Origin of the sequence: Bradyrhizobium ivorense, assembly GCF_900696085.1 — a bacterium.
GTDB lineage: Bacteria > Pseudomonadota > Alphaproteobacteria > Rhizobiales > Xanthobacteraceae > Bradyrhizobium > Bradyrhizobium ivorense.
This window is the reverse complement of sequence record NZ_CAADFC020000004.1, coordinates 1,247,501-1,305,171: the sequence shown is the minus strand read 5'-3', so window position 1 is coordinate 1,305,171 and position 57,671 is coordinate 1,247,501. Positions and strand designations below refer to the sequence as shown.

The following is a 57,671-nucleotide window of genomic DNA, read 5'->3' as shown; positions in this document are numbered from 1 at the left end:
CAAGGATGCTGCCGCGGCCGACAGCGGCCCGCTCGCGGTTCCGGCCGGCTCTACGCTCCTGGTGCGCTCCAGCGGCGGCACCATCGACGTCGTGGTCGGCGGCGGCGTCACCGAGATCGCGCCGGGCGAACAGGCGCCGAAGGGCACCAACGAGCGCCATTTCAAGATCGCGGCCGATGGCACCGCGCATGTCCGCGCCCCGACCGGCCAGCCGCTGTGGAGGTTCACCGCGACCCCCGACCGTCCGCCGTCGATCGCGCTGGCCAAGGATCCGGAGCGGCAGTCCCGCGGCTCGCTGCAGCTGTCCTACAAGCTCGAGGACGATTACGGCGTCACCGAAGCCCGCGCCCAGTTCGCGGCGCGTCCGGGCGATGCCAAGAACGATACCAAGAACGATGCGAAGAACGACGCCAAGAACGACAGCAAGACTGCTGGCAAGGACGATGCCGGCAAGGCGGCGGCGCCGCGTCCGCTGTTCGAGGCGCCGCAGTTCGCGCTGGTGCTGCCCAATGCGCGCACCCGCAACGGCGTCGGCCAGATGGTCAAGGACCTCAGCGAGGATCCCTATGCCGGCGCCGACGTGACGCTGACCCTGACGGCGAAGGATGAGGCGGGCAACGAGGCCAAGAGCGAGCCGTTCAACATGCGCCTGCCCGAGCGCTTGTTCACCAAGCCCTTGCCGAGGGCGCTGATCGAGCAGCGTCGCATCCTGGCGCTCGATGCCAACCAGAACGGCCAGGTGTTCGCCGCGCTCGAGGCGCTGATGATCGCGCCGGAAATGTTCACGCCGGAAGCCGGTCACTATCTCGGCCTCTACAGCGTCAGCCACCAGCTCGAGGCGGCGCGCACCGACGACCAGCTGCGCGAGGTCGTCGCCAGCCTGTGGGCGCTCGCGGTCTCGATCGAGGACGGCAATATCAGCGACGTCGACAAGGCGCTGCGCGCGGCGCAGGACGCGCTGAAACAGGCGCTGGAGCGCGGCGCGACCGACGAGGAAATCAAGAAGCTCACCGACAACCTGCGCGCGGCGCTGGACAATTTCCTGCGCCAGCTGGTCGAGCAGAACCGCAACAATCCGCAGCAGCTCGCCCGGCCGCTCGATCCCAATGCCAAGGTGCTGAGCCAGCAGGATCTGAAGAACATGCTCGATCGCCTGGAGCGGCTGTCGCGCTCCGGCGACAAGGAGGCCGCCAGGCAACTGCTCGAGCAGCTGCAGCAGATGCTGGAGAACCTGCAGATGGCGCAGCCCGGGCAGGGCGACGACGGCATGGAGCAGGCGCTCAACGAGCTCAACGACATGATCCGCAAGCAGCAGCAGTTGCGCGACAAGACCTTCAAGCAGGGCCAGGATTCGCGGCGCGACCGCATGCGCGGCAAGCAGGGCGACCAGTCGATGGGCGACCTGCAGCAGGACCAGCAGGCGTTGCGGGACCGCCTCAAGAAGCTGCAGGAAGAGCTCGCCAAGCGCGGCATGGGCCCGGAGCAGCGCGGCCAGAAGGGGCAGAAGGGCCAGCGCGGCGACCAGCAGCAGGGCCAGCAAGGCGATCCGGGTGATCAGGGCGACCAGGGTGACGACGGCGACGGGCTCGATCAGGCCGATTCCGCGATGGGCGACGCCTCGGGGCGGCTCGGCGAGGGCAATGCCGACGGCGCGGTGGATTCGCAGGGCCGCGCGCTGGACGCACTGCGCAAGGGCGCGAAGGACGTCGCCGACGCGATGCAGCCGGGCGAAGGCGACCAGCCTGGCGATCAGCCCGGCAATCCCAACGGCCGCCGCCAAGGCGCCGGCAATTCGACCGACCCGCTGGGCCGGCCGCTGCATGGCCGCGAGCTCGACGACCACACCGTGAAGATCCCGGGCGAGATCGACGTGCAGCGCGTGCGCCGCATTCTCGAAGAGCTGCGCCGCCGCCTCGCCGACCCCGCGCGCCCGCAGCTCGAGCTCGACTACATCGAGCGGCTGCTGAAGGATTATTGAGCGCAGCCGCCGCTCTCTGCTGTCATCGCCCGGCTTGACCGGGCGATCCAGTATTCCAGAGACGTCAGTGATTGAGTCGAGAGGCCGCGGCGTACTGCCTTCGCGGGGCATGCCACGCGCACCCAACCATCACCGTCATCCTGAGGAGCGCGCACTTGCGCGCGTCTCGAAGGATCGACGGCCACCAGCTGGGCCGTGCATCCTTCGAGGCTCGCCCAGCAGCGCAATTGCGCTGCAAGAGCTCGCACCTCAGGATGACGGGGAACTTCAGGGTGACGGGTTTTGGACTAAGCGCTCTTCCTCGCCGCCAGCGCGTCGGCCACGGCGGTGCGGATGTCGGCCACCGAGAACGGCTTCGTCACCACATCATGCACGATCGCCTCGAGGCCGGAGGCACGCTCGCGCTGATGGGCGAAGCCGGTCATCAACAGGATCTTCAGCGCGGGGAAGTCGCGTGCCGCGGTCAGCGCCAGCGCGATGCCGTCCATGACCGGCATCTGGATGTCGGTCAGCAGCAGGTCGAACGCGCCCTCGTCGCGGGTCAGCACCTCCAGCGCCTCGGCGCCGTCCTGCGCGGTCACAGTCTCGTGGCCGTCCATGGCGATGGCGCGCGCCACCAGCGAGCGCATGGAGTCTTCGTCGTCGGCAATCAGGACACGCGTCATGGCGATTGATCAGTTCCCGAAATGTCAGGCCCGCCCTCAGACGTGGCCGCCGGTGAGGTCGCGCTTGTTGAAGAAGCGTATGTCGATATTGCGGCCTTCGGGCGGCGGCGAGGCGAGGCGCGACTTGAAGAAGGCACGTTCGCCGGGGTTGAGCACCGACTGCTCCAGCACCGCGTTCCAGGCGTAGATTTCGGCGCCCTGGGCGTCGCGGACCGCGAAGCGCAGCCGCGGCAGTTCGACCGGCTTGCGGGTCTGGCCGACGATCACGCCCTCGATCACCAGCACCGGCTTGCCGTCGACGGTCTCGTTGGTGATCTTGAGGTCCTTGAACGCCAGCCCACGCAAATTCACGTCGAACCCGACCATCTTGTAGAACAGTGCGGTCTGCGGCAGCAGCCGCACCACGTCGCCGCGCCAGACCAAGAGCGCGATGATCAACGCGCCCATCGCGGCGCAGGCGGTCGGCAGCGTACCGACCACGGGCATGAAGGGGATCCGGGGCAGCGAGGGCAGGCGGAACAGCCGGGGCAGGGCGAAGCGGCGCTTGCTGCCGGCCGTCGCGGCATCGGCATGGGCGGCGGCATCCGCCTCGGCCACCGCCGGCCAGTCGGCCGCGTCCTTGCCCTCGGCCGGCCAGTCGGCCGAGATCGAGGGGCTATCGACCACGGGGGTCTCGGCGGCATCCTCATGCCGGCCCATCGCCTCCCATTCGGCGGCAAGGTCCGAGCTGCCGGACTGCTGGGCGGTCGCCAAGGAAGGCACCATGGCCGGCACCGCCGCCTCCTCGACCACGTCCCCGGGCCGGGCCAGCCAGGTCTCCTTGCAGCGGGAACAACGGACGGTACGCCCGGCCTCGCCCAGGGTCGACGCCTTGATGGCGTAGGATGTTGTACAATACGGGCAAACGATAGGCATGGAGCCGAATCTCCACCGTGACTTTGCCCGGATGCTACTTAGCGACCGTTAACGAATCGGAAACCATAACCGAAGCACAACCCTTCTGTGCGGTTCGCGGCCGGTCGGCCGGCCCGGGGGCCGCTTGTGTGAGGTGTTGGGCTCTCGGCCCTCTCGGACGGAGCTAGCGCTTGGTTCGGTTCGAACATGTCGGTCTTCGCTACGGGCTCGGCCCGGAGATTCTGCGCGACCTCTCTTTCACGGTGCCGGCGCACTCGTTCCAGTTCCTCACCGGACCGTCGGGCGCGGGCAAGACCTCGCTGCTGCGGCTGTTGTTCCTGTCGCTGCGGCCAACCCGCGGGCTGGTCAACCTGTTCGGCCATGACGTCTCGCTGCTGAGCAAGGACCAGGTCGCCGACCTGCGCAAGCGCATCGGCATCGTGCTGCAGGATTTCCGCCTGCTCGACCACATGACGACCTACGAGAACGTCGCGCTGCCGTTCCGTGTGATGGGCCGCGACGAATCCAGCTATCGCCGCGAGGTGATCGACCTGTTGAAATGGGTCGGGCTCGGCGAGCGCATGGACGCGCTGCCGCCGATCCTCTCCGGCGGCGAGAAGCAGCGCGCGGCGATCGCGCGCGCGGTGATCTCGCGGCCGCAACTGCTGCTCGCCGACGAGCCGACCGGCAGCGTCGATCCGACGCTCGGGCGGCGGCTGCTGCGGCTGTTCATCGAGCTCAACAAGTCGGGCACCGCGGTGATCATCGCGACCCACGACATCACGCTGATGGATCAATACGAGGCGCGGCGGCTGGTGCTGCACCAGGGACGGCTGCACATCTATGAGTAAGGATGGCGACGAGAAGGTGCCGCTGGTCGATCTCGGGCGCGAACGCCCGCAGGTCCCGGCCACCGCGCGCAACATGTCGCCGATCGTGCCGCGCGCCTCGATCTCCGGCCGCGCGCTGGTCGCGGTGGTCGCGATCATGACCTTCCTCGCCTCGCTGACCACAGGCACCGTGCTGCTGGTCAGCGCGTCGGCCGCGGAGTGGCAGTCGGAGGTCGCAAGCGAGATTACCATCCAGGTGCGGCCTTCACCGGGCCGCGATCTCGACCGCGATGCGCAGGCCGTGGTGGAGGCGATGCGGGCGCAGCCCGGCATTTTGGAGGTTCGCCCGTTCAGCAAGGAGGAATCCTCAAAGCTGCTGGAGCCGTGGCTCGGCAGCGGGCTCTCGATCGACGATCTGCCGGTGCCGCGCGTCATTGTGGCGCGGGTGCAGCCGGGCACCACGCTCGACCTCGCCGCGTTGCGCGCGCGGGTGACGCAGGCGGCGCCGAGCGCGAGCGTCGACGATCACCGCGCCTGGATCGAGCGGATGCGCTCGATGACCGGCGCCACGGTGTTTGCCGGCGTCGGCATCCTGATCCTCGTGATCATCGCCACCATCATCTCGGTGTCGTTCGCCACCCGCGGCGCGATGGCGGCCAACCGGCCGATCGTCGAGGTGCTGCATTTCGTCGGTGCCGGCGACAGCTACATCGCCAACCGCTTTCTGCGGCACTTCCTTCGGCTCGGGCTGGAAGGCGGGCTGATCGGCGGCGGCGCGGCGATGCTGGCGTTCGGCTTTTCTGAATCGATCGCCAACTGGTTCTCCGGCACCCCGGTGGGCGACCAGTTTGCGGCGCTGCTCGGCACATTTTCGCTGCGGCCGTCCGGCTATCTGGTGCTGGCGCTGCAGGCGGTCCTGATCGGCGCGATCACTGCATGGGCGTCACGGCGCACCTTGTTCGCGACGCTCGACGACATCGACTGACCGCGGCGTCGGAGCGTGATCCGGCGCGCGGCGGCGCCGCCCTTGCCGCGGCAAAACCGGGTTTCCACTTTGATGGTTCATGCATTAGAATCCCTGAGGGGGAAGGACGACTACCGCATCACATGAGTTTGGAGACCGACGATACGTTGCCGAACGGCCGTGCCGCGCGCCCGCGGGGCTGGCTGCGTGCCGTCATCGTCGTGCCGCTGGCGCTGGCCTTTGTCGCGGCCGGCATCGGCTTCGTCGGCTTCCTCTCACAGCTGCGCGGCGTGGAGACCGATCCGCCGCAGACCGCCGACGGCATCGTGGTGCTGACCGGCGGCTCGTCGCGGGTCTCGGACGCGATGGAGCTGCTCGCCGCCGGCTACGGCAAGCGGCTGTTGATCTCGGGCGTGCATCCGACCAATGCCGCCAGCGACATCTCCCGTTCGCTGCCGGACCGCCAGCGGCTGATGAGCTGCTGCGTCGATCTCGACCGCTCCGCGGTGAACACCCGCAGCAATGCGGCGGAGACGCGGCGCTGGGCGCGCGAGCGCGGCTTCAAGTCGCTGATCGTGGTGACCTCCAACTACCACATGCCGCGCGCGATCGTGGAACTGTCGCATGCGATGCCCGACGTCACCCTGATCCCGTTCGCCGTGATCGGCGAGAAATGGCGCGACGAACCGTGGTGGACGAGTGGCGCGACCTTCCGTCTCTTGCTATCGGAGTACGCCAAATACGTCGCCGCCGAGGTGCGGGTGCGGCTGGCCGATATCGGGCTCGACCTGGCCTCCGATTTCGGCGAGCCGGCGGCAGTGCCGCGCCGCCCCGCCACCGCGCAGGCGAATTGATAATGTCCGGCACCGTCTTTCCGGGATGGTGCGCAAGCACCAGACCTCAGATACACAATTGTTGTATCGGGGAATCTCGAGATTCCGGGTTCGATGCTTCGCATCGCCCCGGAATGACGGTGTAGAGGGATTGTGTTGAGATGACTTCGATCTTCCTGCGCTCACTCATCTTCAACGTGCTGTTCTATGTCGTGCTGGTGCTGCTCTGCATCGTCGCGATCCCGACGCTGCTGCTGCCGCGGGGCGCCCTGATGGCGCTGCAGGCGGCGTGGGCCGACATCAGCCTGTTCCTGATGCGCGTGATCTGCAACATCAGGATCGAATTCCGCGGCGTCGAGAAAATCCCACAAGGGCCGCTGATCATTGCCTCTAAGCACCAGTCGTTCTGGGAGACCTTTGCGCTGGTGCGCTTCTTCGACCACCCGCTGTTCATCCTCAAGCGCGAGCTGATGATGATCCCGGTGTTCGGCTGGTTGCTGAAGAAGGCCGGCATGATCTCGGTCGAGCGTGGCGGCGGGCCGCGCTCGCTGATCAAGACGCTGAAGCAGGCGGCGGCCGAGGTGCAGCGCGGTCGCCAGCTCGTGATCTTCCCGGAAGGTACCCGCACCGCGCCGGGCGCGCCGCCCGCCTACAAGGCCGGCGTCGCTCAGATCTATGCCGAGAGTGCCGTGCCGTGCCTGCCGGTCGCGCTCAATTCAGGCCTGTTCTGGCCACGCCGCACCTTCATGCGCTATCCCGGCACCTTGGTGGTCGAATTCCTCGATCCGCTGCCGCCGGGCCTGCCGCGCGACGAATTCATGACCCGCGTCCGCGACCAGATCGAGACGGCGACGAGCCGCATCGTCGCGGCCGCCCGCGCCGAGCAGGAGCAGTTGTTCGGCGGCGTGCCGAGCCCGGCGAAGGGCTAGAACACGGTCTCGGCAGCGACCGTCCGGGGCTAACCCGGAGCGGACATCATGCTGCGTAGCGCAGGCGGTTTTGCAGGCAGCTGTCTTGCATCGAGCCTCATCAGGGCCCGATTGCCCTCTGCCTCAATTCCGAACTGAGCAGAGGGCTCACTTCGACGCAGTTAGCTACGCGGCGCGGGCGGCTCGAAGGGTGCTTAAGGTGCCGTTCCAAAGCTCGATCCGCGCCCGGATGCTGTTGCATGCAGCGCGCAGCGCGCGTTCGTTCCGTGGCTGCGAATCCGCAACCAGGCCGTCGAGCAGTTCCCTCCCCATTGGGCCATGGCTGTCACCGTCGAGCTCGATATGCCGCTCGATGTAGTAGATGAAGTGACGCAAGCGCGCGTTGTCGTGCTTCATGCCGGGGAGCGTCTTCCGCAGCCTGCTGAACATCTCCGGAATGATGTCCTCGCGGCCGTAGAAAAATGCCGCCAAAACCTCTTCCGTCGACCCCGACTGGGCGAGCGTCATGGTATGCGCGACAAAGGTTCGGACATGCGGCGGCACGCCAGACCGCGCCAACCCCCCTTCGACCGACGAACCGACCCGCGCCAGTGAGCGAAACGCCTCGAATTGACGGGTGCTGGCGCCGACGTCCGCCATGGCGCGGAGGTAGAGATCGAGGTGGCTGACATAGGAGCCGTCCAGATCGACATCTGTCTCCTCACCGATAACGATGTCGTTGATCAAGCGCGCAGCCCGCGCATTGTCCGCGGGAAACCAAGGCACTCTTGTGCATGTCAGGTCCTGCTGCAGCCGCTTCAGCAGCGACATGAAATCCCAGACGGCGAAGACATGATCCTCCATGAATCGCCTCAGATCCTCGACGGAAGCTACCTCCACGTAGATGGGGTGATTCAAAAGCCCCGCGCGAAGATCGGCTAGGTGGTCATGAATCTGTTTCGACATGTTAGACCTCTATTCTGGCAGGTTTGACCTCGGCTCTGGATCGAAGGATGAGCCAAGCTTAGGTCGCTCATGTTCGTTTGCGTGGTGCGATTAACAAGAGCTTCACGAGTCAGGCGTGCGTGAGCCGCTGACTTCACAGTCAGAATCTGTCACCGGAGTCATTTTCTGAAGTTTGTCGTTCCGCGCCTTCCGTGCGCATGCCCTCACGGTCGACAATTCCTATCGTCGACTCGAAGTCGTTGCTCGATCGCAACTTCACGCTATCCGTTTCATCGTCGAGATCACCTATCTGGCTTCGCTCGCGTTGCTTCGATCGGAGCGGAAATAGCTCTAATGTGCATTCCCGCTGCCATTGGCCGGGATCGGCGGTGTGAGCGGGCCGGGCGGCGCCGCTCGCATCAGGCTGACCAGCAACAGCCCGATGATCGCGGCCCAAAAGGCAACCTGGAAGCCGTCGATGATCGACAGCACATTGGCTTCACGCCGCACCAGCGATGCCATCGTGCCCATGGCGCGCGCCAGCGCCGTCTCCGCGGCGGCGCTATGCTGGACGAATTTGCCGGTCAGGGCTCCCAGCGCCCGCGTCACCTCGCCGTCTTCGGCAAACACGTGCAGCCCGATCAGATTCGAATGGACCTGCTGGCGCACGCGCAGCCAGGTCGTCATCGCCGTCACCGCAATCTCGATCACATCGAGGCGCATCACTTGGATGTAGGCGACGAAGGCGGTGGCCCGTGCCGGGTTGGCATTCGACAGCACGAAGATCAGCAGGCCGGTGAAGGTGAGGCCCTGGCCGACCGCTTGCACCAGCGCCATCGGAATGAAATTCGCCGGTGCCCATTCCTGGGTGATGCGGGTGCCCATCCAGGCAGCGATCGCGAAGCTCGTCAGCCCGAGCAGCACTACAATCCGGGCATCGATCCGGCGCAGCAGCCAAACGGCGGCGGGCACTGCGATGAGCAGCGGCAAGGCCACATAGAGCAGAAACAATTGGCCGATCTGCTCGGGCCGAAGCCCGACGACGACGGTCAGGAAGTTGGGGACCAGCATGGTGTTGGACAGGCTGGTGACCATGTAGGTCATCATGGTCAGCAGCACCAAGGCGACGTTGCGCGAGAACAGCACCGTGGGGCTCGCCCACGGCTCCGGAACGAGCGCCTCGTTGACGAGGAAGGCGAAGACGAGCGCGCCGCCGGCGACGATCAGCCCGGTCACGGTACCGGATTCGAACCAGTCGAGCCGGTTGCCCTGGTCGCAGCCGGCGTAGATCAAGGCGAGGCCGGCGCCGAGCAGCAGCATGCCGCCCCAGTCGGCCTGCGCCATCAGCTGGCGATTGACGTCTTGCGCAGGCGTGCCGAGCCAGGTCAGCAGCGCCATCAGCAAGGCGACCACGGCGTCCTGCCAATACAGCCACTGCCAGCCGACATGATCCACATAGAAGCCCACCAGCGACACGCCGGCGTTGCCGGTGAACGACAGCCGGAAGGAATAGGCGGCGAGGCCGACGATCCACCATTTCATCGGCATATTGTGCAGCACGATCATGATCGTCGCCGGGACGAAGATGCCGAGCAGCAGGCCGCGAACGAGGTGCAGGGCCAGCAGCATCTGGTAGTCGCGAACCAACGGAATCGCCAGCGATACGACGATGTAGAGCAGGCTCGGCCCGATCAGGACGCGGCGCAAGCCGAACACGGTGGCAAGCCAGGCGACGGCGGGGGCGATCAGGATCTGCGGCGCGGTCGACGCCGTCGTCAGCCATGCCCCCTCGTCGAAGCTGAGGCCGAACTTGCCGCGCAGATCCGGCAGGCCCAGCGCGAACAGCCGCACGTCGAAGCTCGCGATGAAGGCGCCGAGCAGTACGGCTCCGACGGCGAGCAGCGGGCGGTGCGAAGTGTGGCTGGCAGAATCCGGGCCGCTGCTGATGGTTGCGCTGGTCATGACGCCTCTCCGGCAATCTTGATGTGCGTGACCACAGACATTCCCGGCCGCAGCCGCTCGACCAGCGGCTGGCCGGGATCGAACTCGATGCGGACCGGGATGCGCTGCACCACCTTGGTGAAGTTGCCGGTCGCGTTGTCCGGCGGCAGCAGGGCAAAGGTCGATCCGCTGGCCGGGGAGATGCGCTCGACGCTGCCGCGCAGCACCACGCCGGGGAACGTGTCGACAGTGACGTCGACCGGCTGGCCCGGCGTCACATGCGTCAGCTGCGTCTCCTTGTAATTGGCCACCACATAGACGTTCGGCAGCGGCACGACGGCAATCAGATTGGTGCCGACATTGACGTAGTTGCCTTCCTGAACCATGCGTTCGCCGACGACACCGTCGAACGGCGCCACGATGCGGGTATAGCCCTGACGCAGCAGCGCTGTGGTGAGGTCCGCCTCGCCGGCGCGGAGTTTTGCGCGCAGCAGATTCTCGTCGCCGTTCAGAATCTCGAGCTGGCTGCGCTGCGCCTCGATCGTGGCTTCAGTCGCGGCCAGCGCGGCGCCGGCGGTGTCGTGCGCGGCGGTGGCCTGCTCCAGCCGCTGCTTGGTGCCGGCGACGCCGCCGCGCAGCAGCTGGTCCTGCCGTTCCAGCTCCTGCCGCGTTTCCAGCTCGCGGGCGATGGCGGAGCGGCGCTGCGCCTCGGCCTGACTGATGACGGCGCGTTGATGCGCCTTCTGATTCTCCAGATTGTCGAGCGTGGCCTGGGCCGCGGCGACACTCGCCTTGGCCTGCGCCACGGCCGCGTCATAGTCCGCCGGCTCGATCTCCATCAGCAGGTCGCCGGCCTTGACGCGCTGGAAATCCCGCACCAGGACGCGCCTGACATTGCCGCTCACCCGGGCGCTCAACCGGCTCATCTCGGCATGCACCGTGGCGTTGTCGGTGGTCTGGACTGCGGCCGCTCCCACCCAAGTATTCCAATGGGCTGAAGTCGCGAGGACGAGTGTGGCCGCCGCGCCGACTGCCGCCAGCGGAATGAGCAGGCGTCGGGGGACGCGCGATGGGACGCCGGTGCCGGGCTTGTCCGGGGCGGCCGGCGGCGCCTTGGCTTCCGGACTTTTGGCCTCCGCCGGTGCTATGGCCCGGCTGACTTCGGCAGCCTGGGAAATCGCTGTGATGGTAACCATGTCGCTCCCTTTCTCGATCTCGGCGAGGTGATTTGACGACCCGCGCATGCGGGATGGCCTTGAACAGGAATGCGCGGCGCCACCGCCGCTTGGGCGACGGGTGATTGCGCTCGATGGCGACGCGACGGAGTGAAAAGCCGGGCCTGCTATGGAAGCAGGCGGCAGCCCGGCGTTACTGGCATTGCCAGGGGGATTTCACCCGCATGGCTTGCAGGCTCGGCTGAGCCGGCGCTGGCCAATTCTGGGAGATGGTCCGGGCGCCGTTGTTCACCATGATCGACGTCATGGAATTGGCGCTGAGCGCGACTTGCGGCGGAATTTCGGTTTCCTCGCCCGCGGCCGACGTGAAGCGAACGGCCAGTGAAAGTCCGTAGACAACGGCGGTTGCAACCAATCGCCGATGTGATCCGATCGCACGGGATCTGACGATGCTTCTCCAGATCATCTTTCCCTCCGTCCAGTTGAACTTGGGCACGGTGATGATCTAGCGGATCGGACCTGCGGCTGCGCCAGCGCGATTGCTCTGCCTGCAGAGCGATTGCGGCTAACCCCTGCGCTGCGGTTTATGGACCTCCCGCGAAGCAATCGGACCGCTTGGCCATTGCTCAGGCACGCGCCCGCCATAGCGTGAGCGCAAGCAGCATGAAGGCCGCGCAGGTCCACAGCGCCTGCCAATTGGCCGGCCCTTCGTTGAGCCCGGTATAGATCGCAGCTGCGAAAAAAATCCCGGCAAAGATCAATTCCGCCATCGGGCGGACGCCCTTGCCGGGAGGATTGAGCAGCGTCACCGCCGCAAACGGCAGCGCCGCCATGCTCAGTGCCGCATAGGGAAAGTCGATGAAGCGCGGATCGAACACGAGGCCGATGGCGGTCGCCGTGCCGATCACGATGGTCACGATCCAGTCCAATCCATGCATGGTCGCCAGCACCGATTCGGTCTGGTAGCCCTTCGGCCCCAGCACCTCCAGAAAACTGGGCGCTGCGCGACCCGACATCAGGGCGTTGGCGCCGAACAGCGGCGAAGCCGTCGCCGCTGCCAGCAGCGCGCCCCACAGCAGCCAGCCGCCCGCGCCGTAACTTTCATAGGCCATCTTCTGGGCGGCCACGCCGAACAGGATCCCGGCGCTGGTCGCCGACAGTCCGACCGCGATCCATGACGCGAGGCTGGCCTCCCTCGGCTTGCGGCGCGAGGTCAGCCACGCCGTCGCGAACACCAGGATCGCCAGCGCTATCCCGGCGCCCATCTGCAGCTTCCAGAGCGGGAAATTGCTGATCGGAACGCCGGGCGGATATTTCGGCTTGCGCTGCTCGGAATCGAACAGGCCCCAATATCCGCCGATCGTGCCCTCGATCTCCCGCTTCCACGATTCGTCATAGGCCTCGAAGAGATTGACGCGAAAATGCTCCCGCTTGGCGAGGTCGAGCACCTCCGAGACCACCCGCGCCTGATTGACCGGCGAGGCCAGCGACGACTCGCGCATCCGCCCTTGGCTCGGCCACCCGACTTCTCCGATGAAGATCTCCTTGCCCGGAAACACCGCCGCGACCTCCTGGCGAATCCTGTCGGCATGCGCGGCGGCACGTTCCGCTGGGATCGGGACGTTCTCCCAATAGGGCAGGATGTGAATGGTGATGAAATCGACGGCGTCGGCGAGTTCGCGATTGCTGAGCCAGAACTCCCAGACGTCGGCGTAGGTGACGGGCACGGTGACCTGCGCCTTGATCGAGCGGATCAGCGTACCGAGGTCGGACGCCGACATTTCCTTGCGCAGCAAGACCTCGTTGCCGACCACGAGCGCGATGATGGTGTCCGGATATTCCTTGGCGAGGCGGATCGCGGTCGCGACCTGCGTTGCGTTCTTCGGCCGGTCACGGTCGAGGAAAATGCCCTGAATGACCTTCAGCCCGGCCTTGGCCGCAAGTTCGGGAATCTGGTCGAGCCCCAGATCGTTCGCATAGGTGCGAATGCAGTTGGATATTTTGGCGAGGTCGGCGAGATCTTCCGCGATTTGCTCCCGTGATACCTTCGTCGCCGGCTCCAGCGATGTCTGGTTGTTGCGGAACGGCGCGTAGGAGATGCATTGCACCTTGTCATCAGGATCGAGCGGTGCGCGCACCAGGTGGACAGGTATGCCCAGCCACCACCACACGGCGGCGATGGCGCCCAGCGATATCGAAAGAAGCGCCAGCGGGATGCGGAGAGAAACCAGATCCGTCCTCCTTGCGGGAAAAATTTACTGGGAATCCTCAATGGGCCGGGACGGCGGGCCGATGAAAATACTTGTTTGCTGACGTTATGTCACGCGATCGCGCCGCAGGTGCGCCTTTCCGGCAGGCGCGCCGCATCGGTCCGAAGCGCCGGCAACAGTGTCCATCGAAGAGGGCAAGAAATTGAATTTGTTCTTCGGACGTTCCGCACTCCGCTTCGGGAGTGGAGCGGACGCAGCCAAATGCGAGGCATGTCCGGGCTTGCTTGGCCTGTCCCCGCCGGGCGAGCGGGCGGAGGTCCAAGCGATCGATCAGCGCATCAGCAACGGATGAGCCGGCAGCCCCGCGCCGGCTCGCGTAAAAGTGAGCGCAAGCGGCCGGGCCGCACCACAGGCGAAGTCCGGTGGGCGCCGGGCAGCGCCCACCGGATGAGGCTTGAGATCATCAGCCCATGGTCAGCGCAGGACCTCGTGCAGCACCTCGCCATCGACCTGGTTGGGCTTGACGCCGAGGATCTTCATGATGGTCGGGGCGACGTCGATGTTGCGCATGCGCCGGATCGAGGCGCCCTCGCGGATCTGCGGGCCGGCGGCGATGAAGGTCGCGCTCATCGTCGGCAACTCGGGATCGTGGCCATGGGCGCCGTAGAAGTTCGGCATCGATAGCGTGGTGGTCGCCGCGTTGAACGAGGGATCGCCGAGGCGGGCGACGCCGGGGTTCTGGATGCCGTCGAAATTGTAGCCCGGCGCCATCAGCGCGAACACATCGCCGAAGTCCTGGCCAATGGTCTTGCTGGTGCACAGGCCGGGCCCGGCGCTGCATTGCAACGGCCGGGTCTCGACCACGGTGAAGATCTGCCCGTTCGTGAGCGAGAAGTTGAACCGCGGGTTGGGATCGACCGCGCTCTTCACCGCGTTGGTGATCTGCGTCACCAGCGCGTTGTAGGTCGCAACGTCGACGGTGCCGCCCTGCTCGCGGCCCTGCTCGTTGACATAGATGTTGACCGCGGGACCCGAGGTGCGGATCCCCAGCTTGCTGGTGTCGATGCCGGCATTGCGCAGGATGTTGGTCATGCTGACCGAGGTGTGGAACGGCGCGAAGCCGTGGTCCGACACCACGATGACGTTGGCGCTATGGCCGGCGGCATCGGCGATCTGCTTCACCGCCTTGTCGGCGGCCTGATAGGCGAAGCGGATGTACGAGGCGTAGCGGGCCACCTTGGCGGGGTCCTGGCCGGCGCCGATCGAATTCGGGTCGGTCGGGTTGGTGCCCTGGCGGCGGTCGGTGAGCAGGAACTGATGCTCGGAGCCGTCGGGCTCCTCGAGGTAGACCATCACGAGGTCGGCGTCGGGATGGTTCTTGATCGCGCGCTCGCCTATATCGGCCTGGTAGCGCACGAAGGTCTTCACCATGTCCTCGTACATCGTCTCGATCTCGAGGTCGGGGAAGTTGGCAAAGCCGGGGCTCAACCGCTCCGGAATACGGAAGTCACCCTGCGGACGCCAGAACCCGATGTTGTTGTTGATGTCGTCGACATCGGCCAGCACCGGCGTGTTGTGCGGGATGAAGTTGGCGCCGTAGCGGGCGAAGCGCACCACCGAAAGGTCGGGCGCCAGCGCCGAGACGAAGTAGGCGGCGCCGACCTTGGCTCCGCTGCCTTCGAAGAAGAACGGCGCATTCTCGCCGCCGAGCTTGGCGTAGGCCGGACCGGTCGAGGGCGCGAGGAACGGCCCTGCGGTGATGCCGCGCGTCGTGTCGAAGAACACCAGCGTGTCGTAGTTCACCTTGTTGTCGTTGGTGGTGTCGAGCGCCGCCACCCGGATCGCGTATTTGACGTCGAGCGTCTGCCCGCTCGAGCAGGTCGCGGTCTGTGCCGAGGAGCACGAAAACGTCTCGATCGGCGCCGACGTGGCCAGCACCGGGCTGTACGAGAAGTGGCCGGAAGCCTGCACGGCGGCGACGATCGCCGGATCCGAGACGAAGTTGGCGCGGGTCAGCGAGAAGCCCTGGGCCCCGATGCCGCCGAACGCCCCGAACGGCACGGTATAGTCGGTGACACGGGTCGGTGTGGAGGGCTGCACCACGGTGCCGTTGATGGAGATGTCGGCGCCGTCGCCGCCCGGCCAGGTCGCGGTGGCGACCTTCTTGCCCTGCTGGCGCAGCTGCACCCACAGCGGCGCCGCGGTGGGACGCGGCGACGGTCCGAGCGGGCTCTCCTGATAGCCGCCGATCGGCGCTGCGAAGCCGCTGATGCTCGACGTGATCGGGGCGACCACCGCCTCGAACGTGTTCGACGGGATGTCGTTGTGGACCGCGGTCGAGCCGGTGGCGATCGCGATGTGCGACACCGCGGTGAGCGAGGGCGAGGCCGTCACGTTCTGCGTTGCCACCGTGCCGCGGTGGCTCAGCCGCGCCAGGCCGCCGTCACGCGGCAGCACGCCTTCGTCGATGAATTTCTTGATGCAATCGGGCTTGGCGCCGTCCAGCGAGATCAGCACCACGCGCGGCTTGCGGCGGTGATGGCCACCGCCCTGGCGGTCCCCGCCCTGATCACCATCCTGGCCCTGATTGCGGAAATCGCCGGAGCCGTTGTCGCGATCCTTGCCGTCCTGATCGGCCTGCGCCGGCGCAACGCCGGAAAGCGATGCGGCGAGCGACATCGCCGATATCAATGAAAGCAACGTCTTCAGATTCATGTGATGCCCCATCTTCGCGGCGCAATTTGCGCGGGTGGTTTCGAGGAGGAGGCATTGACTACCGGCGTTGGCTGACGCGCATGTGACGTTCGCGCGACGGCTGTGACGTGCCGCAACGGGCATGGCGACGATGCCACAGGGCTTGGGCGCGCGATTTTTGCCGGCCGCGTTGAAACGTGTATCCTTGGCTCCGAGCGGTGCCGTTGGTGCGAACGAGGAGAAAGCTATGGATCTCAAAGGAAAGGTCGCATTGGTCACCGGCGGCACGGGCGGAATCGGCGAAGCGATTGCCCGGGCTCTCGCCGCCGCCGGTGCGGACGTTGCGGTTTCCTATGTCGGGGAAGCGGCGCGCGCGGGTGAGTTGGTCGAGGCGCTGCGGATCGCTGGCCGGCGTAGCCACGCAGTGCAGCTGGATCAGCGTGATCCCAACTCGATCGATGCATGCGTTACGGCCGTCATCGGCCATTTTGGCCGGTTGGACATTCTGATCAACAACGCCGCGTGGAATGTCGGCATCCCGTTCAAGGAGCTCGACGCGCTCACGCCGGAGATCTGGGACCGGATTCAGGAAACCAATACCCGCGGCCCATTTCTGCTCGCGCGCGCCTTTGCTGCCGAACTTCGGCGGCACAAGGCCGGTCGCGTCGTCAACATCGCGTCGATTGCCGGGCTCGTGCCGGGTGGCAGCAGCATCGCCTACGCGGTCAGCAAGGCGGCGCTGATCCATCTCACGCATTGCCTGGCCGTCACGCTGGCGCCCGAAGTCACCGTCAACTGCATCGCACCGGGTCTGGTGGAAGGCACGCGCATGGCCGATCGGGTGCCCGAAGCCATGCGGCAGTCGGCGCGCGCCCAGTCGGTCCTCGGCCGCACCGGCAGCGCCGATGACATTGCCGAGCTCGTGGTGGCCTATTGCCGGATGGAGAGCGTCACTGGGCAGACCATCGTCGTCGACGGCGGCAACCCGATGGCGATGCACTAGAGAGCGTTTTCCAGCGAAGTGGATGCCGGTTCGCGTGAAGAAAACGCGTCAAAACGAGAATCTAGAGCTCCGTTCCGATTCCATCGGAACGGAGCTCGTCACTGCATTGCTGCTGCGATCTTCTCCGCCGACATCAGCACCGGAAAATTGGTGTTGGCGCATGGCACCACCGGGAAGATCGAGGCGTCGACGACGCGCAGGCCCTGGATGCCCTTGACGCGGCCCTGGGTATCGACCACCGCCATCGGATCATCGGCGCGCCCCATGCGGCAAGAGCATGAGGCGTGCCACACGCCGATGGTGCCCTTGCGCACGAAGCTTTCCAGCGCCTCGTCGTCGTTGATCACGTCATCGAAGCTGAAGCCTTCGACCACGAAATTGTCGATCATGTAGTGGCGCAGCGCTGCCGGGCCGTCCATCAGCATCGCGGCGATGTTGGTCAGGATTCGGTTCTTGTTGTTGACGACGCCGATCTTGCGCACGCGGTCGGTGTAGGAGGCCGGGAACGGCTTGTCCGTCACCGCCTTGACCGCATCGCTCATCTGCACGGCGGCCATTTTGCGGAAACCGCTCATCAGGCGATCGAGGTCGCGCCGGTCGGACAACAAATTGAACTCGACGATCGGCTCCGCCTCGGGCTCGCGCGAGGCCAGCTTGATCTGTCCGGTCTCGGAATAGGTCTTGTTCACGAATGTCAGCAGCGAGCCGATCTGCGCGCCGACCGCGTGCCAGGCCGACTTGCTGAGCACGACGACGAACATGTCGCCCTTCGGCACATCGGGCAGCCCGGACGAATAGCGCAGGCCGAGCTGCATGTGGCGCCTGGTGTGCTCGTTCATGCGCGCGCCGCGGCGGACAAAGGAGGACAGCGAAATCGAGGGATGATCCATCAGGCGCTGGCCGACGCCGGCGAGGCCCATTCGGACCGGAATGCCCATGTCGCGGAGATGGCCGACCGGGCCGATGCCGGCGCGCAGCAGATGCGCCGGCGAATGGATGGCGCCGCTGGACAGAATGATCTCGCGGCCGCGGAATTCCTGCTCGCGCCCGTCGACCTTCGCCTTGACGCCGACGCATTGCGTGCCTTCGAACAGCAGTTCTCTGACCTGGGTGTTGGTGGAGATCGTGAGGTTGGCGCGCTGGCGCGTCTCGCGGTCGAGATAGCCCATGGCGGCGGAGACGCGCTGCTCGGCCTGGTTGGAGTGGGTCACCGGGAAATAGCCGTCGACGAACTCGCCGTTCTGATCCGGTATGAATTGATGGCCGGCTTGCTGGAATGCTTCGGCAAAAGCCTGCGAATGCCGCGTCCAGTGCTCCCTCGGGATTCTGCGCACCGGAATACGGCCGTCCTTGCCGTGGTACGGTCCGTCGAAATCGAGATCGCGCTCGACCTTCTTGAAGAACGGCAACACGTCGTTCCAGCTCCAGCCGGCCGCGCCGCGCGCTTCCCATTCATCGTAGTCGGTCGGCGCGCCGCGGTTGGCCATCTGTCCGTTGATCGACGAGCCGCCGCCGAGCACGCGCGCCTGTTCGTATTTGCGCAAGGGAGGACGCCGTTCGTCCGGATTGTTGTGGCTGACGACCTGGGTCGTGACCTTGAGCTCGGTCCAGTGGAAGCGCGGATCGAAATAGGCGGTACCTGGATAGCTGTCCCGGATTTCGGCCGGCTCGTTGCCGGGCGGCGTGTCCTGCCCGGCTTCGCACAGGAGAACCTTGTTGGCGCTCTTGGCCGACAGCCGGTGGGCCAGCACCGACCCTGCCGAGCCGCCGCCGACGATAATGTAGTCGTACACGATGGGGGCTTCCTCTTGCTCTTGATTATTGTCCTAAGAGGATAGCGCGATATTTTCGCGCGGTCACGCTGGCCTTGCCGCGGCAGTCTTTACCGTCGCCGTTCGTACGCGCGCTCGCGCCACAACGGCCAAGGCAAGCGGATGTCGTTGCGTGATGATCCGGCAGCTTGCGCAGCTGATGCCGGAATGCCTCTGTGACAACCAGGCCGAAATCACGTCATTGCGTTCTGCTGGGCGAGAATTACGAGCCACATTTTGGCCATAGCCCGCACCTTAAACGGCCGGGCGGGCCTTTGCCCGCCCTGTGTTGCGTCGCCTGACCGATGCGGTCGCTTCGCAATTTGATCGCGGGATCATCCGCGACGTCCCCTCACACACAATGGATGGTCTCCCGCCAACAGCAAGAAGGACTATTGTTATGCGTAAAATCCTGGTTGCAGCTGCCGTGCTCTCGGCATTCGTTTCATCTGCTGCCGAAGCCCGCAGCCACCACCGTCATCGGCATTATGCACATTCCGGCCGTCCGGCTGCGTGGTGCGGCTGGTACATGCGTACGCAGGTCGGCAGCGATCCGGGGCCGCAGTACAACCTGGCGCGATCCTGGGCGCGCTACGGCAGCAATGCCGGCGGCCCGTCGATCGGCACCATCGTGGTGTGGCGTCACCATGTCGGCAAGATCGTCGGCCAGCAGAACGGTCAATGGATCGTGCAGAGCGGCAACGATGGTCATGGCGTTCGCGCGCGGCCGCGGTCGCTGGCCGGCGCCATCGCGTTCCGCAACGCCTACGCCTCCTTCTGAGGAAAGCGGCCAACGCTCTCGGCCAGATAAACCAACCGTTCATCAAGGCCGCCTAGGTTGGCAGCGGCTTCGCAAGAAGCCCTCTCAGACAGGCGCCGTCGCCCGTGTTGACCAGGCGGCGGCGCCGATTCGAATGGCCACACATGCCGAAGAAACCGAACAAGGCTGCGACCGCGACGTACTGGTCGGCTGCCTATCTCAGCCTCTGGAACGGCATCGCCGTCGTCGCCGTGACCGGCGGCGTCCTCGGCTTCCTGCTGGTGGCCAAGCGCTATCTCTGAGCGTGCGCGAGGCCGCAGCCGCTCACCGCATCACGAACGGATTGGCCGGCACGTCCTGCGCGGTCGAGATCCAGACGCTCTTGGTTTCCTGATACTCGCGCACCGCGTCGATGCCGCTCTCGCGGCCGACGCCGGAGAACTTCATGCCGCCGAACGGCATCATGTAGCTGATGGCGCGGTAGGTGTTTACCCACACGGTGCCGGCGCGCAGCTGTTTCGGCACGCGGATGGCGCGGGCGAGATCCTTGGTCCAGATGCCGGCGGCGAGGCCGTAGATGGTGTCGTTGGCGATCCGGATCGCGTCCTCCTCGGTGTCGAAGGAGATGATCGACAGCACCGGCCCGAACACCTCTTCGCGCGCGATCCGCATCGAGTTGTCGACATCGGTGAAGATGGTCGGTTCGACGAATTGGCCGCCCATGATGCCGTCGCCGGAGGCCGGCTTGCCGCCGAGCAGGCAGCGCGCGCCCTCGGCTTTGGCGATGTCGATATAGTCGAGCACCTTCTTGTACTGCGCCGGCGTCGTGATCGGGCCGACATTGGTGTCGGGCTTGCTGGGATCGCCGATCTTGGCGGATTTCGCCAGCTCCAGCACGCGCGCGACGAACTTTTCCTTGATCGAGCTCTGCACAAGGAGCCGCGATCCGGCGATGCAGGTCTGGCCGGTCGCCGCAAAAATGCCGGAGATCGCGCCGGCGGCGGCGGCCGTGAGGTCGGCATCCTCGAACACGATGTTGGGCGATTTGCCGCCCAGCTCGAGCGAGACCCGCTTCAGGCTCTTCGCCGCGGTCTCGTAGACCCTGGCGCCGGTCGTGTCGGATCCGGTGAAAGTGATTTTTGCGACGCCGGGATGCGAGATCAGCGCGGCGCCGGCCTCAGGTCCGAAGCCGGTCACCACGTTGAAGATGCCGTCGGGAATCCCGGCCTCCTTGGTCAGCGCCGCGAATTCCAGCGTACTGGCCGAGGTGAATTCCGACGGCTTGACGACGACCGCGCAGCCGGCCGCGAGCGCGGCGGCGCATTTCCAGGCGACGAACAGCAGCGGCGAATTCCAGGCGGTGAGCGCCGCGACCACGCCGACCGGCTCATGCGTCGTGTAGGCAAAGGTCTCCGCCTTGTCGATCGGCACCAGGCCGCCTTCGAGCTTGTCGACCAGGCCGCCGAAGTACCACCACCATTCCGGATGGTAGCGGAGCTGGCCCAGCATCTCCGCCATCAGCTTGCCGTTGTCGCGCACCTCGATCTCGGCGAGACGCTCGGCATTGGCGGCGACGAGATCGCCGAGCTTGCGCATCGCCTTGCCGCGCGCGGATGCCGTCATCTTGGCCCAGGGGCCGTTCCACATCGCCTCATTGGCGGCCTTCACCGCCTTGTCGGCGTCGGCGGCGGTGCCGCGCGGGATTTTTGCCCAGGCCTCGCCGCGATAGGGATCGATCGTCTCGAACCATTCGCCATTGGCGGGGTCGACATACTGACCGTTGATGTAGAGCTGGTAGGTTTTCACGGTATCCTCCCGATCCTGGCAGATAATGCTTCCGATTGGTCAAACGCTACCACGCCTTTCGCGACGTCGTTACAACGCAGCCGCGCGAGCGGGTTGCAGCCGGCGCTGGCCGGCATCACCCCGGCGTATTGGCGAGCTCCGCGGCGATGATGGCACCCAGCGCCATGTCGCTCTGCTGCCCAAAACCGTGATGCACGATGTTGCCGTTGCGCCCGATCAAGATGATGGTCGGCGTGCCCTGCATGCCATAGCGCTGCATCGTCACCGGGATCGGCGTGTCCTCGCCGGGCTGGTCGACGCCGATCGGAAAGGTCAGCCGGTACTCGTGAATGAACGCTTCCAGCGACACCGGCGTCATCGCGTCGTGGTGCTCGAATACGGTGTGCAGGCCGATCACCTGCAGGTCGGAATGCTTGAACAGCTCGAAGGCGCGCTGCGTCTGCGGCGTGCCGTGCGCGACGCAGCCGGGGCACAGCATCTGGAAGGCGTGCAGCAGCACCGGCCGGCCGCGCAGCGCGGCCAAAGTCAGCGGTTCGCCGGCGTTGAACCAGCGCGTGACTGCGAGTTCCGGTGCGAGAGTCACGGATCGGTTCCTTGCGCTGTCTCTGACCGCAGGTTGGCAAGGTCAGCACCAGTCTGTCAACGACCGGAGGTCAAGACGGGTTCGACGCTGCCCTTCGCGCGCGGCGTGCAGCGCGCCGCCGCTGGGTCCACAGCCGGGCGCGGTCGAGATAGAGGTAGACCACCGGCGTCGTGTAGAGCGTCAGGATCTGGCTCAGGATCAGGCCGCCGAAGATCGCGATGCCGAGCGGCTGGCGCAGCTCGCTGCCTTCGCCGAAGCCGATCATCAGCGGCACCGCGCCGAACAGCGCGGCGAGCGTCGTCATCATAATCGGCCGGAACCGCATCAGGCAGGCCTCGTAGATCGCATCGCGCGACGACAGCCCGCGTTGCCGTTCGGCGTCGAGCGCGAAATCGATCATCATGATGGCGTTCTTCTTCACGATGCCGATCAGCAGGATTACGCCGATCGCGCCGATGATGTCGAAATCGGTCCGCGACAGCATCAGCGCCGCCACCGCACCGACGCCGGCCGAGGGCAAGGTGGAGAGGATGGTCAGCGGATGGATGTAGCTCTCGTAGAGCATGCCGAGCGAGATGTAGATCGTCGCCAGCGCCGCCAGGATCAGAAAGATTTCGTTGGCCAGCGCCTGCTGGAAGATCTTGGCGGTCCCCGCGAAGCCGCCATGAATTCCCGCCGGCATGCCGATCTCGTGCATCACCCTCTCGATCACCGTGGTAGCTGTGCCAAGCGAGGCGCCCGGCGGCAGGTTGAAGGAGATGGTGCTGGCGACCAGGAGGTCCTGGTGATTGACCGCAAGCGGCGTCTCGCCCGGCTCGAAGCGGGCGACGCTCGACAGCGGGATCATCGTCTCCGCGCTGGTCGAGACCGCGGTCCCGGTCGAGGCGACACCCTTGCCGGTGGCGCCGATCGAGTTGGTGGCCTGGTTGCGCACCGCATTGGCGGCGACTGCGCTGAGCGAACTCGTCTGCGATGACGAGGCCACCGTTCCGGCCACCGCGTTGGTGCTCTGGGTGCCGGTCGCCGATCCGCCCGCGGTGGAGATATAGACCTCCTTCAAGGTCTCCGGATTCTGCGAATAGCGCGGCGCGACCTCCATGATGACGTGATACTGGTTACGCGCGACGAAGATGGTCGAGACCTGGCGCTGCCCGAACGCGTCATAGAGCGTGTTGTCGATCTGGCTGATGGTGAGGCCGAGGCGGGCGACCGAATCGCGATCGATCACCAGATTGGATTGCAGCGCCTTGTTCTGCTGGTCGGTGTTGACGTCGGCCAGCAACGGCTCCTTCTGCAGCGCGGCGACGAGCTTTGGCGTCCACTCGTTCAGCTCCTCGAAGGTCGAGCCCTGCAGCGTGTATTGGTAAGCAGCATTGCCGGAACGCCCGCCGGCGCCGAGATCGCCGACCGATTGCAGGAACAGCGTGGCGCCCGCGACCTCCGAGTGCTTGTCGCGCAGCCGCTCGATCACCCGGTCGGCGCGCAGGTTGCGTTCGCTCATCGGCTTCAGCGAGGCGAACACCGTGCCGGTGTTGGTGGCGCCGCCCGGGCCCGCGCCGCCGCCGCCGGTGAAGCCGACCGCGGTATCGACCGCCGGATCGCTTTTGACGATCTCGATGAACTGCGTCAGCTTCTGCTTCATCAGCTGGAACGAGGTGCTCTGGTCGGCCTGGATCGAGCCGATCAGGAGGCCGGTGTCCTGCTGCGGCACAAAGCCCTTGGGCACCACGGCATAGAGGTGGAAGTTCAGATACAGGGTCGAGCCGAGGATCAGCATCACCATCAGCGGGTGCCGCAGCGCGAGCGCCAGCGTCCGCCGGTAGCCGCCCAGCATCAGTTCGAAGATGCGTTCGCTGATCCGGTAGATCCGCCCGTGCTGCCGGCCGCGCTCGCTGCGCAGCAGCACGGCACACATCATCGGCGTCGTAGTCAGCGAGACCACCAGCGAGATCACGATCGCGATCGTGATGGTCATGGCGAATTCGCGGAACAGCCGCCCGACCAGTCCGCCCATCAACAGGATGGGCACGAACACCGCAATCAGCGACACGCTCATCGACAGCACGGTGAAGCCGACCTCGCGGGTGCCGAGCAGCGTCGCCTGCAGCCGCGACATTCCGGCATCGAGGTGGCGGCTGACGTTTTCCAGCACCACGATGGCGTCGTCGACCACGAACCCGGTCGCGACCGTCAGCGCCATCAGGGAGAAGATGTCGAGCGTGTAGCCGAGCAGATACATCACCGCGAAGGTCGCGATCAGCGACACTCCGACCGCCACCACGGGAACCAGCGTGGCCCGCGCGCTGCGCAGGAATGCAAACACCACCAGGATCACCAGCGCGACGGCGACCAAGAGCGTGATCTCGACGTCGTGCAGCGAGGCGCGGATGGTCTTCGAGCGGTCCATTGCGAGGTTGATGTCGATGGCGGGCGAGACCGAGGCCTTCAGCTGCGGCATCAGCGACTTCACCTGGTCGACCATCTGGATGATGTTGGCGCCCGGCTGTCGGTACACGATCATCACGATCGCCGGCTTGCCGTTGGCAAGCCCGATGGTGCGCACGTTTTCCACGGAATCGATGACGTCGCCGACGTCGGTCAGCCGCACCGGCGCGCCGTTGCGGTAGGCGACGACCAGCGGCTTGTAGTCGTCCGCCTTCCGCGCCTGGTCGTTGGCGTAGATCTGGTAGCGCTGTTCGCCGACGTCGATGCCGCCCTTCGGGCTGTGCGCATTGGCGCTGGCGATCGCGGCGCGGACGTCTTCCAGCCCGATGCCGTATTTGTTGAGCGCCGGCGGGATCAGCTCGACGCGCACCGCGGGCAGCGAGCCGCCGCCGACCGAGACTTCGCCGACGCCGGCGACCTGCGAGAGCTTTTGCGCCAGCACGGTCGAGGCGGCGTCGTACAGCTCGGCCGGCGTCAGCGTGTCCGAGGTTAGCGTATAGATCAGGATCGGCGCCGAGGCCGGATTGAATTTGCGGTAGGTCGGATTGGCGCGCAGATTGGTCGGCAGATCGGCGCGCGCCGCGTTGATCGCCGCCTGCACGTCGCGCGCCGCGCCGTTGATGTCGCGGTCGATGTCGAACTGCAGGGTGATGCGGGCGGAACCGAGCGAGCTCATCGACGTCATCTCGGTGACGCTGGCGATCTGGCCGAGGTGGCGCTCGAGCGGGCTTGCCACGGTGGCGGCGACGTCGGCGGGGCTGGCGCCCGGCAGCGTCGCCTGCACCATGATGGTCGGAATGTCGACGTCGGGCAGCGGCGACACCGGCAGCTTGAAGAATGCAATGACGCCAGCCACCACGAGCCCAAGCGACAGCAGCGTGGTGCCGACCGGTCGGCGGACAAAGGGCGCGGAGAGGTTCATTGCATCAGCATCGGCGTCGTTGCGGGGAGCTTCTATCCGCCTGCGCCGTAATGCAAAAGCTTAAATGTCACAGCACGCGGCCACACCTCTGCCGCGTTTCGCCGGATCGCCGGTGAGGCCGCGGTGCGCAGCAACATTCCCGCAATAAATGCCTCCGCCACGCCGTCCCAGGTGAGGATTTGGCCATTCGCTCACCCGACGGCACTGTTCCTTGCCGTCGAGGCTGGACGCGTTTGCACCATCCGCGGTAAACTCGCCCGGCGGTTGCGGCCGGCGTTGCTGCGTGTGGTGATCCGATCCTGATGCTGTGAGCTGCAATGTCCGTGATCGCCAAGACCTTCAATGACGGGCTGGCCGCGCTCAACGGCCGCGACTTCAGGCGCGCCGAGGAGCTGTTCCGCCGCGTCGTCAAGAGCGATCGCTCGAATGTCCCGGCGCTCAACCTCCTGGTCGTCGTTCTCATGAGCATGGAGCGCTTTGCGGAAGCCGAACCGCTGATCGCCCGGGCGACCTCGCTCAATCAGCAGTCCGACGTGTCGTTCTACAATTACGGGCTGATCTCCAAGCATCTCGGCAAACCGCAGCAGGCGCTGGAAAATTTCAGCAAGGCCTTGGCCCTCAATCCGCGCACGGCCGAGACCTGGAACAATCGCGGCACGGTCTACAACGATCTCGAGCAATATGGACTAGCGGTCGCCGATTTCGACCGGGCGGTTGCGCTGAACGGGGCCTATGCCGAAGCCCATGCCAACAAGGCCAAGACGCTGCTGCTGCTCGGCCGCGCCGCCGACGCGCTAGCGGCTTACGAGCGGACGCTCGCGATCAATCCGCGCCTCGCGGAAGCCTGGCTCGGCCGCGGCAACGCGTTCTACGATCTCGGCCGCTATGACGAGGCCTTCAGCGCTTACGACCAGGCGCTGTCGCTGAAGCCCGATCTGGAGGGCGTCGAGGGTGCACGGCTTCACACAAAAATGCGGCTGTGCAATTGGGACGGCCTCGACGGCGATGTCGCGCGCCTCATGGCGTCGGTGCGGGCGGGCAAAGCGAGCTGCGGGCCATTCGCGCTGCTGTCGCTGTCGGACGCCGCCGAAGATCATCGCCGCTGCGCCGAGGCCTGGGTGACGCAGCGGCATCCCGCGGCGCCAAAACCGCTGTGGCGAGCTGCGCCCCGCGCCCACGACAGGATCCGCCTCGGCTACGTCTCCACCGATTTCCGCAGGCACGCCACAGCGCATCTGATCGCGGAATTGTTCGAGCTGCATGACCGGACACGGTTCGAGCTGTTCGGCTATTCGATCGGGCCCGACGACGGATCCGACATCCGCGCCCGCCTGATCAAGTCGTTCGACAATTTTGCCGCCTGCGAAGCGCGGCCCGATGCCGAGGTCGCGCGCGCGATCGCGGACGCGGAGATCGACATCCTGGTCGACCTCAACGGTTTCACCAAGGGCGCGCGCAGCAATATCTTTGCGCTGCGTCCGGCGCCGATCCAGGTCAATTATCTCGGCTATCCCGGGACGATGGGTGCGCCCTATATCGACTACATCATCGGCGATGCGACCGTCCTGCCGGAGTTGGACGCCGCCTGTTACGCGGAGAAGCTGGTCCGGCTGCCGCACAGCTATCAGCCCAACGACCGCAAGCGGCCGGTGACCGATCGGCCGTTCACCCGGCGCGAGTTCGACCTGCCCGACGACGGCTTCGTGTTCTGCTGCTTCAACAACAGCCACAAGATCCTGCCCGAGACGTTCGCAAGCTGGATGCGCATCCTCGGTGCCGTCGACGGCAGCGTGCTCTGGCTGGTGGCCGAGAACCAGACCGCGATCGGCAATCTGCGCAAGGAGGCCGGCGCGAGAGGTATCAACCCGGCCCGCCTTGTCTTCGCCGGCCGGCTCGATCCGGCGGAGCATTTGGCGCGGCATCGCCTCGCCGACCTGTTCCTCGATACGCTGCCCTACAACGCCCACACCACCGCGAGCGACGCGCTGTGGGCCGCCCTGCCGCTGGTGACCCGGACCGGTCCGACTTTCGCGGGCAGGGTGGCCGCGAGCCTGCTCACGGCGGTCGGCCTGCCCGAACTGATCGCGCAAACGGCGGAGCAGTTCGAAGACCTCGCCGTGCGGCTTGCCAAACATCCCGATGAACTCGCCGCCGTCAGAACGAAGCTCGAGCGCAATCGCCTGAGCGCACCGCTGTTCGACACGGCCTTGTTCGCGCGGCATATCGAGTCCGCCTATCAGGCGATGGTTGATCGCTACCGCGCCGGGCTGCCGCCGGATCATATCTCGGTGTCGGCGTAACCTCATGGCAAGACTGATCGCATTGGCCGGCCTGCCCGGCGCCGGCAAGTCGAGCCTCGCGCGACAGCTGGCGCGGCGCCTGGGCGCGGTCTGGCTGCGGATCGATACGATGGATCAGGCCATCTGGGCCTCGCCCGCCGCACCGCGCGATCTGCAGGACTGGACCTATCGCGCAGCCCAGGCCGTCGCGACCGACAATCTGGCGCTCGGCCTCGACGTCATCACGGACTGCGTCAACGATGTGCAGGCGGCGCGCGACGGCTGGGAGACAGCCGCGCGACAGGCCGGTGCCGACATCGCGTGGCTCGAACTGGTGTGCAGCGATCCGGCCGAGCACCGCCGGCGGATCGAGACGCGGTCGAGCGACATCGCGGGTTTGGTTTTGCCCGACTGGAACGCCGTCACCGGCCGCGCCTACGACGCGTGGGACCGCGAACGTATCGTCATCGACACCGCGCATCGCGCGCTGGAGGCGTGCGTCGACGAGGCGGTCGATCGTTTGCGCTCCACCCATCCTACGATCTAGGCTTGCTTGGCGCGGATTGCGCCGCTTTCGCGCAGCCATGCTGCGACATCGCTGTGCGCGGCGGCCTCGGCGATATCGAGCGGCGTCTCGCTGGACCATGGCGAGCGCCAGTTGAGCTCGGCGCCACGCTCCAGCAGATATTGCGCGGCGGCGAGTTGGCCGCCGTGGCAGGCCTGCCAGAACGAGGCGCAAAGCGCGTCGGCATCGGGGGCGGGATCGGCTTCGAACCGGCGCGCGAGCTCCGCCATCATGCCGAGCGCCGCTTCGTGCCACAGCAGCGTCCGGGCGCCGCGCGCGACCAGCCGCCGCGCTGCGGCCCATTGCCCGTAGCCGACGGCGCACGACAGCGGTGGGCCGCCATCGATCGATGAGCCGTCGCGCTCGATATCGGCGCCGGCATCGAGCAGCGCGTCGATCAGCGCGACATCGTCATTGCTCGCGGCCCAGTGCAGCGGCGTCTCGCGGTGCCACATCGCAACCGCCGGCGCGTCGAGTTCGGCGCCCGCCGCGGCGAGGACAGGCACGATCGCGGCCGCATTGGGATTGTGACCCGGCCAGTCGGCAAACAGATGCAGCAGGGTCCGGCCGCAGCCCTTGCGATCCTCGACCACGCATGAGGCGAGCCCAGGATCGGACGCGAGCAGCCCGCGCAGGCGCTCCGTCTCGCCGGCCGTGAGTACCGCCTTCAACTCGGCGGCCAGCGGCGCATCGTTCGGTAACTTGCGCATCCCGGTGGTCAATGTCGGCCTCGTCTGATGGCGGGATCGACGGCGGCGAACAGCATACGCTCTCCGCCCGCCAGGTGCATCCGCCTTCGCGGCCGCAGCCTAGTCCGGCTCGGTCCCGCCCGCCGCGCGCGCATCGTGGTGCCGCGTCCCGGCATCACGCAGCATCGCCGCGAGCTGATGCAGCTGCGCGTCGCGAAACCCCTGCTTCTCGATCGCGGCGACCGTCGAGAGCACATAGTCTCGGTTGTCGCCGGAGCGGCCGTGGCCCTGCTGCACCAGCCGGAGCTGCTCGGCCAGCGACAGCCGCCCGGCATATTGCACATGGCCGCGATCGACGACATAGGCCAGCGCACTGACCCGATCGCGCGCCTCGTTCTCCAGCCACACCGAGCGCATCACCTCGCGATAGACATTGGTGGTCTGCTCGCGGCCGCGCAGATAGGCGATGGTGTCGTTGCGCAGGTGCGCGGCGACGCGGAAGGCGATGCCGCGGCAGGCGCCGCCGCGGTCGAGCCCGAGCACGAGGCCCGGCTTCTCCGGCGTGCCGCGGTGGTCGAACGAATAGACGCAGAGCGCGCGATGCTCGCCGATCAGCCGCGCCGGCGTCTGTTCCAGGAACGCGAAGCCCGGCTTCCACATCAGCGAGCCGTAGCCGAACACCCAGAGGTCGCCGTCAGCGGTTTCGGAGCTTTGAGAATTTGCTGCCATTGCGCTGATGGGCTAGCAGAACAAATCGCCGAGGCGAAGCAGATTTCGTGATGTTTCCAAAGGGCACTCAGGCGGCGCTTACGGGGGGTCTTCGAGTCCTCAAGGGTTGCTTAAGGCTTGCTACCGCTTAGATTTTGACAAATTCGCACGTCAAAGGACCCGCATGTCCGATCTGACACCGCGCCGTCGCTCGCGCTTCGGCCTTTATCTCGTGCCCGCCCTGGTGCTCATCGCCGCCGTGCTGTGGAGCGCCTTCTGGTGGTTTGCCGCCTCGCAGGTCGGCGTGCAGGCCGATGCCTGGCGGGCGCAGGAGGCCAAGGCCGGCCGGGTCTATGATTGCGGCAACCGCTCGGTGGCGGGTTACCCGTTCCGCTTCGAGGTCCGCTGCACCGATCCGAGCGTGATGCTGGTGTCGCAGACCGCCGCGCCGCAAATGGCGTTCGTGGCGCGGCTCGCTGAAATCCTCGTGGTGGCGCAGGTCTACGATCCAAAACTCGTCATCGCCGAGTTCAAGGGACCGGCGACGCTCGCCGAGCGCAGCGCGCAGCCCAACCTGTCGATCAACTGGCGCAGCGGGCGCAGCAGCGTGGTCGGGCTGCCGGCGGTGCCGCAGCGCGCCTCGCTTTTATTCGACGATCTTGCGATCGATCGGATCGGCGGCCCGGCGCCGCTGCCGGTCGCGCGCGTCAACCATATCGAGCTGCACGGCCGGCAGGTCGACGGATCGGCGCCGGACAGTCCCGCGATCGAAACCGTGCTGCAGATCAATGGCGGCACCCTGCAGGACGTGCATCCACTGCTGACCCAGCCGTTCAACGCCGACATCCATGCCCGGCTCAACGGCCTCAAGGATTTTTCGCCAAAACCGTGGCCCGACCGCTTCCGCGAGATCCAGGCCGCCGGCGGCAGTGTCGAGATTCAGCAGTCGCGGATCGAGCAGGGCGATCTGCTCTCGGTCGCCGCCGGCACACTGCGCCTCAACGCGCAGGGCCGCATCGAGGGCGAGCTGCAGATGACGGTCGCCGGCATCGAGCGCGTGATCCCCGCGCTCGGCATCGACAAGATGCTGGAGGAGGGCGTGCCGCAGTCGACGCTCGACCGCGTCGCGCCCGGCGTGAAGAGCCAGGACGTCAGCAATTTGTTCGGCGCGCTCGACCGCGCGATCCCCGGCCTCGGCAAGGTGATCAAGCAGAACGCCAATGCCGGCATTTCCGCCGGCATCAATTCGCTCGGCAAGGACGCCGTGCTCGAAGGCAAGAAGGCCCGCAGCTTCCCGCTGCGCTTCGCCGACGGCGCGGTGTTCTTGGGCCCGCTCAAGGTCGGACAGATTCCGCCGCTGTTTTGAGCTCTGCCGTCATTGCGAGCCAACGGGTCGCGCGAACGCGCGCCCGATGACGGGCTCCGCGAAGCAATCCATCGTGCAGCATACGCGGAGACATGGATTGCTTCGCTTCGCTCGCAATGACCGCGGTGGGATCGTGATGCGCTAGGGTAATCCGCCCTACGGCATATCTACTGCGCCAATCTGTCCCGTGGCCGCGGCCGAACGATGCGATACCCTTCCGAAAAATCGAGGGAGGGAGCCGTGCCGACGCCATTCAATCGCCGTCACTTCATCGCTGCAGGCGCGGCCGCCGCCGCGATGCCTTTCCTGTCGCGTCGCGCGTTGGCGCAAGCATGGCCGTCGCGGCAGATCCGGATGATCTGCAGCTATCCCGCGGGCGGGCAGACCGACCTCTTGGCGCGGGCCTTCGGCGAATACATCTCGAAGCAGGTCGGGCAGACCGTCGTGATCGAGAACAAGGCCGGCGCCTCCGGCTCGATCGGCGCCGCGGAAGTGGCGCGCGCGGCGCCTGACGGCCACACCATCCTGTGCTCGATCTCCACCACCTATGTGATGAACCGGGTGATGATGAAGAACCCCGGCTACGACATGGACAAGGATCTGACGCTGGTCAGCGTGCTGCCCGGCGCCGGGCTGCTGCTGGTCGCGAGCCCGAAGCTCGGCATCAAGAACCTCGATGATTTCGTCGCCTTCGCGCGCAAGAGCGGCAAGGTGAATTTCGGCACCTACAGCGCCGGCTCCGCCCCGCACATGACCATCAACGAGCTCAACAAGCAGTATGGCCTGCGCATCGAGCCGATCCACTATCGCGGCGAGGCGCCGATGTGGACCGGACTTGCCGAAGGCACGCTCGACGTCGCGATGGGCAGCTACACCGCCGCGCAATCGGTTCTGCAGAGCGATCGCGGCATCGTGTTCGCGGTGCATTCCAAGAAGGTCGACGCGATCCCCCATATCAAGACGCTGCCCGAGCAGGGCGCGACGTCAAAATTCTTCACCGTGAGCGGCTTCACCGGCTGGGCGCTGCCGAAGGCGACGCCGCAGCCGATCGTCGACCGGCTCGCCGAGCTCTGCGTCGCCGCCAGCAGCGATCCCAAAGTGAAAGAGGTTCTCGCCACCTTCGTGCTGGAGCCGACGCTCGGCTTCAAGGAGACCAATGCGCTGTATCAGCGCGAATTGCCGGTCTGGCTGGAGACCGCCCAGGCGCTCGGCCTCGATCCGGCATAGCGGTCGATCGATGGATCGGCCATTGCCGGCGCCATGCCGACACGACGGACCAGAACCGTAGGGTCCAACGCCGAAATCTTTCTGAACGGGGCAGGACCGTCTCGTCCGGCCGCAACCAGCATTCCTCGTACCAATCAGGCCGAACCCGAAACACGTCGATCGCCCGTTCGAATTCCATCGGAAGAGTCCTTTGTGGTCGCATGACGCGATCCCCTACGAACTGAAGCCTGTGCCGCGGGGACGCGTAGGCGCAACCGCACGCGGCCCAACCGCATTGCGGGGCACGTCCTTTGCGCCTCTCCCGGCGTATGCCTGGTCTTGAAAGTGGCAGCGCAGCCGAAGGCTTGCTTGACATCCAGCTTACATTTTTCTCACCTCCGGCTTATTCTTTCTGCGCCAGACCGTGTTCGAGCGCGGTGCGCGATCAGGGGCAATTTGGGGAATGGTGCCTTGCGCTATTTCTTCGAGGATTATTCGTTCGATACCGAGCGGCGCGAGTTGCAACGCGGGCCCGAAATCATCCCCATCGCGCGTCAGGTCTTCGCGCTGCTTGAGTATTTGATCCGCAACAGGGACCGCGTCGTCAGCAAGGACGATCTTGTCGACGCGATCTGGAACGGACGCATCGTGTCCGATGCGGCGTTGACGACCCGCCTGAACGCCGCCCGCAATGCGGTCGGCGATTCCGGGCAGGAGCAGCGCCTGATCAAGACGCTGGCGCGGCAAGGTTTCCGCTTCGTGGGCACCATCGTCGAGGACCGCGCGGCCGGACCGGGTGGCCCGGCGACGGATGGCGGCGAGTCTGCAAGGATGCCGTCCACCACCCCCCGTCTTTCCGTTGCCGTGATGCCCTTCGCCAATCTGAGTGGCGAGGTTCGGCAGGACGACTTCGTCGATGCGATGACGGAAAATCTGACCTCCGACATATCTCGCCTTCCTGACTATTTCGTCATCTCGAGCAAGACGGCGTTCGCATTCAAGGGCAAGACGGTGGATGCGCGGCAGATCGGCCGCGAACTCGGCGTTCGCTACGTGCTGGAAGGCAGCGTGCAGAGCGGGGCCGATCGCCTGCGCGTGAACGCACAGCTCATCGACGCCGAATCCGGTGCCCACATTTGGGCTGAGCGATTCGACAAGCCACGGTCAGACCCGTTCGAGATGCAGGATGAGATCACAGCCCGGCTCGCACGGGCCATGGATATCCAGCTGGTGGCGGCGGAAGCGCGGCGGCTGCAGAGCAAAGAGGCGTTGGATGCAGTCGATCTGGCGCTGCGCGGGTGGACGGTGTTTTTCCAGAAAGTGTCGGTCGCCGGCGCCCGCGAAGCACGGAGCATATTCGAGCAGGCGCTCCGCATCGACAATGCCAACGCCGATGTCCTGATGGGCTTGACCGAAGCCCACCTGTGGGAAGTCAACGCCTACATGTCCGAGGCGCGTGCCGAGCAGGTTCGTCTGGCCGAGACGGCAATGTCAAAAGCGTCGGGACTGACGCCCCTCACGGCCCGCCTCCATTTTTGCCGCGCCGCGTTGTTGATCGCTCTGCGAGCACCGGAACGAGCGCTTCGAGAGATTGAACTCGCCATCAGCCTGGATCCAGATCTGCCCTATGTTCACGTGAGAGCAGGGTGGGTGAAGGTCTTCCTTGGGCGAAGCGAGGAGACCGAAGGCCACCTGTCCACCGCGATGCGCCTCAGCCCGCGTGATCCGATGCTCGGAACCTGGTACGCGCTCCTGGGCCTGGCGGATCTGCAGCTCGGCAGGCTTGACATGGCTGTGGACCGTTTGCGCAGGGCCATCGAGATTGCTCCCGCCAATGAGCTCCCGTACTTCCATCTCGCAGCGGCTCTGGCGCTTCGGGACCGTCAATCGGAGGCGGCGGAGGCTGCCGAAACGGGGAGGCGGCTGGCTCCCATTTTCCGTATCGGCAAGTGCCGCCTCGAAGTCCAAAGCGACAACCCGGTTTTCCTGGTCCAGCGCAATCGAATCTATCAAGGCATGGAACGGGCCGGTGTCCCGGAGTGACGGCGTTTCACAACGGCGATGGTGTCGTCGATCGGCGACGCTCGGCCTGCAGCCTTCCCAGCTGCGTATTCACGCATCGGTCGGATACGCTTTCCTGCCGGAAGCCTACGTTGAAGCCGCCATGGATGCACGTCGGCCTTGGCCCAGAACTGACACAGGGGGCTAACGCCTGCGTTTGACGCCGAAAATAGAGACGGGATCGGACACGGTGCCAACGGGATGGCCCAGGATTTTCAAAACTTGAAGTTCCTGCGCGAAGACAATCCCGTGCTCCCGAGTTGTTGTTATTCCAGCCTTCAGCGCCTGCTTTTCTCGCCCGGCGCCAGCGCTGCGGTTGATCTCCGCCCATACTGGGAACAACCGCACATAGCTCACATTGCTGCCGGGTAAATTGGCCCAACTCTGGGGAAAAACGTGGTCGATATCCACATTGTCACCCCATTCGTCAGCCGCTTCTACAAATCCCGACGCGCTCGCTTTGGTCCAGATCGCACGGTAGGTACCGAGTTTCGGCGAAGCCCACACCATACACGGGTCACTCGCATTCTTGGTAACAAGCACCAAGGCTTGTGCCTGATGACCAAGTGGCCATGGATCGCCAAGCTTCAGAAGTGCCTCAAAGCTCTCCGCGGCCACGGGAATATTTCCAGGAAGAGTTAGACCCATGCAGTCCTCTCCTTCGAGCCCTCAGCACCGACGCGCCACGGACGAAATCTTTGCAATGCGATAGGAGGCGTTGGGTAATGCCTCGTTCAACATAGCACGAATTTTATCGAGGCCGCCTCCACAATCTCGGCATCCTGCTGCCGAGACGCTCAGCCAGCGACGTCCGCTTCGCCGGCGAAAGCCGACGCTGAAGCCCGGCCTTGGCCCAGTAGCTGGCGTGTCTTCCTGAAGATCAGGCTTGTGCTATCGTCATTCGGCAATCGATCAATTGGTCATGGTTCGACCGCCGCAGGGAAAACCACGACAATGAACATCAAATTGTCAGCCGTCGCGTTGCTCGCGATAATCGCGCCGGGACAAGCGGGTGCCGCAACGCTCACCGACGCCGAGGCGGCGTTCCTCGAACAGGTCGCCATCGCGTCCGCGGTGCTCGAGCAGCGCTGCCCCGGCTACGAGGCCAATGGTGCCGGCGGCGTTCAACTCGGCGCCAGTCTGCTCGGCAGCACCGATGCCGCGATGGCGATGATCAATGCCTTTGACACCGCCATCAAGGCGCACGACGGCGTGGACTACGATCCCGCCAATTTCCGCCCCGAGGTGTCGGAGGCGGCCGGCAGGACCTTCAAGCGCGTCCATGCAGAGTTGATCGAAGACCCGCAACGCGCTTGCGCCGACTATGGCGAGGCCAGCGCGGTGCGCGGCCTGCTGCGACGGTACTGAACGGCTTTTTGCGCGCCTGGCCCGCCGTCGCGTGTCGGGGCGGCGAGCATGACTTTGCACCGACCGTCGTTACTTCCTGCTCGTATCCGCGAACGCCGTATCGAGCACATCGCCGATCGGCTGCCAGCTGCGGCCGTCGAACTGCAGCAGCCGCAATTGCTCGACCGGCCGGAAGCCACCGGTGTTGATCTTGATGCCCGGGAGCAGTGCTGCGGCCTGATAATCCCGGAGCGCCGCGGCCTGCTTCATGACGTTTTCGCGCGACAGGTCATTGCCGCATTGCCTGAGCACCTGGACCAGCGTTTCGGCGGCGGCATAGCCATAGACGGCGGCAGCGTCATCCTTGCCGCCGGCTTTCGTGTACTTGTCGAGGAAGCTGCGCCAGGCGCCGGTGTCTTGCTGGTCCTTCCAGGCCGGATCGCTGGCATCCTTCAGGAAGGCGGCGGTGATGACGCCGGTCGCGTTCTCGATGCCGGCCGGCCTGAGCACCGTCTCGATCGACGATGCCATCTGGTTGAGGATGAACACCGGCCGCCAGCCATGGTCGGCCGCGGACCGGATCACCTTGGCCGCATTGTCCGGCACCCCGGCAAACACGAACACCTCGGCCCCCGAGCGCTTCAGGATCGAGACGTGACCGTCGAGATGCTGATCATCGACATCATAGGCGATGTCGACCCTGATGTTCTGCGCGACCTTGCCCAGGCCCTGCTCCAGCCCCTTGAATAATTCCCGCCCGAACGTGTCGTTTTGCCAGAGCGCCACGATCTTCTTGCCGGGATAGAACGCCTGGATGTAATTGGCGTAGATGCGGCCCTCGTCGCGGTAGGAGGGCTGCCAGCCCATGGTCCATGGATAGACCGACGGCTGATTCAGGTGCTCATCGCCGGAGGCAACGAACAGCTGGGGGATCCGCCGTTCGTTGAGATACTTCCGCACCGCCAGATTCCCCGCTGTTCCGAACGAGCCGAACATCAACAGCACATTGTCGGTCTCGACCAGAATGCGCGTGAGGTCCATGGCGTTGGCGACGTCGGATAGATCGTCGTAGGACATGAAGCGGATCTTGCGGCCGCCGATCCCGCCGCGTTCGTTGATCATGTCGAAATAGGCGGCTTCCGCCTTGCCGATCTGGCCGAAGATTTCCAGCGCGCCGCTATACGGCATCAGATTGCCGATCCGGATCTCGGTATCGGTATAGCCCTGGTCGCGTACTTTCTGCGTGATGGCGCCGAGTGATGCCAGCGCGAGGGCGCCGGCCAGCAGGGTTCGGATCAATGTAGCCATGGGAGGAGCTCGCACGAGGGCAGACACCGCTGCCTAGATTTCGGTTCAGCTCGCGTCGTTCATTGATCTGGATCAATAGCACTTCGACGGGATCGCCGGCACCCCCTTCGTCAGCCCTCCGGAACCGCCGCCATGCGCAAGCCCTGATAGCTTCGTTCGCGCCCCGCCAGATGTTTCGGGTGGTCGCTCAGCGCGTTGGCGCGGTAGTTGCGAATGGTGAAGGTTGGATCGAGCACCAGTCCGGCTTGTGCGGCAGCCCGCGCCTCGTCCAGTGCGCCGAGCTGCGCCAGCGCGGCGGCGAGATGAAAATGCGCCAGTGGAAAATTGCGGTTGGTCCCGATGCTCTGCCTCAGCCAGGCCACGGCCCTTGTGTCGTCGCCACGCCAAAACATCGCGGTACCCGCAAACATCATCCAGCGGTGGGCGTAGAAGTCGCGCGGAGAGAGGCGCAGCGCCGTCCTGATGTGGTCCTCGGTCTCCTCGCCGCGGCCGAGAAAGCCTTTGGCGACACCGATGCCGGCATGGGCCGTCGTCAAGCTGGCATCCAGCGCCAGTGTTTGCTCGCATTCGGCGATACCCTGCTCCACGCGCCTCGTATAGATGTGCGTGTAGCCGAGCACAGCGAGCACCATCGCGTGGTCCGGATCGATCGACTGAGCCTTGAGCAAGGTCCTCTCCGCTGCCGCGAACGGCACGGTTCGGTCGTCGGTGAAGAAATTGGCGGCGATGTTGAAGTCGATGCTCGCGGTGCCCAGCAGCCCGCTGACATTGTCCGGATCGAACGCCAGAGCTTGTTCAAAGAAGCCGCGTGCTTGCGCCAAGTGCTCCCTGGTCAGCCCCTTGTACATGCAGGCCCTGCCCTGGAACAGCAGATCGGTCACGCTCGGGTGCTGAGCGCGCGCCGCCCGCCGCGCCTCGGCTTCGATCATCTGGGCGTTGAGTGTCGCGGCAAGCCGGGAGACGATCTCGTCCTGCATCTCGAACAGGTCCGTGACCGGCCTGTCGAAGCGTTCCGCCCACAGATAATTGCCGGTTTCGGCATCGATCAATTGGGCGTTGACCCGGAGCCGCCCGTTGGCCCGCTGGGTCGAGCCGCCGAATACGTAACGGACGTTCAGTTCGCGGCCGATCTGCTTGATGTCGACCGCCTTGCCTTTGAACGTAAATGCGGTGTGTCGTCCGATCACGAACGACCCGCGGATGCGCGACAGGTCCGTGGTCAGGCTCTCTGTGACGCCGTCGACAAAGTAGTCCTGCTCCGGATCGGCGCTGAGATTGGCGAACGGCAGCACGATGATCGAGAGGGGAGGCGGTGAAGGCCGGTTCGTTGTCGACGCGCCATTGTGCGCCGCTGGATCGGGCGCATGCCCGTTGCCATGTTCCGGCACCGCGTCGCTTCGCTCGCCGACCGTCGCCGCTCCAGCGATTTCCCGCACCTTGCCGACGAAGCGAAAACCCTTGCGCGGCAGCGTCTTGATCAGGACCTGCTTCTGGCCGGAATCGCCGATCGCATGTCGGGCGGCGTTGATGCGGGTCGTCACGGCCGCGTCGGAGACGACGCGCCCGTTCCAGATGACGCCAATCAGGTCGTCCTTGCTGACGACGCGTTCCCGGTTCTGGATCAGGTAGACGAGCAGGTCGAAAACCTGCGGGGTGATCGAAACCACATCGGTCCCGCGTTGCAGCTCACGCCGCTCGGTATCGAACGTGCAATCCTCGAAGAGATAGCGCAATTTGCCATTCCTTCTCAGGGCTCTCCCGAACACCGCGGGAGCCGGAAGAATAAGCTGCCGGTAATGAAAATGTAAGCTGGCCATTAAGCGCGCCTTCGCCTGCTGCGCCAATCTGGTCTGGTCAACCCATCAGACCGGGTAGTACCACAATGAGCAGGATCTACGGGACTACCGAGCCTGTACCGGCCGCGACGAGGCGGCCGGTCTACAGTCCGCTCGAGGTGTATTGGGAAGCATTCCAGGAATGGCGCAAGCGCGCGAGGCTGCGACGCCAGCTGTGCCAGTTGAGCGACAGCGAGCTGATCGACATCGGCATCACGCGCGGTGAGATCGACTACGTCGCCTCGCACCCATCGATCGACCCGACCGGCTGCCGCTCGCGCTGACGCGCGGCGCTGGGCGAGAGCCGCGTGCTTAGCCCGGCTTCTTCAAATTCGCATGCGGGCGGCCGAAGTCGGGGGCGGCGGAATCCTGGCCGGTCTCGACGATGCCGCGGCGGATGGCGCGGGTGCGGGTGAAATGGTCGAACAGCGCCTCGCCGTCGCCGCGCCGGATCGCGCGGGTGAGCTTCGACAGATCCTCGTTGAAGGTGCCGAGCATCTCCAGCACGGCCTCCTTGTTGGCGAGGAACACGTCGCGCCACATCGTCGGGTCGGAGGCCGCAATGCGGGTGAAGTCGCGAAAACCGCCGGCGGAGAATTTGATCACCTCGGATTCCGTCACCTGCGCCAACTCGTCGGCGGTGCCGACGATGGTGTAGGCGATCAGATGCGGCAGATGGCTGGTGATCGCGAGCACGAGGTCATGATGATCCGGCGTCATGATCTCGACCTTGGCGCCGAGCGCGGCCCAGAACGCGCGCAGCCGCTCGGTCGCGGCCGGATCGGTGCCCTCCGGCGGCGTCAGGATGCACCAGCGGTTGATGAACAGCTCGGCGAAGCCGGAGTCCGGCCCGGAATGCTCGGTGCCGGCCACCGGATGCGCCGGCACGAAGTGCACGCCGCCGGGCAGATGCGGCGCCATGTCCCGCGCCACTGCGCCCTTCACCGAGCCGACGTCGGAGATGATGGCGCCCGGCTTCAGATGGGCGGCGATCTCGGCCGCGACCGGGCCGCAGGCGCCGACCGGGATGCAGAGGATGATGAGATCGGCATCCTTCACCGCCTCGACATTGGTGGCGACGACCTTGTCGACGATGCCGAGCTCGGCGACGCGGGTTCGCGTCTTCTCGGAGCGCGCGGTGGTGACGATCTCGCCGACCAGGCCCTGTGCGCGGGCGCCGCGCGCGATCGAGCCGCCGATCAGGCCGAAGCCGATCAGCGCGATGCGGTTGAACAGTGGAGCCGTGGTCACGTCAGCGTTCACTTTCCGGCCAGGAAGTCGCGCAGCCCTTCGACCACGAGACGGTTGGCCTCCTCGGTGCCGACCGTCATGCGCAGCGCATGCGGCAGCTTGTAATTCTTCAGCGCCCGCAGCACGAGGCCGCGCCGGGTCAGGTAAGGGTCGGCCTCTTCCGCAGTCTTGCCCTTGTCGGTGGGGAAGTGGATCAGCACGAAGTTGGCGACGCTCGGCGTCACCTTGAGCCCGAGCTTGCCGATCTCCTCGGTCAGCCAGTTGCGCCACTGCTCGGTGTGCGTCTTCGACATCTGCGCATGTGCGGAGTCCTCGATCGCCGCCACCGCCGCCAGCATCGCCGGCGTCGAGACGTTGAAGGGACCGCGGATGCGGTTGCAGGCGTCGATGATGTGCGCGGGTCCGAACATCCAGCCGATCCGCAGCGCCGCCAGGCCATGTATCTTCGAGAAAGTGTGCGTGACGACGGTGTTGTCTGACGTCGCGACCAGCTCGATGCCGAACTCGTAGTCGTTGCGCGAGACATAGTCGGCATAGGCGGCGTCGAGCACCAGCAGCACATGCGGCGGCAGGCTGGCGCGCAGCCGCTTGACTTCGTCGAACGGCAGATAGGTGCCGGTCGGGTTGTTCGGGTTGGCGAGCCAGACCAGTTTTGTGCGCGGCGTCACCACCTTGAGGATGGCGTCGACGTCGGCGGTGAAGTTGGTTTCGGCCGCGATGACGTTCTTGGCGCCGTTCGCCATGGTCGCGATCGGGTAGACCAGGAAGCCGTGGGTGGTCGAGATCGCCTCGTCGCCGGGGGCGAGATAGGTGTGCGCCAAGAGGTTGAGGATCTCGTCGGAGCCGGCGCCGCAGATGATGCGGTCGGGATCGAGCCCGTAGACGCGGCCGATCGCCTCGCGCAGCACCCGCGAGGAGCCTTCCGGATAATCCTCGAGATGGTCGGCCGCCGCCTTGTAGGCCGCGATTGCCTTCGGCGACGGGCCGAACGGGGTCTCGTTGGCCGACAGCTTGAACACCTTGCGGCCCGGTTCCGGCGTCGGAGCCTTGCCCGGCGTGTAGGGCGCAATATCGAGAATGCCGGGGTTCGGCACGGGGCGGGACATCGTCAACTCCGAATAGCGCGTCTTCCAGCGAAGGGGGTTACCGGTTCGCCTCAGGAAAACGCCTCAAGCAATAATCTGGGCGGGCGGCTCAACCCTTGGCCGACCCGTTGGAAGGCACCGTATAGCGCGTTGCGTGGCTGCCGACGAGGGCCGACGAGCGGACCGAGGCGCCGGCCTTGATCAGGGCCGTCTTCACGGTCTCGAAGCCGGTGCCGGTGATCGAGACCAGCAGCGCTGCGCCGTCGAAGGCGGTGTCGGGCACCGCAACGATTTCGGCGAGCGGCGCCACCGCGCGGGCGACGTCGGCGGTCCAGCCCGAGACGCGCACGCTCCAGGTCTGCACCTCTGTCACCATGGCGTCGTCGGCCACCCGCGAGATCACGAACACCGGCAGCGCCGCCGGATGGTCGGCGCGCTCCAGGAACGGCAGCCGCGCGATGATCTTCGGCGCGCCGTCGGCTTCCAGCGCATTCCACCACGGCGTTCGGCTGGCGATCGCCGAGACCAGCGCGAGGTCGCCTTTCGACTTCGCCGCCGCCTCGACCGCGGCTTGCGCGCTGAAATGCGACACGTAGGGCACCACGAAGCCGAAGTGGAAGCGCGCCGAGTCGCGCATCGCGGACTCGCCGACCGAGACATCGGCATGCACCGCGAACGGCGCCTGGACGTAGGTGAAGGTCGAGATGATGACGCGCCAGATGCTCTCAATGGTGTCGAGCGGCAGGATGCCGCGATGCCGCCGCACCAGCTCGCGCATCATGCTGGCCTCGCGCGCCGGGCGGAACGCCGAGCCGACCTCCTGGGTCTTCTTGACCTGGATCAGGCGGTCGATGATGTCGCCGCGCGCCATCAACAGGCGGTGAACCTGCTCGTCGATCGCATCGATCTCCTTGCGCAGCTCGGCCAGCGAAGGCGGCGACGGGGGTGGGTTGGACATCGGAAAAACCTTGTTTGTCCGGGCGGGCTTGATGTGGCCGCGGACAGGTCCCTGATTAGGAAAGACGGACGCCGAAAGCAAAGAGAAACCTCGCAAATGAGCCGTTTGCGGTTCAGCCCTGCGCAATCGGTTAACCATCGGGCCGGCACGGCGGCTGGCTTGACGACGGGGGGCCCGAGGACTAGTTTCCCGCTACTCCGTGGTCATTTGAGCCGGCCGGCTTGCAGCCACGTTAAATAACTCGCTAAACAGGCCGGGGACAGATCGCTCCCGGCCGAACCTATGTTCAGGCCGGGTTTTTTATGGCCTGATTTCTGTTCGAGGCCTCCCGCGCGGAGGCAGGGTCGCCTACATGAGCAACGTGCGTCCGATACTCAGTCCCACGGCCCAGAGCGAAGATCGCGCGCATGAGGCCGATCATCCGTCGTCGCTGGTGGCGAAGTTCGGCATCGACCAGCCGCTCAAGCTCGATTGCGGCGTCGACCTCGCACCGTTCCAGATCGCCTACCAGACCTATGGCGAGCTCAACGCCGACCGCTCCAACGCGATCCTGATCTGCCACGCGCTGACCGGCGATCAGCATGTCAACAACACCCATCCGGTCACCGGCAAGCCGGGCTGGTGGGACACCATGGTCGGGGTGGGCAAGCCGCTCGATCCCGAAAAATACTTCATCATCTGCTCCAACGTGATCGGCGGCTGCATGGGCTCGACCGGGCCGGCCTCGATCAACCCTGCCACGGGCAAGATGTGGGGGCTCGAATTCCCCGTGATCACCATCCCCGACATGGTGCGCGCACAGGCGATGCTGATCGATCGGCTCGGCATCGCCACGCTGTTCTGCGTGGTCGGCGGCTCGATGGGCGGCATGCAGGTGCTGCAATGGACCGCGGCCTATCCGGAGCGCGTGTTCTGCGCGCTGCCGATCGCCTGCGCGACGCGGCATTCGGCGCAGAACATCGCGTTCCATGAGCTCGGACGGCAGGCCGTGATGGCCGATCCGGACTGGCGCGGCGGCCGTTATGTCGACGAGGACACCCATCCGCATCGCGGGCTCGCGGTGGCGCGGATGGCCGCGCACATCACCTATCTCTCGGACGCCGCGCTGCATCGCAAGTTCGGCCGCAGGATGCAGGATCGCGAGCTGCCGACCTTCTCGTTCGACGCGGATTTCCAGGTCGAGAGCTATCTGCGCTACCAGGGCTCGTCGTTCGTCGAGCGCTTCGACGCCAATTCCTATCTCTACCTGACCCGCGCGATGGATTATTTCGACATCGCCGCCGACCACAACGGCGTGCTGGCGAACGCCTTCACCGGCATCAAGACGCGGTTCTGCGTGGTCTCCTTCACCAGCGACTGGCTGTTTCCGACTTCGGAATCGCGCGCGCTGGTGCACGCGCTGAATGCGTCGAGCGCGCGGGTGTCGTTCGCCGAGATCGAGACCGATCGTGGCCACGACGCCTTCCTGCTCGACGTCCCGGAATTCTTCGAAATTTCCCGCGCCTTCCTGCAGGCCGCAGGCAAGGCCCGCGGGCTCAACGACGGCGACGTGCAGTCATGACCATGCAGCAGACCTTGCCCCTGCCGGGCGTCGCGCCGGAGCGGACCGGCGGCCATCGCACTGACCATCTCCTGGTCGCCGACATGGTGCGGCCGGGCTCGCGCGTGCTCGACGTCGGCTGCGGCGACGGCGAGTTGCTGCAGCTCTTGGAGAGCCGCGGCATCGACGGCCGCGGCATCGAGCTGTCGCGCGAGGGCGTCAATGGCTGCGTCGCCAAGGGGCTCGCGGTGGTGCAGGGCGACGCCGACACCGACCTCGTGAATTATCCCGACGACGCCTTCGACTACGTGATCCTGTCGCAGACCCTGCAGGCGACGCGGCAGCCGCGGGTGGTGCTGGAGAATCTGTTGCGCATCGGCCAGCGCGCCATCGTCTCGTTCCCGAATTTCGGGTTCTGGAAGATGCGGCTGCAGCTTCTGATCGGCGGCCACATGCCGCGCACGGAAAACCTGCCGGCGACCTGGTACGACACGCCGAACATCCATTTCTGCACCATCAAGGATTTCGTGCAGCTCTGCGACGAGATCAACGTCAAGATGGAGCGCGCGGTCGCGCTCGATCTCTACGGCCGCCCGGTGCCGCTCAACCTGCCGTGGTGGGTCTGGAACATGTTCGGCGAGCAGGGCGTGTTTTTGCTGAGCCGCGGCGGCACGGGGAAGTAGCCAAAACCGTCATTGCGAGGAGGAGAGCGACGAAGCAATCCACCCCTCCGCGTATGCGGACGCATGGATTGCTTCGCGGCGCCTGTCATCGGGCGCGCGTTCGCGCGACCCGTTGGCTCGCAATGACGGTTTCTCACACCGGCGCGGCCACCAGCGACCGCGGATCGCGCACCGGCCAGCGGCCGGCCTCGACCAGCGCGATGAAGCGCTCCACCATCTCGTTGAACAGCGCCGGCTCCTCGAGATTGAGCACGTGGCCCGACTTCGGGAAGAACGCGAGCCCCGCGGCCGGCAGATGCTGCTTCAGGAACAGGCTCGGCGCGATGCAATTGTCGTCCTCGTCGCCGCACAGGATCAGCGCCGGCGTCGGCACGCGGCGAATGGCGTCGGTCATGGTGTAGATCGAGGGCCGGCCGCCCTGGAAGCTGCGCATCGTGTTGGCCGAGCCCTTGGCATCATGTCGGGCCAGCGCGGCGTAGAAGTCGGCATGGCCGCGCGGGTCCTTCAGCAGGAAGGGAATCCGACTCGGCGCCTCGCGCGTCAGCTTGGCGACCTCGACCGAGCCGATCGCCTCATATTGCTCGGCGTTGGCGCGGCATTGCGCGCGGAAGGCGTCGAGGTTCTCCAGGTTGGAGCCGGAGCCGACCGCGGCGAGCGTCATCGACAGCGCGCGCTCCGGCGCGTTGAGGCCGATCTGCAGCGACGAGTAGGAGCCCATCGAGAGCCCGACGAAATGCGCCTGCGCGATTTCGAGGTGGTCGAGCACCGCCAGCGCATCGGTGTAGAAGTGCTTGTAGGTGTAGACGTCGGCGCTCAGTGGCACGTCCGATGGCGTATAGCCGCGCGCGGAATAGGCGATGCAGCGGTGCCCGCGCGAGAAGTAGCGCAGCTGCGGCTCCCAATTGGTGTGGTCAGCCGCGAACTCGTGCAGGAAAATGATCGGGGTTCCGCTGCCGGCTTCCTCGAAATAGAGGCGGACATTATCGTTCGTGATGGCGTGGGGCATTGAACGATCCTCTCGTGGGCCGCCGCCAGATTTGCAGTTAATTTCCGCGGCTGCAATGCGACAGTTCTCGTCCGCTTTTGCCTCCGAAATTGCGCGGAATGACCCAGAAATCGATCCCGCAGTGCCGCATGAAATCTTCCTCTCGCCACATCCCGATTTTCAAAACCACCGCCGCGTTCCCGGAGGGAACGCGATGGGGATCGGGGGGTACTACAGAGGACCTGATAAGGAATGATTCAGTTGCTTGCGTATCGCCAGTCGCTTCGTGTTTTGGCGCTGGCTCTGTGCTCGTTCACTCTCGCCGTCGTCTCCGCCGCTCCGGCGTCCGCCCGTCCCCGTCATTCGCATCACGCGCATTCGGCTCATGCCGGCGATCACGCGCGACATTACGCGCATCGTCACTCTCGCCACGCCACGCGGCTGTCGCGCGCGGACCGCAGGGCGGCCCAGAGGCAGTCCGAGGATGTCGCCGAGGCCAATACGCCCTTCTCGTCGCGCACGCGCATCGTGTCTCACGCCGACGTCGTGCCCAACACCGGCGGGGTGACCTTCGAAAACAGCTTCAGCACCGCGAGCAGCAGCTTCGGCTCGTCGACCCTCGTGATGGAGGCGCGCCGTTACCTGGGCGGCAACCCGACCGACCGCCGCAGCCTGTGGTGCGCGCGCTTCATGAACATGGTGCTGCAGCATACCGGCCATCGCGGCACCGGCTCCGACATGGCGGCCTCGTTCGCCAAATACGGTCAGCGCATCTCCGGCCCGCAGGTCGGCGCCATCGCCGTGATGGGCCGCCGCGGCGGCGGCCATGTCGGCATCATCACCGGCATCGATGCCAAGGGCAATCCGATCATGATCTCGGGCAACAACGGCAACCGCGTCCGCGAGGCGCCGGTCTCGCGCGGCCGGATCTACACCTATGTGATGCCGAACTGAGGCATCGCATGATGGGTGGGCACGCGCCCCGCGCTGCCCACCTACGCGATGGTATCGCCGACGGCGGCCTCGCCGTCGGTGATGATCTCGGCGTAGATGCCGCATTCATTGTGGCCGAGCCGCTGCATCAGCGTGTTCGGGACCACGAGGTCGCGGACGCCGGTGTCGGGATCGACATTGACCGCGGCGCAGCGGGTGATGCGCTTCACCACCTGGGCCCGCGCGCTTCCGATCGCAATGGTCTGGTCGAGCAGGGTGGCTTCATGCCAGGCCGGCCAGCCCTCGACATAGAGGTTGGCGCGGAAGCGCAGCGGATGGACCGGCGCCTGCACCATATTCTCGATGGCGCGCAGGCTCGCCAGATTGATGATCGAGACCACCTTGCGGGGCACGTCGGAAAAGCTGTGCCCCGGGCTCGTCAGCACTTTTGGCGGCCCCTTGATCCGGTCCGGATGATGGACGGCAAAGTAGCGCTCGATCGCGGCGCGCCCCGCTTCGGTCTCAAGGTCGCCCTGGGCCAGCATCGCGCCATCCCGGTGCAGCGTCAGCACGTGGCTGTCGTCGTCGAAATGGGCGCGTAGCGGCGCCAGCCATTCGTCCCGCTGCAGCATCAGGAAATGCGGCTTGGCCAGCCATTTCGGCGCGGCCGGGTCAAAACCGCTCGGGCCGTTCTCGATCGCATAGCGGCGGTCGGAGCGAAGCGTCTGGCCGGTCTTCAGTTCGGCGCGGGGCAGGGGCTCGGGAGTGAGGCCCTTGACGGGATAGCGGTAGATGCCGGTGATTTTTGCGGAGGCGTGCGTCTGTTCCATGCGCCCGCTCTAGCCTGTTTGGCGCGCGAGGAGAACTGTCAGCACGCCATAGCAGTCAACTTTGGCGGTCAATCGCCGCGGGCGGCGCCGGGCGTGTCGAGAACACGCTGCATGAAGACGAGATCAAGCCAACGGCCGAACTTGCGTCCGACCTCCGGCATCCGGGCGACCTCGACAAAGCCCGCCTGCGCATGCAGCCGCAGTGAGGCATGGTTGCCGCCGTCGATGCCGGCGATCATGATGTGCTTGCCCAGCGCCCTCGCGGCGATCACCAGTTCGTCGATGATGACGCGACCGAGCCCGCGGCCGCGATGATCGGCATGGATGTAGACGCTGTGCTCGACGCTGTAGCGATAGCCGGGGAAAGCCCGGAAATCGCCGAACGTGCCGTAGCCAAGCACCGTCGGTCCTTCCGCGGCGACCAGCACCGGATAACCCAGCGCCTGCCGCGCCGTCATCCAGGCGAGCCGCTCGGCGTCGGAATCCTGCTTCTCCGTCCAGATCGCGTTCGAGTTGACGACCGCCTCATTGAAGATCGCGGTGATCGCGGGAACGTCCTGTTCCGTGGCTGGGCGGATGACCATGCGGGCTCTCCTTCAAAAATCTCTTGAATCGACCCTATCGTCTACTATATAAGACGTTATGTCAATTATAGAGGACAAGGCGGACGCAGTCCTTGGGCGGCGTGTCCGTTCCGAACGGGAGGGCCGCGGCTGGTCGCTGGCGGAACTCGCCGGGCGGGCCGGCGTGTCCAAGGCCATGCTCAGCAAAATCGAGCGGGCCGAGGCGAGCCCGACGGCGGCAACGCTGTCGCGGATCGCCACGGCCTACGGCCTGACCATGGCCGCGCTGTTCGAGACGGGTGCGGGCGAAGGCGCGCGGCTGCAGCGGGCCAAGGATCAGCCGGTGTGGCGCGATCCGAAGGCGGCCTATCTGCGGCGGCAAGTGTTCCTGCACCCGGCCAATCCGCTGGAGCTGGTCGAGATCGAGCTGCCTGCGAAACAGGAGGCCGGCTTTCCCGCCAGCGCCTATCACCTGATCCGTCAGGTGGTCTGGGTCATCGACGGCCGCCTCGTCCTGATGGAGGGCGCGGTGCGCCACGAGCTCGCTGCGGGCGACCGCGTCGAGCTCGGTCCGCCGTCGGATATCGTCTTCCGTAACGAGAGTGCTCAGCCCTGCCGCTACCTTGTCGCCATCGTGCGGCGCTGAGCTTCATCGGGCGAAATCGCAGGCTGTGGCTCTTCCGTTTTGGAACCAAGTGCCCACATCTGCGGCAAGCCTGAAAAATGATGGCGACGACCAGAGGCTGGTTGAGGAACGTCAACGCGGCCCGCGGAAACCCAATGAAGATGCCGGAACCATGCCTGATTGGGTGGTGACGGCAGGCCGAGGGAAACGAAATGAACGTAGAGAAGTACACCGAGCGCGCGCGCGGATTCATCCAGTCTGCCCAGTCGCTCGCAATTCGCGATGGTCACCAGCAGTTTTCGCCGTTGCATCTGCTCAAGGTGCTGCTGGACGACAGCGAGGGGCTCGCCGGCGGTCTGATCGACCGCGCCGGGGGCAATTCCCGAGCAATCCTCAAAGCCACAGAAGATGCGCTGAACAAGCTGCCGAAAGTGTCGGGCAGCGGTGCCGGGCAGGTCTACCTGTCGCCGGAGCTGGCGCGCGCCTTCGATGCGGCGGAGAAAGCGGCCGATAAGGCCGGCGACAGCTTTGTCACCGTCGAGCGTCTCCTGCTCGGGCTCACGCTCGAGAAGGGCAGCGAGGCCGCGAGCATCCTGAGCAAGGGCGGCGTCACCGCGCAGAACCTGAACGCGGCGATCGAAGCGCTGCGCAAGGGCCGCACCGCCGACAGTGCGACTGCCGAGAACGCCTATGACGCGCTGAAGAAATATGGCCGCGACCTGACCCAGGCCGCGCGCGACGGCAAACTCGACCCGGTGATCGGCCGTGACGAGGAAATCCGCCGCACCATCCAGGTGCTGTCACGGCGGACCAAGAACAATCCCGTCCTGATCGGTGAGCCCGGCGTCGGCAAGACCGCCATCGTCGAGGGCCTGGCGCTGCGCATCCTCAACGGCGACGTGCCGGAGAGTTTGAAGGACAAGAAGCTGTTGTCGCTCGACATGGGCGCCCTGATTGCGGGTGCAAAATACCGTGGCGAGTTCGAGGAGCGGCTGAAGGCCGTGCTGCAGGAGGTCTCGTCCGCCGAGGGCGGCATCATCCTGTTCATCGACGAGATGCACACGCTGATCGGCGCCGGCAAGACTGACGGCGCGATGGACGCGTCCAACCTCTTGAAGCCCGCGCTCGCCCGCGGCGAGCTGCACTGCATCGGCGCGACCACGCTCGACGAGTACCAGAAGCATGTCGAGAAGGATGCCGCGCTGGCGCGCCGCTTCCAGCCGATCTATGTCAGCGAGCCGACGGTCGAGGATACCATCTCGATCCTGCGCGGCCTCAAGGACAAATACGAGCAGCATCACGGCGTGCGCATCACCGATTCCGCGCTGGTGGCCGCGACCACGCTGTCGAACCGCTACATCACCGACCGCTTCCTGCCGGACAAGGCCATCGACCTGATGGACGAGGCGGCGGCGCGGCTGAAGATGCAGGTCGATTCCAAGCCTGAGGAGCTGGATTCGCTGGATCGCGACATCATCCGGCTCAAGATCGAGCAGGAGGCGCTGAAGAAGGAGAGCGATGCCGGCTCGAAGAGCCGCCTGCAGACGCTGGAGAAGGAGCTCGCGGACCTCGAGGAGCGGTCGGCGGCGCTGACTGCGCGCTGGAGCGCGGAGAAGAGCAAACTCTCCAATGCGCAGAAGCTGAAGAGCGAGCTCGATGCACTTCGCGTTGAGCTCGCCAATGCGCAGCGTCGCGGCGAATTCCAGAAGGCAGGCGAGCTGGCCTATGGCCGGATCCCCGATCTGGAGAAGAAGCTCGCGGACGTCGAGGCGCGTGAGAATGGCGGCGAGATGATGGAGGAGGCGGTCACCGCCAACCACATCGCGCAGGTGGTCTCGCGCTGGACCGGCGTGCCGGTCGACAAGATGCTGGAGGGCGAGAAGGACAAGCTGCTGCGCATGGAGGAGCAGCTGGCCAAGCGCGTCGTCGGTCAGGCCGAGGCCGTGCATGCGGTGGCAACAGCGGTGCGCCGCGCCCGCGCCGGCCTGCAGGACCCGAACCGGCCGACCGGCTCGTTCATGTTCCTGGGGCCCACCGGCGTCGGCAAGACCGAGCTGACAAAAGCGCTCGCCGCTGACCTGTTCAACGACGAGACCGCGATGGTTCGCCTCGACATGTCCGAGTTCATGGAGAAGCACTCGGTCTCGCGGCTGATCGGCGCGCCTCCCGGCTATGTCGGCTACGACGAGGGCGGGGCGCTGACCGAAGCGGTGCGGCGCCGGCCCTACCAGGTCGTGCTGTTCGACGAGATCGAGAAGGCGCATCCCGACGTCTTCAACGTGCTGCTGCAGGTGCTCGACGACGGCCGCCTGACCGATGGTCAGGGCCGCACCGTCGACTTCCGCAACACACTGATCATCATGACCTCGAACCTCGGTTCGGACTTTTTGGTGAACCAGCCGGAGGGCGAGGACACTGCTGCTGTTCGTGACCAGGTGATGGGCGTCGTGCGGGCGCATTTCAGGCCGGAATTCCTGAACCGCATCGACGAGATCATCTTGTTCCACCGCCTGCAGCGGAGCGAGATGGGCCGCATCGTCGAGATCCAGTTCGCGCGGCTGACCAGGCTGCTCGAGGATCGCAAGATCGAGCTCGAGCTCGACGCCAAGGCGCGCGATTGGCTCGCGGAAAAAGGCTGGGATCCGGCTTATGGTGCCCGCCCGCTGAAGCGCGTGATCCAGCGCAGCGTGCAGGATCCGCTCGCCGAGATGATTTTGGCGGGCGAAGTCAAGGACGGCGATCGTGTCGCGATCTCGGTCAAGGGCAACGTGCTGACCTTCAATGGTCGGGTGCCGAACACCGCTGAGATCGTGCAGTTCGAGGCCCCGGTCCCGAAGCGCAAGCTGAACTGAGCTCAGCTAACCAATCTGGATGCGGCCTAGCGATAGGGCGCATCCAGCGCCAGGTTGGCGGCGATCGCGCGCTCCCAGCGGTCGCCATTGGCGAGCAGTTTCCCCTTGTCGTAGTAGAGCTCCTCGCGTGTCTCGCTGGCGAATTCGAAATTCGGTCCCTCGACGATGGCGTCGACCGGGCAGGCTTCCTGGCACAATCCGCAGTAGATGCATTTGTGCATGTCGATGTCGTAGCGCGTGGCACGGCGGGTGCCATCGTTGTTGCGCGGTCCCGCCTCGATCGTGATCGCCAGTGCCGGGCAGATCGCCTCGCACAATTTGCAGGCGATGCAGCGCTCCTCGCCGTTCGGATAGCGGCGCAGCGCGTGCTCGCCGCGAAAGCGGGGCGACAGCGCGTTTTTCTCGAACGGATAGTTCAGGGTCGGCTTTGGCCGGAAGAAGTAGCGCATCGCAAGGCCAAAGGCGGAGACGAACTCTGCCAGCAGCAGAGCTCGCGTTGCTGAGTCAACTGTCATGTCGCTTTCCCGACGGCGGCGCGGCGCGACCCTTCGTTGAGTCGTCACGCGGCTTGCTTCACGGACTCTCGTTGGCGTGACAAACCAAGGCGCGCCTGCGGCGGCATCGCTGATCCTGTTGATCCGGTCTGTCCCTTGAGGGGCCCAATGTCGGCTAACCAACCGGTGTGTCGGCGCGGTCGTTCCTAATCCGCGGCCCGATTTAATGAAACTGCCGTCGGATGCCGTTCGTTTCACCCCGATGATCGGCTGGCGTGGCCCGGTGCCTGCCTGGCGCAGAACAGTCAGTGTTCGCATCGCTTCTTCGCACCGCTGCACCAAGCCTACCGCCGGTCCCCATGGAAAAAAGCGAATCTCATGAATAGAGAACCCATCGCCCATAACCGGCCCGTCTATATCGCGCATAACCGGCCCGTCTATGACGAGCTTCATCCCCGCGTCTACGGCGTAGCCGTCGGTCTGGTCGCGTGGTTCGCGCTGGCGGCCTGGATATTGTTCGACCGTCAGGACGACGTCGAATTGTCGCTGATGTTCGTCAGCGTATTGCTGTTCGTCGCCGTGCTCTTGCCGTGGCTGCTATCGCTGGTCTGGCAACGATACGACGATCGGCATGACCGGCATGCGCGAGCCGTTCCGTTCCGCGAGTGGCGGACGGCCGAATTCGCCGTCTGGGGCAGCACGATCAACAGCACGCATGCCACGATCGACATGCTGCTTCCGCTCGCGTCGGTCGCATTCGGGCTGACTGCGATCGGGATCGTCTTCCTGATCTGCGCGAGCCTTGCGCCGTAACGGCATCGGGCGGCGTCACTCCTGCGGCGCGGTGGGCGGACTCGGAGCGCCGGGAACGTCATCCTCGTCGCCCGGCTCGAGTTCGGACAGGATGTCCACCAGCTCGCGCGCCCGCCCGGTGGCCAGCGGCTTGCCGGCGTTCATCAGCGGCTCGTCATTGGCAAGCCAGGCCTGCGCCTCGGCAAGCTCGGTCACGGTTGCCCCCGACGCGATGATCCTGGCGATGGTGACGTCGTCGGCGTCGCCGACGGCTTTCAGCACGTCGTCGCGGGTGAGGCGAGTCGTCATGGCGCGTAACCCTCTCGATAAAGCACAATGATCTCCCTGCCCGCGGCCGATGCGGGCAAGGAGATAGGCGTTTGATGGCTCAGCTGTGCGTCGTGAGCCGAGGCGGATGCTGCGACATCATCCAAAGCTCGATCGCGGCAAGGATCGCGACGGCAGCACCGATCGCCACATGCACGGTCATCGCGCTGGTGCCGTGGAAGCCCAGGACCCATGGCGAGACCAGGGTCCAAAGCCCGACGACCAGATTCAGCCACTCTTCCCAGACCGCGAAAGCCGCGAGCGCGGCGATCGCAAGCACTGCGATGACGAGGCCGGCGATGTGGGCATTGGTGGAAACCGCGCCGTCGTCGAACTTGAACAGCCATGGCGACAGGAAAAGAATCGCGCCAAGGGCCAAGTTCGCGACGTCGCACAGCTTTGCGTTCGTCCAGTTGGTCCAGTTCGTCCAGTTCTCCATGATTTCCTCCATTGGAGGATTCGCTTGCAAATCAACTGGATGACTGGGATCCGGGTTCCCGCTTCCGGACATGAAATTTGATGGAACCCGCGGATCGCGGGGCCGGTTGGGCGGCAAAGTGCTGATCGCCACCGGTGGCGTCGGGGGCTGTGCAGGCGGGAGCTTCCGGCCTGCGCGGGAGGGACGCGTGATCAGCGGTTGCTGATCGAGCGTGTCTGCGAGGTGCTGCTGGTGGCGTCGGAGACGATGCGCGCGCCGCCGCGGCTGCTCATCTGGGCATCGATCGCATCGCGGGCCTTCTCGAACGATGCCAGCATCGGGCCTTCGAGCGAGCGGCCGCGCGGCAGTTTCACGCGCATCGGATCGACGAAGCGGCCGTTGACCAGGATTTCGTAGTGCACGTGCGGACCGGTCGATTGTCCGGTCGAGCCGACGAAGCCGATCACCTGGCCCTGGCGCACCTTCTTGCCGACCTCCATGCCCTTGGCGAAGGCCGACATGTGGCCGTAGGCGGTCTCGTAGCCGTTGGCGTGCTTGATGCGGATGTATTTGCCGTAACCGCCTTCGGGGCCGATCTTCTCGATCATGCCGTTGCCGGAGGCGAAGATCGGCGTGCCGTAGGCGGTGGCCCAGTCGACGCCGGTGTGCATCTTCACATAGCCGAGGATCGGATGGCGGCGGCCGCCGAAGCCCGAGCGCATGATCGCGTTGTTGACCGGCTTGCGCACCAGGAATTTCTTCGCGCTCTTGCCGGTCTCGTCGTAGAAGTCGACCAGGCCATCGTCGGAACTCTGGAAGCGGTAGTATTTCTTGGTTTCACCGCCGACCGTCAGCGAGGCGAACAGCACTTCGGTCTTTTCGGTGTTGGTCGTGCCTTCGTCCTCGCCGGCATAGAACACGTCGAAGGAATCGCCGGGCTGCACCTTGCGCTGGAAGTCTACGTCGTAGGAGTAGATCTTGACCATGTCCTCGATCACGGTCGGCGGCACCTTGTTGCGCAGCGCGGTCTCGTAAATGCTCTGGTAGAGCCGCACGCCGCTGCCGTCATCCTCGTCATCGTCGCTGGAATTGTCGGCGGTGTCGGTGACGGTGTTCAGGCTCTGCACGTCGACGGCGACGTATTTGCCGATGTCGGACAGCGCGGCCACCGCTTCGATCACGGAATCGTTGGCGACGACGACCCGATAGGGCTGCAGCCTGACGCCCGGTCCGGGTGCGGCCGGCGCCATCAGGATCCGCACCTTCTGGCCTTCCTTCAGTCCGCCGTCGCGGCCGCGCGGGCCGAGCATTGCGGCAATCGCCCGGGCTTCGTCGGCCGTCGCACCCTGGTCGCGCAGGATCGAGGTGACGGTGTCGCCCTTCCTGACGATGTGCACCCGTTCGCCGACCGGATTGCCGCCGGTGACCTGCTCCTTGGTCTTCGGCAAGAGGGTGACGTTCTCCGGCACCACGCGGGTCTCGAAGCCCGCATAGGGATCGGAAACGTTGCCCTCGGTGGCATAGGCGAGCTTCATGTCGGGGCCGGCGGCGCCGGTCGCATCCGCCGTGGCGTTGGCCAGCGTGTAGCGCACCGAGGCGCCGGAGCCGCGCCAGTTGGCGGCGTCGCGCACCCGCATCAGGATGTCGTCGAGCGCGACCACGACGGCGAGCTTCGCCTTCGGCAGCACGGATCCGAGATCCTTGGTGACGAAGGAGACCTCGGCGTCGGGCTCGACCGCCTCGGGATTGTTGGGATCTTCGGCCGCGGCCGGGGTGTCGGAGCCGACATCGGCCAGCAGGCGCTGCGCGTTGAACGCGGGAATCTTGGCCGACAAATCGCTCGTGGTCATCGAGAGATTGCCGGAAATGCGAACAAACGGCCTGACCCGCATCACGTCGCGGTTGCCGACGCGGGTCGCGGTGGAGACGCGGATCACGCTGCGGGAGGCCGAGGATTCACTCGGCGGCGGTAGGCGATCGCCCTTGTGCAGGCTGACGACGCGGTCATTGCCGGTGAAGGCGCCGCGCAGCGCGCCCTCGACCCGCTCCGGCACCTTCGCGAAGGTCATCTCGCCGTCGAGCGAGGCAAACACGGCGCCGCCGATCAGGGCCGCGCCGCACAGACCGGTCAGGATGGTGCCGCTGAACCATTGTACGGAGACACGGCGGCGATCGATCACCGCGGCCTCGGTGCCGTCGACCGAAAGCGGCGGCTCGTGACCGAGATCGATCATCCCGGTCTCGCGCCCATAGCTTCCGCGTGACGCCCGTTGGCTCAACCCTGTGTCCCCCCAAATTCCACCAACATGCGATCGACCTTTGCTCGTCCTGTCTCGCCGTCATCCTCTTGCAAGAGGAATACGGCAGCCTGGCGAGCCATACGCGTCGAAGTCCGGGAGACGATGGGCCATCAGCGAGGCCGCGATCTCGAACATCAACGGGTGTGTAGATCTCTCGATATTGCTCGGCCGTGAAGGGAAGAGGCGACGGGTTTGTGGAGAGATCGCCTGTTTCCCCCAATAAACCGCCCTAGCCCCCAACTGGTTCGAGCGGTTCAGTGCATACGTATAGCGAGAACGTCGCAGGATTGTGGCTCAAGTGCGGCATTCCAGATGGAAAAGCTTCCTGAAGCGGGCTCGCCTGCGGCCTCGCCTGGCGAGGCCTGGAACCCCGATCCGGGGCGCCTCACGGGGTCCCCGCCCGCAAACTTTTTTTCAGATTTTTTACCACGCGCGTTGCGCGTACCAATTTTACCTCTCACCTAAGCCTCAGAAAGTACGAATACTTTTTCGCACTGCACAAGCGATTTCGGCGTGCGACGATTTGTTGACAATGGCCGTTGACAATCCCGAGGGGCCGGGACTATAACCCAACCACTGAGCGCGGCGCCGCCGGGTCACTGACCGAGGCGAGCGAACGCGCCACTGATGCTCCTCACTTCGATGAGTGACACAACAACCGACACAAGTCGGTTGAAGTTCACCGTCGGCCGCTGAGGGGTAGAACCACCCTCTAAGGGTGTGGGGTCGTCCGATCCCGGGCTGTTTGACAAGTGAAGATGAAGAAAGAGAAACGTGGACGGCGGAGTCCTTGCGTCTCTCGGAATACTTGAAAGCTTCGGCTTTTGACTTTCTGAGAGAGGACGAAAGACTTCGGCGGTACACGTTTTAAAGGTTACACCATCGTTGCCAGCGATGTGAATCGTAGGCAGCTCGTCGACTTCGGTCGATGAAGAATGGTGGGACCTCGTCAAACGTTGTGATCAGCCGGTTCAAAGTTCAAGTCCAACTTGAGAGTTTGATCCTGGCTCAGAGCGAACGCTGGCGGCAGGCTTAACACATGCAAGTCGAGCGGGCGTAGCAATACGTCAGCGGCAGACGGGTGAGTAACGCGTGGGAACGTACCTTTTGGTTCGGAACAACTGAGGGAAACTTCAGCTAATACCGGATAAGCCCTTACGGGGAAAGATTTATCGCCGAAAGATCGGCCCGCGTCTGATTAGCTAGTTGGTGAGGTAATGGCTCACCAAGGCGACGATCAGTAGCTGGTCTGAGAGGATGATCAGCCACATTGGGACTGAGACACGGCCCAAACTCCTACGGGAGGCAGCAGTGGGGAATATTGGACAATGGGGGCAACCCTGATCCAGCCATGCCGCGTGAGTGATGAAGGCCCTAGGGTTGTAAAGCTCTTTTGTGCGGGAAGATAATGACGGTACCGCAAGAATAAGCCCCGGCTAACTTCGTGCCAGCAGCCGCGGTAATACGAAGGGGGCTAGCGTTGCTCGGAATCACTGGGCGTAAAGGGTGCGTAGGCGGGTCTTTAAGTCAGGGGTGAAATCCTGGAGCTCAACTCCAGAACTGCCTTTGATACTGAAGATCTTGAGTTCGGGAGAGGTGAGTGGAACTGCGAGTGTAGAGGTGAAATTCGTAGATATTCGCAAGAACACCAGTGGCGAAGGCGGCTCACTGGCCCGATACTGACGCTGAGGCACGAAAGCGTGGGGAGCAAACAGGATTAGATACCCTGGTAGTCCACGCCGTAAACGATGAATGCCAGCCGTTAGTGGGTTTACTCACTAGTGGCGCAGCTAACGCTTTAAGCATTCCGCCTGGGGAGTACGGTCGCAAGATTAAAACTCAAAGGAATTGACGGGGGCCCGCACAAGCGGTGGAGCATGTGGTTTAATTCGACGCAACGCGCAGAACCTTACCAGCCCTTGACATCCCGGTCGCGGACTCCAGAGACGGAGTTCTTCAGTTCGGCTGGACCGGAGACAGGTGCTGCATGGCTGTCGTCAGCTCGTGTCGTGAGATGTTGGGTTAAGTCCCGCAACGAGCGCAACCCCCGTCCTTAGTTGCTACCATTTAGTTGAGCACTCTAAGGAGACTGCCGGTGATAAGCCGCGAGGAAGGTGGGGATGACGTCAAGTCCTCATGGCCCTTACGGGCTGGGCTACACACGTGCTACAATGGCGGTGACAATGGGATGCTAAGGGGCGACCCTTCGCAAATCTCAAAAAGCCGTCTCAGTTCGGATTGGGCTCTGCAACTCGAGCCCATGAAGTTGGAATCGCTAGTAATCGTGGATCAGCACGCCACGGT

The 57,671-nt window shown here is 65.3% G+C and carries 48 protein-coding genes, 1 rRNA gene and 1 riboswitch (2 of these 50 running past the window's edge); of the genes, 22 read left to right on the top strand and 27 right to left on the bottom strand.

The window, feature by feature from the left end:
• Positions 1–1,978, top strand: the 3' portion of a protein-coding gene (locus CI41S_RS06850) for a TIGR02302 family protein (protein ID WP_139857957.1). 671 nt of this gene lie to the left of the window's left edge; 1,978 of the gene's 2,649 nt are visible here — the last part of the coding sequence; the start codon falls outside the window, past its left edge; the stop codon is at positions 1,976–1,978.
• A 287-nt stretch (positions 1,979–2,265) separates the two neighbouring features.
• Here CI41S_RS06850 and CI41S_RS06845 read toward each other — a convergent pair whose 3' ends face one another.
• The gene (locus CI41S_RS06845) at positions 2,266–2,643 is read right to left on the bottom strand and encodes a response regulator (protein WP_139486761.1); all 378 of its coding nucleotides are present in this window, start codon (positions 2,641–2,643) and stop codon (positions 2,266–2,268) included.
• A gap of 36 nt (positions 2,644–2,679) precedes the next feature.
• On the bottom strand, positions 2,680–3,558 hold the full coding sequence (locus CI41S_RS06840; RefSeq protein ID WP_139857955.1) for an MJ0042-type zinc finger domain-containing protein: 879 nt from the start codon (positions 3,556–3,558) through the stop codon (positions 2,680–2,682).
• 170 nt (positions 3,559–3,728) lie between these two features.
• Between CI41S_RS06840 and ftsE the strand changes: the two genes are divergently transcribed.
• From ftsE to CI41S_RS06820, 4 genes are all read left to right on the top strand, one after another.
• Positions 3,729–4,388 carry a cell division ATP-binding protein FtsE gene (gene ftsE / locus CI41S_RS06835; protein ID WP_139486759.1) on the top strand — a complete coding sequence of 220 codons (660 nt, stop codon included), beginning with the start codon at positions 3,729–3,731 and terminating at the stop codon, positions 4,386–4,388.
• Entirely contained in the window at positions 4,381–5,352 is a 972-nt protein-coding gene (locus tag CI41S_RS06830; RefSeq protein ID WP_139857953.1) for a cell division protein FtsX, read from the top strand. Before ftsE ends, CI41S_RS06830 begins: the two co-directional genes overlap by 8 nt.
• Positions 5,353–5,474: 122 nt before the next feature.
• Entirely contained in the window at positions 5,475–6,185 is a 711-nt protein-coding gene (locus CI41S_RS06825) for a YdcF family protein (protein WP_139857950.1), read from the top strand.
• 140 nt (positions 6,186–6,325) lie between these two features.
• Positions 6,326–7,093: a lysophospholipid acyltransferase family protein gene (locus tag CI41S_RS06820; RefSeq protein ID WP_139486756.1), complete on the top strand. Its 768-nt coding sequence runs from the start codon at positions 6,326–6,328 to the stop codon at positions 7,091–7,093.
• A gap of 165 nt (positions 7,094–7,258) precedes the next feature.
• Here the strand turns inward: CI41S_RS06820 and CI41S_RS06815 are convergent, their stop codons facing one another.
• The 6 genes from CI41S_RS06815 to CI41S_RS06790 all read right to left on the bottom strand — a co-directional run bounded on the left by CI41S_RS06815 (position 7,259) and on the right by CI41S_RS06790 (position 16,058).
• A complete protein-coding gene (locus tag CI41S_RS06815; RefSeq protein WP_139857947.1) occupies positions 7,259–8,038 on the bottom strand; it encodes a DUF3050 domain-containing protein in 780 nt (259 codons plus the stop codon).
• Between the two features lie 330 nt (positions 8,039–8,368).
• Entirely contained in the window at positions 8,369–9,979 is a 1,611-nt protein-coding gene (locus CI41S_RS06810; RefSeq protein WP_139857945.1) for an MFS transporter, read from the bottom strand.
• Positions 9,976–11,154 (bottom strand): HlyD family secretion protein, encoded by a 1,179-nt coding sequence (locus tag CI41S_RS06805; protein ID WP_139857943.1) that lies wholly within the window; start codon positions 11,152–11,154, stop codon positions 9,976–9,978. The genes CI41S_RS06810 and CI41S_RS06805 overlap by 4 nt, the downstream gene beginning before the upstream one ends.
• Positions 11,155–11,326: 172 nt before the next feature.
• Complete coding sequence (locus CI41S_RS06800; RefSeq protein ID WP_139857941.1) at positions 11,327–11,629, bottom strand: hypothetical protein; 303 nt, start codon at positions 11,627–11,629, stop codon at positions 11,327–11,329.
• Between the two features lie 130 nt (positions 11,630–11,759).
• Positions 11,760–13,322, bottom strand: coding sequence for a glycoside hydrolase family 17 protein (locus CI41S_RS06795; protein WP_139857938.1), 1,563 nt, complete (start codon positions 13,320–13,322; stop codon positions 11,760–11,762).
• A gap of 495 nt (positions 13,323–13,817) precedes the next feature.
• Positions 13,818–16,058 (bottom strand): alkaline phosphatase family protein, encoded by a 2,241-nt coding sequence (locus CI41S_RS06790; RefSeq protein ID WP_139857936.1) that lies wholly within the window; start codon positions 16,056–16,058, stop codon positions 13,818–13,820.
• 226 nt (positions 16,059–16,284) lie between these two features.
• Here CI41S_RS06790 and CI41S_RS06785 point away from each other — a divergent pair, with 226 nt between their 5' ends.
• On the top strand, positions 16,285–17,040 hold the full coding sequence (locus CI41S_RS06785; protein ID WP_172627934.1) for an SDR family NAD(P)-dependent oxidoreductase: 756 nt from the start codon (positions 16,285–16,287) through the stop codon (positions 17,038–17,040).
• Positions 17,041–17,138: 98 nt separating this feature from the next.
• On the opposite strand, the gene CI41S_RS06780 is transcribed toward CI41S_RS06785, so the two are convergent.
• The gene (locus tag CI41S_RS06780) at positions 17,139–18,833 is read right to left on the bottom strand and encodes a GMC family oxidoreductase (RefSeq protein ID WP_139857932.1); all 1,695 of its coding nucleotides are present in this window, start codon (positions 18,831–18,833) and stop codon (positions 17,139–17,141) included.
• Positions 18,834–19,380: 547 nt separating this feature from the next.
• Between CI41S_RS06780 and CI41S_RS06775 the strand changes: the two genes are divergently transcribed.
• Both CI41S_RS06775 and CI41S_RS43310 read left to right on the top strand, forming a co-directional pair.
• The gene (locus CI41S_RS06775) at positions 19,381–19,632 is read left to right on the top strand and encodes a C40 family peptidase (protein ID WP_139486825.1); all 252 of its coding nucleotides are present in this window, start codon (positions 19,381–19,383) and stop codon (positions 19,630–19,632) included.
• A 143-nt stretch (positions 19,633–19,775) separates the two neighbouring features.
• Positions 19,776–19,913 (top strand): hypothetical protein, encoded by a 138-nt coding sequence (locus tag CI41S_RS43310; RefSeq protein ID WP_172627933.1) that lies wholly within the window; start codon positions 19,776–19,778, stop codon positions 19,911–19,913.
• A 22-nt stretch (positions 19,914–19,935) separates the two neighbouring features.
• Here the strand turns inward: CI41S_RS43310 and CI41S_RS06770 are convergent, their stop codons facing one another.
• The 3 genes from CI41S_RS06770 to CI41S_RS06760 form a co-directional block, all read right to left on the bottom strand.
• Positions 19,936–21,417 (bottom strand): aldehyde dehydrogenase, encoded by a 1,482-nt coding sequence (locus CI41S_RS06770; RefSeq protein ID WP_139486747.1) that lies wholly within the window; start codon positions 21,415–21,417, stop codon positions 19,936–19,938.
• Between the two features lie 115 nt (positions 21,418–21,532).
• Positions 21,533–22,000, bottom strand: a complete 468-nt coding sequence (locus CI41S_RS06765; protein ID WP_139857929.1) for a peroxiredoxin family protein — start codon at positions 21,998–22,000, stop codon at positions 21,533–21,535.
• 70 nt (positions 22,001–22,070) lie between these two features.
• Positions 22,071–25,367, bottom strand: a complete 3,297-nt coding sequence (locus CI41S_RS06760; protein ID WP_139857927.1) for an efflux RND transporter permease subunit — start codon at positions 25,365–25,367, stop codon at positions 22,071–22,073.
• Between the two features lie 317 nt (positions 25,368–25,684).
• Between CI41S_RS06760 and CI41S_RS06755 the strand changes: the two genes are divergently transcribed.
• Both CI41S_RS06755 and CI41S_RS06750 read left to right on the top strand, forming a co-directional pair.
• Positions 25,685–27,667: an O-linked N-acetylglucosamine transferase, SPINDLY family protein gene (locus CI41S_RS06755; protein ID WP_139857924.1), complete on the top strand. Its 1,983-nt coding sequence runs from the start codon at positions 25,685–25,687 to the stop codon at positions 27,665–27,667.
• 4 nt (positions 27,668–27,671) lie between these two features.
• The gene (locus CI41S_RS06750) at positions 27,672–28,193 is read left to right on the top strand and encodes a P-loop nucleotide/nucleoside kinase family protein (RefSeq protein ID WP_139857922.1); all 522 of its coding nucleotides are present in this window, start codon (positions 27,672–27,674) and stop codon (positions 28,191–28,193) included.
• Here the strand turns inward: CI41S_RS06750 and CI41S_RS06745 are convergent.
• Positions 28,190–28,921: an ankyrin repeat domain-containing protein gene (locus CI41S_RS06745; RefSeq protein ID WP_139857920.1), complete on the bottom strand. Its 732-nt coding sequence runs from the start codon at positions 28,919–28,921 to the stop codon at positions 28,190–28,192. The genes CI41S_RS06750 and CI41S_RS06745 overlap by 4 nt on opposite strands.
• A 99-nt stretch (positions 28,922–29,020) precedes the next feature.
• Positions 29,021–29,629 (bottom strand): gamma-glutamylcyclotransferase, encoded by a 609-nt coding sequence (locus tag CI41S_RS06740; RefSeq protein WP_139857919.1) that lies wholly within the window; start codon positions 29,627–29,629, stop codon positions 29,021–29,023.
• Positions 29,630–29,792: 163 nt separating this feature from the next.
• Between CI41S_RS06740 and CI41S_RS06735 the strand changes: the two genes are divergently transcribed.
• From CI41S_RS06735 to CI41S_RS06725, 3 genes are all read left to right on the top strand, one after another.
• Positions 29,793–30,974, top strand: a complete 1,182-nt coding sequence (locus CI41S_RS06735) for a DUF2125 domain-containing protein (RefSeq protein WP_139857918.1) — start codon at positions 29,793–29,795, stop codon at positions 30,972–30,974.
• A 204-nt stretch (positions 30,975–31,178) separates the two neighbouring features.
• Positions 31,179–32,201, top strand: coding sequence for a Bug family tripartite tricarboxylate transporter substrate binding protein (locus tag CI41S_RS06730; protein WP_139857917.1), 1,023 nt, complete (start codon positions 31,179–31,181; stop codon positions 32,199–32,201).
• A gap of 450 nt (positions 32,202–32,651) precedes the next feature.
• Complete coding sequence (locus CI41S_RS06725) at positions 32,652–34,223, top strand: winged helix-turn-helix domain-containing protein (protein ID WP_139857916.1); 1,572 nt, start codon at positions 32,652–32,654, stop codon at positions 34,221–34,223.
• 162 nt (positions 34,224–34,385) lie between these two features.
• Here the strand turns inward: CI41S_RS06725 and CI41S_RS06720 are convergent, their stop codons facing one another.
• Positions 34,386–34,889, bottom strand: a complete 504-nt coding sequence (locus tag CI41S_RS06720) for a hypothetical protein (protein ID WP_139857915.1) — start codon at positions 34,887–34,889, stop codon at positions 34,386–34,388.
• Positions 34,890–35,195: 306 nt separating this feature from the next.
• On the opposite strand from CI41S_RS06720, the gene CI41S_RS06715 reads away from it, so the two are divergent.
• Positions 35,196–35,609 carry a hypothetical protein gene (locus tag CI41S_RS06715; protein WP_139857914.1) on the top strand — a complete coding sequence of 138 codons (414 nt, stop codon included), beginning with the start codon at positions 35,196–35,198 and terminating at the stop codon, positions 35,607–35,609.
• A 69-nt stretch (positions 35,610–35,678) separates the two neighbouring features.
• Here CI41S_RS06715 and CI41S_RS06710 read toward each other — a convergent pair whose 3' ends face one another.
• Together CI41S_RS06710 and CI41S_RS06705 are read right to left on the bottom strand one after the other, a co-directional pair.
• On the bottom strand, positions 35,679–36,896 hold the full coding sequence (locus CI41S_RS06710; protein ID WP_139857913.1) for an ABC transporter substrate-binding protein: 1,218 nt from the start codon (positions 36,894–36,896) through the stop codon (positions 35,679–35,681).
• A 110-nt stretch (positions 36,897–37,006) separates the two neighbouring features.
• Positions 37,007–38,629: a winged helix-turn-helix domain-containing tetratricopeptide repeat protein gene (locus tag CI41S_RS06705; RefSeq protein ID WP_172627962.1), complete on the bottom strand. Its 1,623-nt coding sequence runs from the start codon at positions 38,627–38,629 to the stop codon at positions 37,007–37,009.
• A 149-nt stretch (positions 38,630–38,778) separates the two neighbouring features.
• Between CI41S_RS06705 and CI41S_RS06700 the strand changes: the two genes are divergently transcribed.
• Complete coding sequence (locus CI41S_RS06700) at positions 38,779–39,015, top strand: DUF1127 domain-containing protein (protein ID WP_139486733.1); 237 nt, start codon at positions 38,779–38,781, stop codon at positions 39,013–39,015.
• Positions 39,016–39,043: 28 nt separating this feature from the next.
• Here CI41S_RS06700 and CI41S_RS06695 read toward each other — a convergent pair whose 3' ends face one another.
• The 3 genes from CI41S_RS06695 to CI41S_RS06685 form a co-directional block, all read right to left on the bottom strand.
• Positions 39,044–39,982, bottom strand: a complete 939-nt coding sequence (locus tag CI41S_RS06695) for a prephenate/arogenate dehydrogenase family protein (RefSeq protein WP_139857912.1) — start codon at positions 39,980–39,982, stop codon at positions 39,044–39,046.
• 8 nt (positions 39,983–39,990) lie between these two features.
• A complete protein-coding gene (hisC, locus tag CI41S_RS06690) occupies positions 39,991–41,088 on the bottom strand; it encodes a histidinol-phosphate transaminase (RefSeq protein ID WP_139857911.1) in 1,098 nt (365 codons plus the stop codon).
• 88 nt (positions 41,089–41,176) lie between these two features.
• Positions 41,177–42,025 carry a chorismate mutase gene (locus tag CI41S_RS06685; protein ID WP_139857910.1) on the bottom strand — a complete coding sequence of 283 codons (849 nt, stop codon included), beginning with the start codon at positions 42,023–42,025 and terminating at the stop codon, positions 41,177–41,179.
• A 189-nt stretch (positions 42,026–42,214) separates the two neighbouring features.
• Positions 42,215–42,294, top strand: a riboswitch (SAM riboswitch).
• Positions 42,295–42,377: 83 nt separating this feature from the next.
• Between CI41S_RS06685 and metX the strand changes: the two genes are divergently transcribed.
• Together metX and metW are read left to right on the top strand one after the other, a co-directional pair.
• Positions 42,378–43,586: a homoserine O-acetyltransferase MetX gene (metX, locus tag CI41S_RS06680; protein ID WP_139857909.1), complete on the top strand. Its 1,209-nt coding sequence runs from the start codon at positions 42,378–42,380 to the stop codon at positions 43,584–43,586.
• On the top strand, positions 43,583–44,248 hold the full coding sequence (metW, locus tag CI41S_RS06675) for a methionine biosynthesis protein MetW (protein ID WP_139486728.1): 666 nt from the start codon (positions 43,583–43,585) through the stop codon (positions 44,246–44,248). The genes metX and metW overlap by 4 nt, the downstream gene beginning before the upstream one ends.
• Before the next feature lie 133 nt (positions 44,249–44,381).
• On the opposite strand, the gene CI41S_RS06670 is transcribed toward metW, so the two are convergent.
• A complete protein-coding gene (locus tag CI41S_RS06670; protein WP_139857908.1) occupies positions 44,382–45,254 on the bottom strand; it encodes an alpha/beta fold hydrolase in 873 nt (290 codons plus the stop codon).
• A gap of 231 nt (positions 45,255–45,485) precedes the next feature.
• Here CI41S_RS06670 and CI41S_RS06665 point away from each other — a divergent pair, with 231 nt between their 5' ends.
• Positions 45,486–46,187, top strand: a complete 702-nt coding sequence (locus tag CI41S_RS06665; protein ID WP_139857907.1) for a TIGR02594 family protein — start codon at positions 45,486–45,488, stop codon at positions 46,185–46,187.
• Between the two features lie 41 nt (positions 46,188–46,228).
• Here the strand turns inward: CI41S_RS06665 and CI41S_RS06660 are convergent, their stop codons facing one another.
• Together CI41S_RS06660 and CI41S_RS06655 are read right to left on the bottom strand one after the other, a co-directional pair.
• Positions 46,229–46,996: an MOSC domain-containing protein gene (locus CI41S_RS06660; RefSeq protein ID WP_139857906.1), complete on the bottom strand. Its 768-nt coding sequence runs from the start codon at positions 46,994–46,996 to the stop codon at positions 46,229–46,231.
• A gap of 68 nt (positions 46,997–47,064) precedes the next feature.
• Entirely contained in the window at positions 47,065–47,580 is a 516-nt protein-coding gene (locus tag CI41S_RS06655) for a GNAT family N-acetyltransferase (RefSeq protein ID WP_139857905.1), read from the bottom strand.
• Between the two features lie 58 nt (positions 47,581–47,638).
• Here CI41S_RS06655 and CI41S_RS06650 point away from each other — a divergent pair, with 58 nt between their 5' ends.
• Complete coding sequence (locus tag CI41S_RS06650) at positions 47,639–48,205, top strand: helix-turn-helix domain-containing protein (RefSeq protein WP_139857904.1); 567 nt, start codon at positions 47,639–47,641, stop codon at positions 48,203–48,205.
• A 191-nt stretch (positions 48,206–48,396) separates the two neighbouring features.
• Entirely contained in the window at positions 48,397–51,036 is a 2,640-nt protein-coding gene (gene clpB / locus CI41S_RS06645) for an ATP-dependent chaperone ClpB (RefSeq protein WP_139857903.1), read from the top strand.
• A gap of 26 nt (positions 51,037–51,062) precedes the next feature.
• Here the strand turns inward: clpB and nuoI are convergent, their stop codons facing one another.
• Positions 51,063–51,551 carry an NADH-quinone oxidoreductase subunit NuoI gene (gene nuoI / locus CI41S_RS06640; RefSeq protein WP_139486721.1) on the bottom strand — a complete coding sequence of 163 codons (489 nt, stop codon included), beginning with the start codon at positions 51,549–51,551 and terminating at the stop codon, positions 51,063–51,065.
• 357 nt (positions 51,552–51,908) lie between these two features.
• On the opposite strand from nuoI, the gene CI41S_RS06635 reads away from it, so the two are divergent.
• A complete protein-coding gene (locus CI41S_RS06635; protein WP_139857902.1) occupies positions 51,909–52,343 on the top strand; it encodes a hypothetical protein in 435 nt (144 codons plus the stop codon).
• 15 nt (positions 52,344–52,358) lie between these two features.
• On the opposite strand, the gene CI41S_RS06630 is transcribed toward CI41S_RS06635, so the two are convergent.
• The 3 genes from CI41S_RS06630 to CI41S_RS06620 all read right to left on the bottom strand — a co-directional run bounded on the left by CI41S_RS06630 (position 52,359) and on the right by CI41S_RS06620 (position 55,346).
• Positions 52,359–52,631 carry a hypothetical protein gene (locus tag CI41S_RS06630; protein WP_139486719.1) on the bottom strand — a complete coding sequence of 91 codons (273 nt, stop codon included), beginning with the start codon at positions 52,629–52,631 and terminating at the stop codon, positions 52,359–52,361.
• Positions 52,632–52,710: 79 nt separating this feature from the next.
• Entirely contained in the window at positions 52,711–53,100 is a 390-nt protein-coding gene (locus CI41S_RS06625) for an SPW repeat protein (RefSeq protein ID WP_372482625.1), read from the bottom strand.
• 179 nt (positions 53,101–53,279) lie between these two features.
• Positions 53,280–55,346: a M23 family metallopeptidase gene (locus CI41S_RS06620; RefSeq protein WP_139857901.1), complete on the bottom strand. Its 2,067-nt coding sequence runs from the start codon at positions 55,344–55,346 to the stop codon at positions 53,280–53,282.
• A gap of 1,006 nt (positions 55,347–56,352) precedes the next feature.
• Between CI41S_RS06620 and CI41S_RS06615 the strand changes: the two genes are divergently transcribed.
• A 16S ribosomal RNA gene (locus tag CI41S_RS06615) occupies positions 56,353–57,671 on the top strand; it runs 170 nt beyond the window's last position.

Bases quoted from the DNA above. Each gene is read 5' to 3' on its own strand.
- CI41S_RS06845 (WP_139486761.1), bottom strand. From the start codon at position 2,643: ATGACGCGTGTCCTGATTGCCGACGACGAAGACTCCATGCGCTCGCTG.
- CI41S_RS06840 (WP_139857955.1), bottom strand. From the start codon at position 3,558: ATGCCTATCGTTTGCCCGTATTGTACAACATCCTACGCCATCAAGGCG.
- CI41S_RS06830 (WP_139857953.1), top strand. From the start codon at position 4,381: ATGAGTAAGGATGGCGACGAGAAGGTGCCGCTGGTCGATCTCGGGCGC.
- CI41S_RS06825 (WP_139857950.1), top strand. From the start codon at position 5,475: ATGAGTTTGGAGACCGACGATACGTTGCCGAACGGCCGTGCCGCGCGC.
- CI41S_RS06820 (WP_139486756.1), top strand. From the start codon at position 6,326: ATGACTTCGATCTTCCTGCGCTCACTCATCTTCAACGTGCTGTTCTAT.
- CI41S_RS06815 (WP_139857947.1), bottom strand. From the start codon at position 8,038: ATGTCGAAACAGATTCATGACCACCTAGCCGATCTTCGCGCGGGGCTT.
- CI41S_RS06810 (WP_139857945.1), bottom strand. From the start codon at position 9,979: ATGACCAGCGCAACCATCAGCAGCGGCCCGGATTCTGCCAGCCACACT.
- CI41S_RS06805 (WP_139857943.1), bottom strand. From the start codon at position 11,154: ATGGTTACCATCACAGCGATTTCCCAGGCTGCCGAAGTCAGCCGGGCC.
- CI41S_RS06790 (WP_139857936.1), bottom strand. From the start codon at position 16,058: ATGAATCTGAAGACGTTGCTTTCATTGATATCGGCGATGTCGCTCGCC.
- CI41S_RS06785 (WP_172627934.1), top strand. From the start codon at position 16,285: ATGGATCTCAAAGGAAAGGTCGCATTGGTCACCGGCGGCACGGGCGGA.
- CI41S_RS06775 (WP_139486825.1), top strand. From the start codon at position 19,381: ATGCGTACGCAGGTCGGCAGCGATCCGGGGCCGCAGTACAACCTGGCG.
- CI41S_RS43310 (WP_172627933.1), top strand. From the start codon at position 19,776: ATGCCGAAGAAACCGAACAAGGCTGCGACCGCGACGTACTGGTCGGCT.
- CI41S_RS06760 (WP_139857927.1), bottom strand. From the start codon at position 25,367: ATGAACCTCTCCGCGCCCTTTGTCCGCCGACCGGTCGGCACCACGCTG.
- CI41S_RS06755 (WP_139857924.1), top strand. From the start codon at position 25,685: ATGTCCGTGATCGCCAAGACCTTCAATGACGGGCTGGCCGCGCTCAAC.
- CI41S_RS06750 (WP_139857922.1), top strand. From the start codon at position 27,672: ATGGCAAGACTGATCGCATTGGCCGGCCTGCCCGGCGCCGGCAAGTCG.
- CI41S_RS06745 (WP_139857920.1), bottom strand. From the start codon at position 28,921: ATGCGCAAGTTACCGAACGATGCGCCGCTGGCCGCCGAGTTGAAGGCG.
- CI41S_RS06740 (WP_139857919.1), bottom strand. From the start codon at position 29,629: ATGGCAGCAAATTCTCAAAGCTCCGAAACCGCTGACGGCGACCTCTGG.
- CI41S_RS06735 (WP_139857918.1), top strand. From the start codon at position 29,793: ATGTCCGATCTGACACCGCGCCGTCGCTCGCGCTTCGGCCTTTATCTC.
- CI41S_RS06730 (WP_139857917.1), top strand. From the start codon at position 31,179: ATGCGATACCCTTCCGAAAAATCGAGGGAGGGAGCCGTGCCGACGCCA.
- CI41S_RS06720 (WP_139857915.1), bottom strand. From the start codon at position 34,889: ATGGGTCTAACTCTTCCTGGAAATATTCCCGTGGCCGCGGAGAGCTTT.
- CI41S_RS06715 (WP_139857914.1), top strand. From the start codon at position 35,196: ATGAACATCAAATTGTCAGCCGTCGCGTTGCTCGCGATAATCGCGCCG.
- CI41S_RS06710 (WP_139857913.1), bottom strand. From the start codon at position 36,896: ATGGCTACATTGATCCGAACCCTGCTGGCCGGCGCCCTCGCGCTGGCA.
- CI41S_RS06700 (WP_139486733.1), top strand. From the start codon at position 38,779: ATGAGCAGGATCTACGGGACTACCGAGCCTGTACCGGCCGCGACGAGG.
- hisC (WP_139857911.1), bottom strand. From the start codon at position 41,088: ATGTCCCGCCCCGTGCCGAACCCCGGCATTCTCGATATTGCGCCCTAC.
- CI41S_RS06685 (WP_139857910.1), bottom strand. From the start codon at position 42,025: ATGTCCAACCCACCCCCGTCGCCGCCTTCGCTGGCCGAGCTGCGCAAG.
- metX (WP_139857909.1), top strand. From the start codon at position 42,378: ATGAGCAACGTGCGTCCGATACTCAGTCCCACGGCCCAGAGCGAAGAT.
- metW (WP_139486728.1), top strand. From the start codon at position 43,583: ATGACCATGCAGCAGACCTTGCCCCTGCCGGGCGTCGCGCCGGAGCGG.
- CI41S_RS06670 (WP_139857908.1), bottom strand. From the start codon at position 45,254: ATGCCCCACGCCATCACGAACGATAATGTCCGCCTCTATTTCGAGGAA.
- CI41S_RS06665 (WP_139857907.1), top strand. From the start codon at position 45,486: ATGATTCAGTTGCTTGCGTATCGCCAGTCGCTTCGTGTTTTGGCGCTG.
- CI41S_RS06660 (WP_139857906.1), bottom strand. From the start codon at position 46,996: ATGGAACAGACGCACGCCTCCGCAAAAATCACCGGCATCTACCGCTAT.
- CI41S_RS06655 (WP_139857905.1), bottom strand. From the start codon at position 47,580: ATGGTCATCCGCCCAGCCACGGAACAGGACGTTCCCGCGATCACCGCG.
- CI41S_RS06650 (WP_139857904.1), top strand. From the start codon at position 47,639: ATGTCAATTATAGAGGACAAGGCGGACGCAGTCCTTGGGCGGCGTGTC.
- clpB (WP_139857903.1), top strand. From the start codon at position 48,397: ATGAACGTAGAGAAGTACACCGAGCGCGCGCGCGGATTCATCCAGTCT.
- nuoI (WP_139486721.1), bottom strand. From the start codon at position 51,551: ATGACAGTTGACTCAGCAACGCGAGCTCTGCTGCTGGCAGAGTTCGTC.
- CI41S_RS06635 (WP_139857902.1), top strand. From the start codon at position 51,909: ATGAATAGAGAACCCATCGCCCATAACCGGCCCGTCTATATCGCGCAT.
- CI41S_RS06630 (WP_139486719.1), bottom strand. From the start codon at position 52,631: ATGACGACTCGCCTCACCCGCGACGACGTGCTGAAAGCCGTCGGCGAC.
- CI41S_RS06625 (WP_372482625.1), bottom strand. From the start codon at position 53,100: ATGGAGGAAATCATGGAGAACTGGACGAACTGGACCAACTGGACGAAC.